Source organism: Nocardiopsis sp. NPDC006832, from assembly GCF_040635885.1.
Lineage (GTDB): Bacteria > Actinomycetota > Actinomycetes > Streptosporangiales > Streptosporangiaceae > Nocardiopsis.
Genome location: NZ_JBEYLC010000011.1, coordinates 1 through 57,671, shown reverse-complemented (window position 1 = coordinate 57,671; position 57,671 = coordinate 1). Strand labels below are relative to the sequence as shown.

At 69.4% G+C, this 57,671-nt stretch carries 50 protein-coding genes and 1 riboswitch (1 of these 51 running past the window's edge); of the genes, 33 read left to right on the top strand and 17 right to left on the bottom strand.

What is annotated here, in order from left to right; genetic code table 11:
- From ABZ717_RS08045 to ABZ717_RS08005, 9 genes are all read left to right on the top strand, one after another.
- Positions 1-239 carry the 3' portion of a GNAT family N-acetyltransferase gene (locus ABZ717_RS08045; RefSeq protein ID WP_358507269.1) on the top strand. The gene continues 49 nt to the left of window position 1, outside the view, so only the last 239 of its 288 coding nucleotides appear in the window; its start codon lies beyond the left edge, outside the window; its stop codon occupies positions 237-239.
- Positions 240-371: 132 nt separating this feature from the next.
- Positions 372-1,871 (top strand): alanine/glycine:cation symporter family protein, encoded by a 1,500-nt coding sequence (locus ABZ717_RS08040; protein WP_358507159.1) that lies wholly within the window; start codon positions 372-374, stop codon positions 1,869-1,871.
- A 226-nt stretch (positions 1,872-2,097) separates the two neighbouring features.
- Positions 2,098-2,697 (top strand): GNAT family N-acetyltransferase, encoded by a 600-nt coding sequence (locus ABZ717_RS08035; protein ID WP_358507157.1) that lies wholly within the window; start codon positions 2,098-2,100, stop codon positions 2,695-2,697.
- 268 nt (positions 2,698-2,965) lie between these two features.
- Positions 2,966-3,175 (top strand): cation transporter, encoded by a 210-nt coding sequence (locus ABZ717_RS08030; protein WP_358507155.1) that lies wholly within the window; start codon positions 2,966-2,968, stop codon positions 3,173-3,175.
- Between the two features lies 1 nt (position 3,176).
- Positions 3,177-3,359 carry a hypothetical protein gene (locus ABZ717_RS08025; RefSeq protein WP_358507153.1) on the top strand — a complete coding sequence of 61 codons (183 nt, stop codon included), beginning with the start codon at positions 3,177-3,179 and terminating at the stop codon, positions 3,357-3,359.
- A 13-nt stretch (positions 3,360-3,372) separates the two neighbouring features.
- Positions 3,373-5,676 carry a heavy metal translocating P-type ATPase gene (locus tag ABZ717_RS08020; protein ID WP_358507151.1) on the top strand — a complete coding sequence of 768 codons (2,304 nt, stop codon included), beginning with the start codon at positions 3,373-3,375 and terminating at the stop codon, positions 5,674-5,676.
- Between the two features lie 198 nt (positions 5,677-5,874).
- On the top strand, positions 5,875-7,158 hold the full coding sequence (locus tag ABZ717_RS08015) for a cytochrome P450 (RefSeq protein WP_358507267.1): 1,284 nt from the start codon (positions 5,875-5,877) through the stop codon (positions 7,156-7,158).
- Complete coding sequence (locus ABZ717_RS08010) at positions 7,155-8,282, top strand: cytochrome P450 (RefSeq protein ID WP_358507150.1); 1,128 nt, start codon at positions 7,155-7,157, stop codon at positions 8,280-8,282. The genes ABZ717_RS08015 and ABZ717_RS08010 overlap by 4 nt, the downstream gene beginning before the upstream one ends.
- 237 nt (positions 8,283-8,519) lie before the next feature.
- On the top strand, positions 8,520-10,283 hold the full coding sequence (locus ABZ717_RS08005) for a protein kinase (RefSeq protein WP_358507148.1): 1,764 nt from the start codon (positions 8,520-8,522) through the stop codon (positions 10,281-10,283).
- A gap of 9 nt (positions 10,284-10,292) precedes the next feature.
- Here the strand turns inward: ABZ717_RS08005 and ABZ717_RS08000 are convergent, their stop codons facing one another.
- Entirely contained in the window at positions 10,293-10,994 is a 702-nt protein-coding gene (locus ABZ717_RS08000; RefSeq protein WP_358507146.1) for a response regulator transcription factor, read from the bottom strand.
- Positions 10,991-12,166, bottom strand: a complete 1,176-nt coding sequence (locus ABZ717_RS07995; protein WP_358507144.1) for a histidine kinase — start codon at positions 12,164-12,166, stop codon at positions 10,991-10,993. Before ABZ717_RS07995 ends, ABZ717_RS08000 begins: the two co-directional genes overlap by 4 nt.
- 179 nt (positions 12,167-12,345) lie before the next feature.
- Here ABZ717_RS07995 and ABZ717_RS07990 point away from each other — a divergent pair, with 179 nt between their 5' ends.
- Both ABZ717_RS07990 and ABZ717_RS07985 read left to right on the top strand, forming a co-directional pair.
- Positions 12,346-12,588, top strand: a complete 243-nt coding sequence (locus ABZ717_RS07990; protein ID WP_358507142.1) for a hypothetical protein — start codon at positions 12,346-12,348, stop codon at positions 12,586-12,588.
- 96 nt (positions 12,589-12,684) lie between these two features.
- The gene (locus ABZ717_RS07985) at positions 12,685-13,500 is read left to right on the top strand and encodes an NAD(P)H-binding protein (RefSeq protein ID WP_358507140.1); all 816 of its coding nucleotides are present in this window, start codon (positions 12,685-12,687) and stop codon (positions 13,498-13,500) included.
- Between the two features lie 53 nt (positions 13,501-13,553).
- Here the strand turns inward: ABZ717_RS07985 and ABZ717_RS07980 are convergent, their stop codons facing one another.
- Positions 13,554-14,708 carry an acyl-CoA dehydrogenase family protein gene (locus ABZ717_RS07980; RefSeq protein WP_358507138.1) on the bottom strand — a complete coding sequence of 385 codons (1,155 nt, stop codon included), beginning with the start codon at positions 14,706-14,708 and terminating at the stop codon, positions 13,554-13,556.
- Positions 14,709-14,843: 135 nt separating this feature from the next.
- Between ABZ717_RS07980 and ABZ717_RS07975 the strand changes: the two genes are divergently transcribed.
- The 14 genes from ABZ717_RS07975 to ABZ717_RS07910 all read left to right on the top strand — a co-directional run bounded on the left by ABZ717_RS07975 (position 14,844) and on the right by ABZ717_RS07910 (position 32,453).
- Positions 14,844-15,536 (top strand): helix-turn-helix domain-containing protein, encoded by a 693-nt coding sequence (locus ABZ717_RS07975; protein ID WP_358507136.1) that lies wholly within the window; start codon positions 14,844-14,846, stop codon positions 15,534-15,536.
- A gap of 102 nt (positions 15,537-15,638) precedes the next feature.
- A complete protein-coding gene (locus ABZ717_RS07970) occupies positions 15,639-17,261 on the top strand; it encodes a peptide chain release factor 3 (RefSeq protein WP_358507134.1) in 1,623 nt (540 codons plus the stop codon).
- 795 nt (positions 17,262-18,056) lie between these two features.
- Complete coding sequence (locus ABZ717_RS07965) at positions 18,057-19,343, top strand: citrate synthase (protein ID WP_358507132.1); 1,287 nt, start codon at positions 18,057-18,059, stop codon at positions 19,341-19,343.
- 204 nt (positions 19,344-19,547) lie between these two features.
- A complete protein-coding gene (locus ABZ717_RS07960) occupies positions 19,548-20,405 on the top strand; it encodes an HdeD family acid-resistance protein (RefSeq protein ID WP_358507130.1) in 858 nt (285 codons plus the stop codon).
- Between the two features lie 280 nt (positions 20,406-20,685).
- Positions 20,686-21,858 carry a macrolide family glycosyltransferase gene (locus tag ABZ717_RS07955; protein ID WP_358507128.1) on the top strand — a complete coding sequence of 391 codons (1,173 nt, stop codon included), beginning with the start codon at positions 20,686-20,688 and terminating at the stop codon, positions 21,856-21,858.
- A gap of 97 nt (positions 21,859-21,955) precedes the next feature.
- A complete protein-coding gene (locus tag ABZ717_RS07950; protein ID WP_358507126.1) occupies positions 21,956-22,513 on the top strand; it encodes an AAA family ATPase in 558 nt (185 codons plus the stop codon).
- A 156-nt stretch (positions 22,514-22,669) separates the two neighbouring features.
- Positions 22,670-23,896 (top strand): hypothetical protein, encoded by a 1,227-nt coding sequence (locus tag ABZ717_RS07945; protein ID WP_358507265.1) that lies wholly within the window; start codon positions 22,670-22,672, stop codon positions 23,894-23,896.
- Positions 23,893-26,214, top strand: a complete 2,322-nt coding sequence (locus tag ABZ717_RS07940) for a tetratricopeptide repeat protein (RefSeq protein WP_358507124.1) — start codon at positions 23,893-23,895, stop codon at positions 26,212-26,214. The genes ABZ717_RS07945 and ABZ717_RS07940 overlap by 4 nt, the downstream gene beginning before the upstream one ends.
- A 17-nt stretch (positions 26,215-26,231) precedes the next feature.
- Positions 26,232-27,458, top strand: coding sequence for a protein phosphatase 2C domain-containing protein (locus ABZ717_RS07935; protein ID WP_358507122.1), 1,227 nt, complete (start codon positions 26,232-26,234; stop codon positions 27,456-27,458).
- Complete coding sequence (locus ABZ717_RS07930) at positions 27,442-28,791, top strand: VWA domain-containing protein (protein WP_358507120.1); 1,350 nt, start codon at positions 27,442-27,444, stop codon at positions 28,789-28,791. The genes ABZ717_RS07935 and ABZ717_RS07930 overlap by 17 nt, the downstream gene beginning before the upstream one ends.
- Positions 28,792-28,800: 9 nt before the next feature.
- Positions 28,801-29,523, top strand: a complete 723-nt coding sequence (locus ABZ717_RS07925; RefSeq protein ID WP_358507118.1) for an FHA domain-containing protein — start codon at positions 28,801-28,803, stop codon at positions 29,521-29,523.
- A 234-nt stretch (positions 29,524-29,757) separates the two neighbouring features.
- Entirely contained in the window at positions 29,758-31,152 is a 1,395-nt protein-coding gene (locus ABZ717_RS07920; RefSeq protein WP_358507263.1) for a hypothetical protein, read from the top strand.
- Positions 31,153-31,195: 43 nt separating this feature from the next.
- Positions 31,196-32,023, top strand: coding sequence for a glutamate ABC transporter substrate-binding protein (locus ABZ717_RS07915; RefSeq protein WP_358507261.1), 828 nt, complete (start codon positions 31,196-31,198; stop codon positions 32,021-32,023).
- Positions 32,024-32,153: 130 nt separating this feature from the next.
- A complete protein-coding gene (locus tag ABZ717_RS07910) occupies positions 32,154-32,453 on the top strand; it encodes a DUF6221 family protein (RefSeq protein ID WP_358507117.1) in 300 nt (99 codons plus the stop codon).
- A gap of 9 nt (positions 32,454-32,462) precedes the next feature.
- On the opposite strand, the gene idi is transcribed toward ABZ717_RS07910, so the two are convergent.
- Positions 32,463-33,020: an isopentenyl-diphosphate Delta-isomerase gene (gene idi, locus ABZ717_RS07905; protein ID WP_358507115.1), complete on the bottom strand. Its 558-nt coding sequence runs from the start codon at positions 33,018-33,020 to the stop codon at positions 32,463-32,465.
- Between the two features lie 197 nt (positions 33,021-33,217).
- Here idi and ABZ717_RS07900 point away from each other — a divergent pair, with 197 nt between their 5' ends.
- Entirely contained in the window at positions 33,218-34,684 is a 1,467-nt protein-coding gene (locus ABZ717_RS07900; protein ID WP_358507113.1) for an SDR family NAD(P)-dependent oxidoreductase, read from the top strand.
- Positions 34,685-34,693: 9 nt separating this feature from the next.
- Here ABZ717_RS07900 and ABZ717_RS07895 read toward each other — a convergent pair whose 3' ends face one another.
- From ABZ717_RS07895 to ABZ717_RS07885, 3 genes are all read right to left on the bottom strand, one after another.
- Complete coding sequence (locus tag ABZ717_RS07895; RefSeq protein WP_067604607.1) at positions 34,694-35,707, bottom strand: zinc-binding dehydrogenase; 1,014 nt, start codon at positions 35,705-35,707, stop codon at positions 34,694-34,696.
- 141 nt (positions 35,708-35,848) lie between these two features.
- Entirely contained in the window at positions 35,849-36,499 is a 651-nt protein-coding gene (locus ABZ717_RS07890; protein WP_358507111.1) for a response regulator transcription factor, read from the bottom strand.
- Entirely contained in the window at positions 36,496-37,716 is a 1,221-nt protein-coding gene (locus ABZ717_RS07885; RefSeq protein WP_358507109.1) for a histidine kinase, read from the bottom strand. Before ABZ717_RS07885 ends, ABZ717_RS07890 begins: the two co-directional genes overlap by 4 nt.
- A gap of 148 nt (positions 37,717-37,864) precedes the next feature.
- Here ABZ717_RS07885 and ABZ717_RS07880 point away from each other — a divergent pair, with 148 nt between their 5' ends.
- The gene (locus ABZ717_RS07880) at positions 37,865-39,043 is read left to right on the top strand and encodes a DUF418 domain-containing protein (RefSeq protein ID WP_358507107.1); all 1,179 of its coding nucleotides are present in this window, start codon (positions 37,865-37,867) and stop codon (positions 39,041-39,043) included.
- Positions 39,044-39,047: 4 nt separating this feature from the next.
- Here the strand turns inward: ABZ717_RS07880 and ABZ717_RS07875 are convergent, their stop codons facing one another.
- Both ABZ717_RS07875 and ABZ717_RS07870 read right to left on the bottom strand, forming a co-directional pair.
- Complete coding sequence (locus ABZ717_RS07875) at positions 39,048-39,332, bottom strand: MoaD/ThiS family protein (RefSeq protein WP_358507105.1); 285 nt, start codon at positions 39,330-39,332, stop codon at positions 39,048-39,050.
- Position 39,333: 1 nt separating this feature from the next.
- Positions 39,334-40,437: an exo-alpha-sialidase gene (locus tag ABZ717_RS07870; RefSeq protein WP_358507103.1), complete on the bottom strand. Its 1,104-nt coding sequence runs from the start codon at positions 40,435-40,437 to the stop codon at positions 39,334-39,336.
- A gap of 526 nt (positions 40,438-40,963) precedes the next feature.
- Here ABZ717_RS07870 and ABZ717_RS07865 point away from each other — a divergent pair.
- Complete coding sequence (locus ABZ717_RS07865) at positions 40,964-41,557, top strand: TetR family transcriptional regulator (protein ID WP_358507101.1); 594 nt, start codon at positions 40,964-40,966, stop codon at positions 41,555-41,557.
- A gap of 20 nt (positions 41,558-41,577) precedes the next feature.
- Here the strand turns inward: ABZ717_RS07865 and ABZ717_RS07860 are convergent, their stop codons facing one another.
- Entirely contained in the window at positions 41,578-41,748 is a 171-nt protein-coding gene (locus ABZ717_RS07860) for a hypothetical protein (protein WP_358507099.1), read from the bottom strand.
- A 57-nt stretch (positions 41,749-41,805) separates the two neighbouring features.
- Here ABZ717_RS07860 and ABZ717_RS07855 point away from each other — a divergent pair, with 57 nt between their 5' ends.
- Positions 41,806-44,010 (top strand): hypothetical protein, encoded by a 2,205-nt coding sequence (locus tag ABZ717_RS07855; protein ID WP_358507097.1) that lies wholly within the window; start codon positions 41,806-41,808, stop codon positions 44,008-44,010.
- Between the two features lie 20 nt (positions 44,011-44,030).
- Here the strand turns inward: ABZ717_RS07855 and ABZ717_RS07850 are convergent, their stop codons facing one another.
- Positions 44,031-44,300, bottom strand: coding sequence for a hypothetical protein (locus ABZ717_RS07850; protein ID WP_358507095.1), 270 nt, complete (start codon positions 44,298-44,300; stop codon positions 44,031-44,033).
- Between the two features lie 136 nt (positions 44,301-44,436).
- Positions 44,437-46,128: a hypothetical protein gene (locus ABZ717_RS07845; RefSeq protein ID WP_358507093.1), complete on the bottom strand. Its 1,692-nt coding sequence runs from the start codon at positions 46,126-46,128 to the stop codon at positions 44,437-44,439.
- Between the two features lie 70 nt (positions 46,129-46,198).
- Positions 46,199-46,324: riboswitch (cobalamin riboswitch) on the top strand.
- Positions 46,325-46,351: 27 nt separating this feature from the next.
- Here ABZ717_RS07845 and ABZ717_RS07840 point away from each other — a divergent pair.
- Genes ABZ717_RS07840 through mmsB form a run of 4 tightly spaced genes read left to right on the top strand, consistent with a single transcriptional unit; the run spans position 46,352 to position 50,980 of the window.
- Positions 46,352-47,851 carry a CoA-acylating methylmalonate-semialdehyde dehydrogenase gene (locus ABZ717_RS07840; protein WP_358507091.1) on the top strand — a complete coding sequence of 500 codons (1,500 nt, stop codon included), beginning with the start codon at positions 46,352-46,354 and terminating at the stop codon, positions 47,849-47,851.
- Positions 47,848-48,990 (top strand): acyl-CoA dehydrogenase family protein, encoded by a 1,143-nt coding sequence (locus tag ABZ717_RS07835; RefSeq protein WP_358507090.1) that lies wholly within the window; start codon positions 47,848-47,850, stop codon positions 48,988-48,990. The genes ABZ717_RS07840 and ABZ717_RS07835 overlap by 4 nt, the downstream gene beginning before the upstream one ends.
- Positions 48,990-50,066, top strand: coding sequence for an enoyl-CoA hydratase/isomerase family protein (locus ABZ717_RS07830; RefSeq protein WP_358507088.1), 1,077 nt, complete (start codon positions 48,990-48,992; stop codon positions 50,064-50,066). The genes ABZ717_RS07835 and ABZ717_RS07830 overlap by 1 nt, the downstream gene beginning before the upstream one ends.
- Entirely contained in the window at positions 50,063-50,980 is a 918-nt protein-coding gene (mmsB, locus tag ABZ717_RS07825; RefSeq protein WP_358507086.1) for a 3-hydroxyisobutyrate dehydrogenase, read from the top strand. Before ABZ717_RS07830 ends, mmsB begins: the two co-directional genes overlap by 4 nt.
- A gap of 74 nt (positions 50,981-51,054) precedes the next feature.
- Here the strand turns inward: mmsB and ABZ717_RS07820 are convergent, their stop codons facing one another.
- From ABZ717_RS07820 to ABZ717_RS07800, 5 genes are all read right to left on the bottom strand, one after another.
- Positions 51,055-52,230: a beta-1,3-glucanase family protein gene (locus ABZ717_RS07820; RefSeq protein ID WP_358507084.1), complete on the bottom strand. Its 1,176-nt coding sequence runs from the start codon at positions 52,228-52,230 to the stop codon at positions 51,055-51,057.
- A 141-nt stretch (positions 52,231-52,371) separates the two neighbouring features.
- Entirely contained in the window at positions 52,372-53,397 is a 1,026-nt protein-coding gene (locus ABZ717_RS07815; RefSeq protein ID WP_358507082.1) for a methyltransferase, read from the bottom strand.
- Between the two features lie 160 nt (positions 53,398-53,557).
- Entirely contained in the window at positions 53,558-54,694 is a 1,137-nt protein-coding gene (locus ABZ717_RS07810; protein WP_358507080.1) for a bifunctional 2-methylcitrate synthase/citrate synthase, read from the bottom strand.
- Between the two features lie 15 nt (positions 54,695-54,709).
- Complete coding sequence (prpB, locus tag ABZ717_RS07805; RefSeq protein WP_358507078.1) at positions 54,710-55,603, bottom strand: methylisocitrate lyase; 894 nt, start codon at positions 55,601-55,603, stop codon at positions 54,710-54,712.
- Positions 55,603-57,111: an MmgE/PrpD family protein gene (locus ABZ717_RS07800; protein WP_358507076.1), complete on the bottom strand. Its 1,509-nt coding sequence runs from the start codon at positions 57,109-57,111 to the stop codon at positions 55,603-55,605. The genes prpB and ABZ717_RS07800 overlap by 1 nt, the downstream gene beginning before the upstream one ends.
- Positions 57,112-57,671: the final 560 nt, after the last annotated feature.

The following is a 57,671-nucleotide window of genomic DNA, read 5'->3' as shown; positions in this document are numbered from 1 at the left end:
GCGCGGACGGCGAGGTGGTCGGGTTCTCCGCCTACCACCTGATCGCCGAAGGGGTGCTGGCCCTGCCGCACGTGGAGGTGGAGTCCGCGTTCGAGGGGCGGGGCGTGGCCAGCACGCTGATGAGGGAGTCCTTGGACCACATCCGTGGGCGCCACCTGAAGGTCGTGCCGATCTGCCCGTTCGCTCAGACCTTCTTCGAGCGCAACCCGGACTACGCGGACCTGGTGCACGAGGGCTGAACCCGGGGTTCCCGACGTCGGTAACGGAACGGTCACCATCGTGCGTCATTGCGCGTGGTGCGGTGTTCTGTCCCACTGTGCGGGCATGGGGTTTCGGTTGTCCGTTCTTTGGAGCAAAGGAGCCCCACCCTCGTGATACTCGCAGACGCAGCGCCCGCCCTGGACGCTCGGCTCACCGAGATGGTCGGCGTTTTCAACGACGACTTCCTCTGGGCGTGGATCCTCATCCCGCTCCTGATCCTGGTGAGCCTCTACATCACCATCCGGTCCGGCCTCGTGCAGTTCCGTATGTTCCCGGAGATGTTCCGGGTACTGAAGAGCAAGCCCGAGGTCGCGCCGGACGGGAAGAAGGCGGTCTCCTCACTCCAGGCCTTCTTCATCTCCGCCGCCGCCCGGATCGGTACGGGCAACATCATCGGCGTCTCCATCGCCATCTCCCTGGGCGGTCCCGGCGCCGTCTTCTGGATGTGGGCGATGGCCATCGTGGTGTGCGGCGCCAGTTTCGTGGAGTCCACGCTCGCGCAGCTGTACAAGGTCCGCCACCCCGCGGGGTACCGAGGTGGCCCCGCCTACTACATCGAACGCGGCCTCGGACAGCGTTGGCTGGCCATCGTGTTCGCGGTCATCCTCATCATCACCTTCCCGATGGTGTTCAACGCGGTGCAGAGCAACACCATCACCAACACTGTCGCCAACTCGGCCGGGGAACTGGGTGTGGCGACCGGTCCGGTCCTCTCCGCCATCATCGGTGTGCTGCTGGTGTTCCTCACCGGCCTGGTGATCTTCGGTGGCGTCCGCCGCATCGCGAACACCGCGCAGGCCCTCATCCCGGTCTTCGCCGCCATCTACGTCGTCATCGGCCTGATCATCATGGTGATGAACTGGCAGCTGGTGCCGGGCATGTTCATGTCGATCATCGAGAACGCCTTCGGCTTGGGCGAGTTCGCGGCGGCGGCGCTGGGCGTGGTCATCATCCAAGGCGTGCGGCGAGGAATGTTCTCCAACGAGGCCGGTCTGGGTTCGGCGCCCAACGCCGCGGCCAGCGCCTCGGTCACCCACCCGGTCAAGCAGGGCCTGGTGCAGACCCTCGGCGTCTACGTGGACACCCTGGTGGTCTGCTCGGTGACCGCCTTCATCGTCCTGCTGGGCTACCAGGGCACCTTCGACGGTGTGCTGGAGGGTGACATGACCCAGATGGCCCTGATGTCGATGCTGGGCCCGTGGGCGCTGCACCTGATGACGCTCATCATCTTCCTGGTGGCGTTCACCTCGGTGCTCGGCAACTACTACTACGGCGAGTCCAACATCGAGTACCTCAGCGAGAACAGGACCGTCCTGTTCGTGTACAAGGTGGTCTTCCTGGTCGCCACCTTCCTGGGCTGCCTGGGCTCGATCGACCTGATCTGGACCCTGGCGGACACGACCATGGGTCTGATGGCGCTGGTCAACCTGATCGCGATCACCCCGCTGACGGTGATCGCCTGCCGCCTGCTCAAGGACTACAACGAGCAGCGTCGCCAGGGGATCGACCCGGTCTTCACTCGGGACCGGTTGCCGGACGTGCGGGGCGTGGAGTGCTGGGCACCCGAGGAGGGAACGGCTCGGCGCGAACAGGAGCCCGTCGACTCCTGACGCCCACCGGACCTCGAAACGCCGGTGCGACGTTCCGTGGGGCGCATCCGAGATGTCTTGGATGCGCCCCACGGCGTTCTGGTTGCCATTCGATTCTGTTGAAAATGCGCATAAACCCCTAACAGTAGGCGTTATCGGGCATCTGTGTTCTTTCGGTCACAGCGGATCACCGCTAGTGTGCTTCATCACATGTGGCGGTCAGAGTTGTGTCTCGCGAGGGAGTCCGATGTCCATCGTCTCAATCGAGCCCGCCACCGCCGAGCGGTGGAACGACCTGGAGAACCTGTTCGGTCCGACGGGAGCCTACGGGCACTGCTGGTGCACGTTCTTTCGGAGGCGGGCCAAGGATCACACGGCGAGCGTCTCCTGTGAGCGGTCCATGCGTGGTCGCGACAACAAGGAAGAGTTGCAGCGGCTCACCTTGGACGGGCGGGTGCCCGGGCTGCTGGCCTACGACGAGGACGGCCCCTGCGGCTGGGTGTCCGTGGCCCCGCGGGAGGACTTCATCCGACTGTCTCGTTCCCGGACCCTGCGCCCCGCCGACCCGGAGGAGCCGGGGGTGTGGTCCCTGGTCTGCTTCTGGCTGCCGCCGCGCCGCCGTAGACGTGGGCAGGGCAGTCGTCTTCTGGACGGGGCCATCGAGTACGCGCGCGCCAACGGCGCCCGAGTGCTGGAGGCCTATCCGGTCGACACCGCCGGCGGCCGCGCCCCCAGCGCCGAGGTCTACACCGGCACCGTGGAGATGTTCCGTCGATCCGGGTTCACGTTGGCCCCACATCACCTGAGCGAGCGGGTGGTGGCCCGCCTGGAGCTGAAGGCCGATTAGCTCCGGCGACCCGCCTCGGGGAACCGGGGGAGGGTATGCGCCGAGCGAGTGCGACGGGCCCCTCGGGTGTCGGATGATGTGTCGTCCGGCCACCCGGGGGGCCTGTCCTTTTCGAGGTGGGGCTTTGCCTTTCCTTGGTACCCCCCTGGGGTAACCTGGCGACCGCGTGCCGGAGGGGACGTCACGGACGTTTGACAATCGTATACCCCAGGGGGGTATCTTGGTCTCAGTTGGAGCGACTCACGTACGAACACACGAGGAGGCACACATGGCCGGCACCGCCGTCTACACCGTCGAGGGAATGAGCTGCGGACACTGCGTCGGCTCGGTCACCGAGGAGGTCGGCGCCGTCCCCGGCGTCACCGGTGTCGAGGTCGACCTGGAGAGCAAGAAGGTGACCGTCACGGGAGAGGGGCCGATCGACGACGCCGCCGTGCGCGCCGCGATCGACGAGGCCGGCTACGAGGTGGCGAGCTGACATGGGCGTGACCACGAAACTCGGGCTCTACACCGTGGGCCTCGTGGTCGTGTTCGCGGCGGCCTTCGGGGCCGGCTCCATCGTCGGTCCCGTGCTGCCCGAGGGCGAGGGCCCTCCGAGCCAGAGCGTGGAGCACGCGCCCGACGACGCACGGGACCACGTCGACGAGGAACAGCAGAGATGACCTGGAGCGGGACATGAACAAGGGTGGAACGACGTCCACCGGATCCGCGCCGGTCGAACTGGCCATCGGTGGGATGACCTGTGCGGCCTGCGCCAACCGGGTGGAGAAGCGGCTCAACAAGATGGAGGGCGTCACCGCCACCGTCAACTTCGCCACCGAGAAGGCCCGGGTGACCTTCGAGGGCGAGCCGACCTCGCTGGACGACCTGGTCGCCCAGGTCGAGAAGGCCGGCTACACCGCCACGGCGCCCACCGCGGAACCGGGACGGGAAGCGGCCGAACCGGACGACCCCACGCGCGCCCTGCGCGATCGCGCGCTGGTCTCCATGCTGCTCTCCGTCCCGGTCATCCTCATGGCGATGATCCCCGCGCTCCAGTTCACGTACTGGCAGTGGGCCTCCCTCGCGCTGGCCGCCCCGGTGGTGGTGTGGGGCGCCCTGCCCTTCCACGTGGCCGCCTGGAAGAACCTCAGGCTGGGCACCGCGACCATGGACACCCTTGTCTCCCTGGGTGTGGCCGCCGCCTTCCTGTGGTCCCTGTACGCACTCTTCCTCGGTACCGCCGGGGTCCCGGGGATGACACACCCCTTCGAGTTCACCATCGCCCGTACCGACGGAGCGGCCAACATCTATCTGGAGGTCGCGGCGGGCGTCACCTCCTTCATCCTTCTCGGGAAGTACTTCGAGGCGCGCTCCAAGCGCCGCGCCGGCGCCGCCCTGCGCGCCCTGATGGAACTGGGCGCCAAGGAGGTCACCGTGCTGCGCGGCCAGGGCGCCGCGGCACGTGAGGAACTCGTCCCGGTCGACCGGCTCGCCGTCGGCGACCGCTTCGTGGTCCGTCCCGGCGAGAAGATCGCCACCGACGGCGAGGTCGAAGAGGGCACCTCGGCCGTCGACATGAGCATGCTCACCGGCGAGTCCGTGCCGATGGAGGTCTCGCCCGGGTCCGCCGTCGTGGGCGCCACCGTCAACGCCGGCGGCCGACTGGTCGTGCGCGCCTCGCGGGTCGGTTCGGACACCCGGCTCGCGCAGATGGCGCGTCTGGTCGAGGACGCACAGAACGGCAAGGCCGAGGTGCAGCGCCTCGCCGACCGGGTCTCCGGGGTGTTCGTTCCGGTGGCCATCATGATCGCGGTCGCCACCCTGGGCTTCTGGCTCGGTACCGGGGGTTCCGTGGGCGCCGCCTTCACCGCCGCCGTCGCCGTGCTCATCATCGCCTGCCCGTGCGCGCTGGGCCTGGCCACCCCGATGGCCCTCATGGTGGGCACCGGTCGCGGCGCCCAACTGGGCATCCTCATCAAGGGCCCGGAGGTACTGGAGAGCACCCGACGGGTCGACACCGTGGTGCTGGACAAGACCGGCACCGTCACCACCGGGAAGATGGCCCTGACCGACGTCACCGTCGGCGACGGCGAGGACGAGGCCGAGGTGCTGCGACTGGCCGGAGCCCTGGAATCGGCCTCCGAACACCCCATCGCCCGGGCCATCGCCACCGGCGCCACCGTGCGCGTGGGCGACCTGCCCACCCCCGAGGACTTCGCCAACATCGAGGGCCGGGGCGTCCAGGGGACCGTGGACGGCCACGCCGTCCTGGTGGGCAGGGCCGCCCTGCTGGCCGAGTGGTCCCAAGAGCTGCCCGACGAGCTGGAACAGGCCTTCAAGGAGGCCGAGTCGCAGGGGCGCACCGCCGTCGCCGTGGGTTGGGACGGCAGGGCACGGGGGGTCCTCACCGTGACCGACACGGTCAAGCCCACCAGCGCCGAGGCGGTCCGACGCTTCCGTGACCTGGGTTTGGACCCGATCCTCCTCACCGGTGACAACGCGGCCGTGGCCCGCACCGTCGCCGCCGAGGTCGGCATCCAGGAGGTCATCTCCGAGGTGATGCCCGAGGACAAGGTCGCGGAGGTCCGCCGACTCCAGTCGGAGGGACGCGTCGTGGCGATGGTCGGCGACGGGATCAACGACGCCGCCGCCCTCGCCCAGGCCGACCTGGGACTGTCGATGGGCACCGGCACGGACGTGGCGATCGAGGCCGGTGACCTGACCCTGGTCCGTGGCGACCTTCGGGCCGCCGCCGACGCGGTCCGGTTGTCCCGCCGCACGCTCGGGATCATCAAGGGCAACCTGTTCTGGGCGTTCGCCTACAACACCGCCGCGCTGCCGCTGGCCGCCGCGGGTCTGCTCAACCCGATGCTCGCGGGCGCGGCGATGGCCCTGTCCAGCGTGTTCGTGGTGAGCAACAGCGGAAGGCTGCGCCGCTTCCGTCCGCTGAGCGACGACACGCTCGACCCGGACGAGAGCCGACCGCGTAACGGCTGATGACGTGGGGTGCGCCCGAGGCGGGCGCACCCACCTCCTCGTCACCCGTGAGGAGAGAGGTTAGTGTTCACGCGGAACCCTGGAGCGTGACGACGCGGTCGTGCTCCGCTGTCTACCCCCCAGCAGAGGTCCGCCGTGTCTTCCGGATGCCCACGAGCCAAGCTGTACCAAGACGAACCCCACCCGGACCCGTACTCCGTGTACGCGGCGATGCGGGACGACCACGGACCCGTCGTCCCGGTGGAACTGGAACCCGGTGTGCACGGGTGGTTGGTCACCGACTACGCCACCCTCATCTCCTGGTCCAGGGACGAGACCAGGTTCGGGCACGACGCCCGCCTGTGGAAGGACTTCAAGGAGGGCCGCGTCGGCGTCGACGCCTCGGTGCTGCCCATGATGGCCCCGCGGCCCAACGCCCTCTTCGTCGACGGCAGTGAGCACCAGCGCTACCGGAGAGCCATCACCGACGGGCTCGGCGCCATCACCTCCCGGCGGTTCGCCGAGGCCACCGAACGGTACGCGAACGGACTCATCGACGAGTTCTGCGAACGCGGTGAGGCCGACGTCCTCAACGAGTACGCGCGGATGCTGCCGCTCCTGGTCATCAACGACCTCTTCGGCTTCGACCACGACCAAGGGGTGCGTTTCGTCGAGGCCATGCGCAACCTCTGGCTGGGCGTCGACGCCGAGAGGTCCAACGCCGAGGCCGAGCGCGCCCTGTCCGAGGTGGTCACCGCCAAGCACCGCGAACCAGGCGACGACTTCACCACGAGGCTGATCCAGCACCGCGCCGCGCTCAGCGACGAGGAGGTGATCATGCAGCTCCTCCTGGTGGTGGCCGCGGCCAACGAGCCGACCGCCGACCTCATCGACTCGGGTGTGCGCGCCCTCCTGGCCGACCCCAACCTGGCGGGCGACCGCGCCCCCTCACCCACCGTCCTGACCGACACCATCGACCGTGTCCTGTGGCAGGACCCCCCGATCACCAACTACCCGGTCATCTATCCACGGGTGGACGTTCCGCTGGGCGCCGGCCGTGTGATCGAGGAGGGATCGCCGATCCTGTTGGGCTTCGCGGCCGCCAACCGCTTCTACGTGGAGGAGAACGCGGCGGAGATGGTGGACACGAGCAACCGGGCCCACGTGGCCTGGGGTGCCGGCGCCCATCGCTGTCCGGCCCGCGAGGAGGCGATCACCATGACGATGATCGCCCTGCGCACCCTCTTCGACCGACTCCCCGGGCTGCGCCAGGCCGTGCCCTCGGAGGATCTGCGTTGGCGACTGTCCGCCCTGTCCTGGGCGCCCGTCCGACTTCCCGTGAGTTTCCCTCCGAAAGCCCCTCTCACCCCCCGAGTGGAAGGAACACCTTGGAACGAGTCCGACTCGCCCCCGGAAACCTCCGAGCCCAGGCGGCCCACCTCCGGAAGGTCGCCCCTGTCGTCCCTGTCGAGCTTCCTGGTGAGGTTGACGCGTGGGTCGTGACCACCCACAAGGCGGTCGGTGAAGCACTGGCCGACCCGCGCGTCCAGAAGAACAAGGAGTACTGGAAGGCGTTCAACGCCGGTGAGATCCCCACCGACTGGCCGCTGATCTCCTGGATCATCAACGAGAACATGCTGTCCAAGGACGGGGAGGACCACACCCGGCTGCGCAGGTTGGTGTCGAAGGCGTTCACCCCGCGCCGGGTCGAGAGGTTGCGACCGGCGATCGTGGGCATCGTCGAGTCCCTGCTCGACGACCTCGAACGCGCGGCGGCCGAGTCCGAGGACGGGACCGTCGACCTCAAGTCCCTGGTTTCCCGGCCCCTGCCGCTGACCGTGATCAGCGACCTGTTCGGGGTGGACGAGGAGACCCGGCCCAAGCTGCACCGGCTGGCCGGGGTGTTCTTCGACCAGAGCGTCACCCCCGAAGAGGCGATGGGCGTCTTCTTCGAGATGTGGGGGGTCCTCACCGACCTGGTCGCGGCCAAGCGCACCGAACCCGGGGACGACCTCACCACGGCCCTGATCGCGGCCCGGGACGAGGAGGACCGTCTCACCGAGGACGAGCTCATCTGGAACCTGGTGCTGTTCATCAGCGCCGGTTACGAGACCACGATGAACCTCATCACCAACGCCGTGCGGGCCCTGACCACCCACCGCGGCCAACTCGAACTACTGCGCAAGGGTGAGGTCGAGTGGCCCAAGGCGATCGAGGAGGTCCTGCGCTGGGACGGACCGGGCGAGTTCGTGCCGATGCGCTACACCACCGAGGACATCGACCTGGCGGGCGTCCAGGTCCCCGCGGGGGAACCGCTGCTGATCGGCTACGCCTCGGCCGGTAGGGACGAGGAACGCTACGGCGCCACCGCCGGGGAGTTCGACATCACACGCGAGGATTCCTCGCACCTGACCTTTTCCCATGGGAGGCACTACTGCCTGGGCGCGAACCTGGCCCGCGTGGAGGTCAACGAGGTCCTGCCGCGCCTGTTCGAGCGTTTCCCCGAACTCGACCTCGCGGTCGACGAGGCGGAGCTGACCGCGTCGCCGTCCATCATCGGCGCCGGGGTCGAGGCCCTGCCGGTACGGCTTCGCCGCCGCCCCGGGGCGGCTCACGACCTGCGATAACACGTCCGAGGACTCCTCGTCCGCCGGGATTCGGCCAAGTGGATCCCGGCGGGTCCTTCGCACGTCAAGGGTGATTTGGCCGGATCTGTCGCCTGGTGGGGACACTGTTCGCACCTTCGGGGAAGCACACGAACGGGCCCTGCGGCTCCTACACTCGTCTTGGTCCCCCACACCCGCGCCCCACCCCCGCTCACGCTCCTGCCCGTCCCGCACGGACCCTCCCGAGGAATGCGAAACATGAACAGTTCGGAAGCCGACCCCGGCCGTGTCCTGGTCAACCGCTACCGTCTGGACGAGGTCATCGGCGAGGGTGGAATGGGACGCGTCTGGCGTGGGACGGACACCCTGCTCGACCGACCGGTCGCGGTCAAGGAGCTGACCACCCCGCCCAACCTCCCCGCGCACGAGGTGGAGGTCCTGCGCACCCGCATGCTCCGCGAGGCGCGCAGCGCCGCCCAGCTCAGCCACCCGACCATCATCACGGTGTTCGACGTGGCCGAGGAGGACGGCCGCCCGTGGATCGTCATGGAACTCGTCGACGGCCCGTCCCTGGGTGACGTCATCCGGGACCGGGGGCCGATCTCGATCGAGCGGGCCGCGAGCATCGGCGAGCAGATGGCCGCCGGCCTGGCCGAGGCGCACGGCCACGGCATCGTGCACCGCGACATCAAGCCCGGAAACGTGCTCATCGCGGGCAACGACCGGGCCGTCCTGACCGACTTCGGTATCGCGCACCTGGACGGCTCCACCCACCTGACCAGCACGGGCCTGCTCATCGGTTCGCCGAGCTACCTCGCGCCGGAGATCGCGCACGGTCGCTCCGCCACCCCCGCCTCGGACATGTGGGCCCTGGGCATCACCCTCTACCAGGCGGTGGAGGGAACCCTGCCCTTCGACCGGCCCACCCCGATGGCCACCCTGACGGCCATCGTCACCCAGGACCTCCCGGAGACCCCCAACGCGGGGGCGCTGCGGCCGATCCTGGAGGCCCTGTGCGAGAAGCGACCCGAGGACCGCCCGACGGTCACCGAGGTCCGTTCCCTGCTGCTCGGCGTCCGCGACGGAGAGAGGGCCTCTCCCTCGCTCGCCGCCACCGCCCTGGTCGCGCCCGTGCCGGCGGACGACGCTCCCTCCGAGACCGCCAACGAGGAGGAGCCGGAGTGGAACCCGGTGACGAGCTCGGGCACGGTCGACCGGACGGTCAACGCCGCCGCGTCCACCCCCACGAAGGAGCCCGCGGCCCCGGCCGCGTCGGGTGCGGTGTCGAACAGGCCGCGTGGTGACGGGAGGAAACGCTCCCGCGCCGGAGTGCTGGTGGCCGCGGCGCTCGCGTTCGTCCTGCTGGTCGGAGCGGCGATCACCACCGTCTACGTCAGCGCGAACCGGCCCGGCGACGTCGCCGCGACCACCGGGGGATCGGAGGCCGGGGAGGACCCGGGTTCCGACCAGGCCGATGGGGCCGCCGCCGGGGGCGACGAGGAGGGCGAGCCGGAGGAGGAACCCTCGGCGGCCGACGCGGAGGCCTCGGAGGAAGGGGAAGCCGAAGAGGGGGAAGAGGACGATTGGGACTTCCTCACCCGGCACGAGGACTCCAGCGGATTCGCCGTCGACGTCCCCGAGGACTGGGAGATCGACCGCGACGGGCACATGGTCTACTTCCGCAACCCCGACGGCGGGTACCTGCTGGTCGACCAGACCGACAACCCCAACCCGGACGCCGGCGACGACTGGCGCGACTTCGAGCCGACCGGTAGCCGGAACTTCTCCGGTTACTCGCTGATCGGGATCGAGGACCTGGAAGGCGGCTGGGTCGACGACTACGTCAGCGCCGCCGACTGGGAGTTCACCTTTCAGGGGCGCAACGGGGAGATGCACGCCATCAACCGGGGCTTCCACACCGAGGACAAGGGCTACGCGCTGTTCCTGGTGAGCCCGGAGGACCCGGCGATCAACCACGCGCTCTTGGACCGCGTGTCCGAGACCTTCGAACCCGCCGGCTGAACCCGAGCCTCAGTCCCGGTCTCGCTCGCCGTCGGAGTCCAGCAGTTCCGCCTCGTGCACCAACAGCGCGATCTGCACCCGGTTGTTGAGTTTCAGCTTGGTGAGGACGCTCGACACGTGGGTCTTGACCGTCGGCACGCTCAGGAACAGGCGCGCGGCGATGTCGGCGTTGGAGCGGCCCTCGCCGACCGCCACCGCCACGTCGGTCTCGCGGGCGTTCAGCAGGGCCAGGCGGCGTCGGGCCCGGTCCGCCCGTTCGCTGTGGTCGCCGTGCGCCACCCGGTGTATGAGCCGTCGCGTCACGGCGGGGGAGAGCACCGGAATACCACGGGCCACCCGACGGACCGACTCCACGATCTCCTCCGGTGGGGTGTCCTTGAGCAGGAACCCGGCAGCACCCGCGCGCAGGGCCCGCAGCACGTGTTCGTCGGCGTCGAAGGTGGTGAGCACCAGCACCTCCGGCGCGTCCGGCACGGCCCGGAGCCGTTCGGTGGCGGTGAGCCCGTCCACGGTGGGCATCCGGATGTCCATGAGCACCACGTCGGGAGAGTGCTCGCGGACCAGCTCCTCCACCTGACCGCCGTCCTCGGCCTCGGCCAGCACCCGCACGTCGGGGGCGCCGCCCATCATCATCACCAGTCCGACCCGCACCAGGGCGTCGTCGTCGACGATCACCACGCCGATCCGTCGCTGTTCGTCCCGTTCGCTCATACCGTCCACGGTAGCCAGGCGGTGAGGTTCCAACCGCCGTTCTCGGTGGTTCCGTACTCCAGGTCTCCCAACGCCAACGAGACCCGTTCGGACAGACCGATCAACCCCTGGCCGGAGCCCGCCGCGGTGGACGCTCCGTCCTCGGAGGCCGGGGCGGATGGTCCATTGGTCACCGACACGCTCAGGCCTTCTCCCGGTGCCCCGGAGATCCGCACGGAGGTGTCGGCCCCCGGAGCGTGCTTGCGGGCGTTGGTGAGCGCCTCCTGGACGATCCGGTAGGCCGTGCGCCCGGTGCGCTCCGGTACCTGGCCGGTGTGCTCGTCGACGAACTCCACCACGACCCCGGCGTCGCGGGCCTCCTCCACCAGCTGCGCCAGGTCCGCCAGGGTGGGCTGGGGCAGCTCGCCCACCGGTGCGCGCAGCACCCCGATCACCTCGCGCAGGTCCTGGAGGGCCTGGTGGGCGCTCTCTCGGATGACCTTGGCCGAACGAGCGACCTCCTCGGCGGGGGCGTCCGGCCGGTACTCCAGGGCGCCGGCGTGCACGCTCAGCAGGGACAGTCGGTGCCCGAGCACGTCGTGGATCTCGCGGGCCATGGACTCACGGACCCGGTGCTGGGCGTGTTCGGCCCGAAGCTCCGCCTCCGCCTCGGCGTGCACGGCTCGCTCCCGCAGCGATTCGAAGAGTTGACGTCGGTGTTGCACGGAGAGCCCCCACCCGGCGACGGCTCCCTGGAAGACCGCGCTGAGCAGGAACATCAACAGGAACGGGGCGTGGGGCTCGGGGTGCAGGGACACGTTGACGAAGGAGGCCACGAAGCTCAGGCCCAGCACGCACAGGCCCACCTTGGGCGGCCGATGCACGCACAGGGAGAACAGGGCCGCGAGCATGGCCCCGCCCACCAGGGGGAAGATGGCCGACAGCACCACGAGGACCACCGCGAGCCGGATCGGCCACCGGCGTCGCCACCACAGGGCCGTACAGGACGCCAGGGCGATGAGTTGGTCGGCCACCCGGAACGGCTCCGGGACCGAAGGCGGTGTCGGGTCCTCGGGGAGGGTCACCGCGCCGAGCAGCCCGAAGCCCAGGGCGATCAGGAACATCAGGGAGTCCACGATCCAGTCGCGCGCGCTGCGCCGGTGCCGCTGCCGGGACGGGGTCGTGTCGTTCATCGCCTCCGGAGTCTACGAGCGCGCGAGCGCGGGTCGGGCGTCGCCGAGCGGACTCGGTACCGAAGATCGGCCGAGCGATACTTTGGTCGAACGCCTCGGGCCACGGCCAAGACCTTGGTTCCCCGGTTCCATGCCCGTGCCCGATCCTCCGGCGGGGACACCGCGCCTAGATTCGGACCATGCGCAAGTCACTGCAGGGCGTCGGCCTCCTGCTCACCGTCATGGGGATCAGCGGGGTGATCGACCACCTCTGGACCCAACCGATCCTGGGCATCGTGCTCAACGCGTTCAACCGGTTCGTCGTGGAACAGGTTCCCGGGTTCCAAGAGAACGCGATCCTGGCCAACCTGGGGCTGTCCGCCGTCGGGATCCTGCTCATCGTGGTGACCGAAGCGCTCTCCCGGCCCCGAAGAGCCACGTGAATCCCATCGATCACGTGGTTTCACGCTCGTTTCACGCGCGCGACTAGGTAGCGTCAACAGGCGGAGCACCCGCGCGTGAAGCTGGGAGAACACCCGATGAGCACTTTGGTCACCGGAGCCACCGGACAGGTGGGCCGACGTGTCCTGACCGAGCTTCGCAGACGCGGCCTGCCCGCCGTGGGAGCCTCCAGGGACGGGGAGGTCCGTCTGGACTGGACGGACACCGGTAGCTGGAAACCGGCGCTGGAGGACGTGGAGAGCCTGTTCGTGTCCGTGCCCATGGCCAGTGGGTTGACCGAGCGGGCGGAGGCCTTCCTTCAGCAGGCGTCCGAGTCGGGGGTGGGCACCGCCGTCCTGGTCACCGCCATGGGCGTGGAGGACGGTCCGCCCGACTCCGAGCAGCGTCGCCTGGAGTCCAAGGTCCGCGAACTGTTCGGTCGATGGACCATCGTGCGTCCCAACTGGCTGGACCAGGACTTCACCGAGGGCGTGTTCGCCCGTCTGGCACGCTCCCGTAACGGCCGGCTGGAACTGCCGGTGTCCAAGCGCGCCGCCGTCAGCTTCGTGGACGCCCGGGACGTCGCCGACACCGTCGTGGCCGCCCTCACCGACGACGCGCACCACGAGCGCGAGTACACGCTCACCGGTCCCGTCCCGGTCACCTTCCGCGAGGTGGTGAAGGGGACGAAGGGAACCGAGAGCCCGGTGTGGCGGTACAAGAAGGTCGACGAGGCCGGCTTCTACTTCCGCGCGACGGACATGGGCTGGTCGGAGCGGTACGTGGACACCCTCAACGAGCGCTTCCGCGCCATCGCCGACGGCCGGGCCGCCAAGGTGACCGAGGACGTCCGTCGGGCCCTGGGCCGCGACGCCGTCCCCATGGCCAAGTTCGTCCGCGAGGCGGTCAACTGACACCGGAGCCCCGGACGGTCGGCCGTCCGGGGCTCCGAGGGTTCGGGTCCTGCCTACTTCAGGAGCTGGCGGGCCATGACCATGCGCTGGATCTGGTTGGTGCCCTCGTAGATCTGGGTGATCTTGGCGTCGCGCATCATGCGCTCCAGCGGGAAGTCCTTCACGTAGCCGGCGCCGCCCAGCAGCTGCACGGCGTCGGTGGTGATCTCCATGGCGGCGTCGGAGGCGTAGCACTTGGCGGCCGCGCCGTAGAACGGCAGGTCCTCGTCGCCCCGCTCGGACTTGGCGGCGGCCACGTAGACCATCTGGCGGGCGGTCTCCAGCTTCATGGCCATGTCGGCCAGCATGAACTGGATGCCCTGGAAGTCGGCGATGGACTTGCCGAACTGCTTGCGCTCCTTGACGTAGGCCACGGCGTGGTCCAGAGCGCCCTGGGCGATGCCGACGGCCTGTGCGCCGATGGTGACGCGGGTGTGGTCCAGGGTGCGCAGCGCGATCTTGAGGCCCTCGCCCGGCGCGCCGACGATGCGGTCACCGGGGATGTGCACGTCGTCGAAGAACAGCTCGCGGGTGGGGGAGCCCTTGATGCCGAGCTTGCGCTCGGGCTCGCCCAGGGTGAAGCCGGCGTCGTCGGCGTGGACGACGAACGCGGAGATGTTGCTGCCGCGCTTGCCCTCGGGGTCGGTGACGGCGAGCACCGTGTAGTACTCGCTCACCCCGGCGTTGGTGATCCACGACTTCTGGCCGTTGAGGATCCAGTCGTCGCCCTTGGGGGTGGCCTGGGTGCGCATGGAGGCGGTGTCGGAACCGGCCTCGCGCTCGGACAGGCCGTAGGAGAACATCGCCTCGCCACGGGCCACGGGGGTCAGGTAGCGACGCTTGACGTCCTCGGAGGCACCCAGGATCAGCGGCATGGTGCCGAGCTTGTTCACCGCGGGGATCAGCGAGGAGGAGGCGCACACACGGGCGACCTCCTCGATGATGACGCAGGTCGCCAGCGCGTCGGCGCCCATGCCCTCGTAGTCCTCGGAGATGTGCGCGGCGTGGAAGTCCGTCGCGGTGAGGGCGTCGAGGGCGTCCTGCGGGAAGGCCGACTTCTCGTCCACCTCGGCGGCGTGCGGAGCGATCTTGTCCTCCGCGACGGAGCGCACCGCCTCACGCAGCTCCTCGTGCTCCTCGCTGGTCTTGAAAAGGTCGAAGTCGCTCATGATCTTCCCCGGTGTCTGGCACTAGGTGCCGATGTCTGGCATTCAGTGCCAGAGTAGGGGGTAGAGGCGATGAAGTACACCGACCGGTGGCGGTGATCCTCCGGAAGGGGGTCGTCCTCGGCGAAGAGGAGACGGATGATGGTCGAACGCAATGGTGGCGGTACCCGGGCCGTGGTGCTGGCGGCGGTACGCCTGTTCACCGAAGCCGGATACGACGCCACCACGATGGCGGGGATAGCCGAGGCGACCGGGGTGAGCCGACGTAGCCTCTTCCGCCGCTTCGGCTCCAAGGAGGACGTCCTCTTCGCCGAACACGACGAACTGTTCGAGACGGTGGTGCGCTACATGGAGGCCTCCCCGGAGTCGCCGACGGACTCCGTGCTGGCCGCCGCGCGCCTGGTCTTCCAGGGGTACGTGCGCGACCCCGAGATCACCGTGCCCCGCTACCGACTGGTGCGCGCCCACCCGCGGCTGCGCGACCGGGAGGTGGCCATGACGGCCCGCTACCAGGCGGCCTTCAGCCGTCACCTGGCCGAGGCCACCGGCGGCGGACGCCCCTCGTTGGAGGTGGAGGTGGTGGCCTCCGCCGTCATCGCGGCGCACAACCACGTCCTGCGCGGCTGGCTTCGCGATCCGGACGACGAGGGTGCGTGGCGGCGGTTCGACGAGGCCATGGAACGGGTCCGCGCCCTGGCAGCCCCCCTCTTCGAGGAGCCGGGCGAGGTCACCTCCGATCGGGACCGGATCGTGGTGGCCGTCTACCCGGGGGGCACCGATCCCGCCGAACTGGCGCGCCGGGTGACGGAGGCGGTCCGAGAGCGCGGGTAGGAACCCGGGGCACCTCGACCGCTGTCCTCGGCACGCCCATGCGGGCATAGGCTGTATGGGGCCGAAAAACGGGAGATCAGACGAGGCGAGGCGACGACGGGAATGAGCGTGGACACGGCGGGCACGGACAAACAGGGGTCCGAGGTCGCACACGAGGCGGAACGTCGGCGGACCTTCGCGGTCATCTCCCACCCCGACGCCGGTAAGTCGACGACCACCGAGGCCCTGGCGCTGCACGCCGCGGCCATCTCGTCCGCCGGAGCCGTGCACGGCAAGGGCGACCGCAAGGGCGTCACCTCCGACTGGATGTCGATGGAGCAGGACCGCGGGATCTCCATCACCTCGGCCGCCCTGCGCATCGACTACCGGGACCACGTCCTCAACCTGTTGGACACCCCCGGCCACGCAGACTTCTCCGAGGACACCTACCGGGTGCTCTCCGCCGTCGACTGCGCCATCATGCTGCTGGACTCGGCCAAGGGCCTGGAGCCGCAGACCCTCAAGCTCTTCGACGTGTGCCGGGCCCGCAAGATGCCGGTCCTCACGTTCGTCAACAAGTGGGACCGGCCCGGGCGCGAACCCCTCGAACTCCTCGACGAGATCGAGCAGCGCATCGGACTGCGCCCCACCCCGCTGAACTGGCCGGTCGGCATCGCCGGTGACTTCCGTGGCCTGATCGACCGCGCCTCGGGTACCTACACCAAGTTGACCCGGACCCCCGGTGGTGCTCAGAAGGCCATCGAGGAGGTCATGGACGACGACCGGGCCGCCGAGGTCGAACAGGACGCCTGGGTCCAGGCCAAGGAGGAGATCGAGTTGTTGGAGGCGCTGGGCGCCGACTTCGACCACGAGTCCTTCATGGCGGGCGAGTCCTCCCCGGTGCTGTTCGGCGCGGCGCTGTCCAACTTCGGTGTCGGTCAGTTGCTGGAGGCGGTCGTGGGCCTGGCCCCGGCGCCGTCGGCCAAGGTCGACGACCAGGATCGGCCCCGCCAGGTGGAGCGTCCCTTCTCCGGCCAGGTCTTCAAGATGCAGGCCAACATGGACAAGAACCACCGCGACCGGATGGCGTTCGTCCGGGTCAGCTCGGGTCGGTTCGAGCGCGGCATGGTGCTCACCCACGCTTCCACCGGCCGTCCCTTCGCCACCAAGTACACCCAGGCGGTCTTCGGTTCGGATCGCTCCACCATCGACACGGCCTACCCGGGCGACGTGATCGCCCTGGTCAACGCCCAGGCGTTGGCGGTGGGGGACACCCTCTACGACGGTCCCAAGGTGTCCTACCCGCCGATCCCCAGCTTCGCGCCGGAGCACTTCGTGGTGGCGCGGGCCTTGGACGCGAGCAAGTACAAGCAGTTCCAGCGGGGGATCGCCCAGCTCGACGCCGAGGGCGTGGTGCAGGTGCTCACCTCGGACGTGCGCGGTGAGCAGGCCCCGGTGCTGGCGGCGGTCGGACCACTGCAGTTCGACGTGGTCAAGCACCGCATGGAGCAGGAGTTCCGCAGCCCCATCGAGGCCTCGCCGCTGGAGTACTCCGTGGCTCGACGCACCGACGCCGTGTCCGGGCCGACCCTGCACGGGCTCTCCGGGGCCGAGGTGCTGCGTCGCCGCTCCGATGGTGAGCTGTTGGTGCTGGTGCACAACAAGTGGCGATTGAAGGTCATCGAGCGCGACCACCCGTCGCTGTTCATGGAGCCTTTGCTGGCCGGCGGCGTCGACGAAGGTTAGGACCACCGTCGATCGCCGGAGTACCGGTTTCCAACAGGAGGCCGCTTTTCCCACAAAGAGCGTTTGTTTCGTTTACCCCGGGTTAATCTTGGTCACCCTTTGTTGACTTCGGTCCCGTGTTCCGGCTCCATCGGCTTTCCGTATCGGGCCCTCGGCGGGCTTCTCCGAGGGGCGTTCGTCCCGGTCGGGAGCGGGCGCCGCGGACTGTCTGTGAAGTCTCGTTCCCGGGGCACATACTCCGACCCCTTCAGGGGTAGGGACACAGACCCTGGAGGGTGGTCGGTGCCGCCGGAGTCGGTGACAGAGGCCAAGATCACCGAGTCGGAGGCACCCCGCGTCAACCCCTGTGATCAGGGCGAAGGTACCCTGATCTCAGGCCACTAGGGCGCGTTCGAACACCTGGCCGCACCGAGTTCTGTTCGGGTCTGTCCGGATCTGTGAAGGGCACCCCCGTTGGACCGGTTCGGGTGGGTTTCGGAGTGCCCAGGGGACCTGTCCAGGAGGCCGACGGAAGACGGGTGGGAGAACCCCGCCGTCTCCCGTAGAGGTCTCAGGGCGATCACGCTGTTAACGACATTCGGCAAAGTCTGTAAATCTTCACTCTCTGATAATTCTGTGCACGTCTGGGTATGTGTTGCATGTCACCTGTTCGTGAATCGGTGAAACTTATATGATTTTGCTTAACTGGCGTTTAACAAAACAGAACAATAACGAGTGAATCAAGAACGCGGCGGCGGATCGCCCTGCGTTCGACGTACCTCACGTATCCCCCGCCTGGAAAGGTTGACCTCGGGCATGAGCGATGACAAAGAGCGCACGGTGGAGCTCCACTACGAGGGCGGCGTGCTGAAGCTGCCGGTTTTCACCGGTACCGAGGGTGAGAGCACCATCGAGCTGAAGACCCTGCTGGGGTCGACCGGTATGACGACCCTGGACCCGGGGTTCGGCAACACCGCTTCGTGTAGCTCGAAGATCACCTACATCGACGGGGCCGCCGGGATCCTGCGTTACCGCGGATACCCGATCGAGGACCTCGCCGTCCACAGCACCTTCCTTGAGACCGCCTACCTCGTGATCTACGGGGAGCTTCCGGAGCCCGGACAGCTCAAGGAGTTCTCGGACAAGCTGCGCGACAACGCCGACATCCCGGCCGACATGGGCACGCTCATCGACGCGATGCCCCGCAACGGCCACCCCATGGCACTGATCGCCGGCGCCGTGAACACTCTGGCCGCGTACTACGAGGACAGCGCGGACCCTGAGGACGAGAACCAGGTAGAGCTCGCCACGATCCGGCTGTTGGCCAAGCTGCCGACGATCGCGGCCCGCATCTACCGCAACTCGATCGGTGAGACCCCGATCGCCCCGGACGACTCGCTCGACTACGTCGACAACTTCATCCGGATGACCTTCGGTGACAAGGCCCCCACCGGTGAGCTGGGCGACCTGTTCAACAAGGCCGTCGGCATGCTGCTGGTGCTGCACGCCGACCACGAGCTGAACTGCTCCACCGCCACCGTGCGCGTGGTCGGTTCCGCCAAGGCCGACATCTTCGCCAGCGTCGCCTCCGGCATCAACGCCCTGTCCGGCCCGTCCCACGGCGGTGCCAACCAGGCCGTGCTGGAGATGCTGGAGGAGATCCGCGACTCGGGCATCTCCATCGAGGACTTCCTGGAGAAGGTCAAGGCCCGCGAGATGCGTCTCATGGGCTTCGGGCACCGGGTCTACAAGAACTTCGACCCGCGCAGCAAGGAGATCAAGGTTCTGGCGAGCCAGATCCTGGACCGGCACGACAGCCCGGACGAGCTCTTCGCACTCGCCCTCAAGCTTGAGGCCGCCGCGCTGCAGGACCCGTACTTCACCGAGCGCAAGCTGTACCCGAACGTCGACTTCTACACCGGCGTCATCTACCGCACCATGGGCTTCCCGACCAACATGTTCACCGTGTTGTTCGCCCTCGGCCGCCTGCCCGGCTGGATCGCCCACTACCGCGAGCAGCTGCACGACCCGGCCTTCCGGATCGCGCGCCCGCGCCAGCACTACATCGGCTCGAACGAGCGCCGATACCCCGGCCAGGGCTGACACCCGCCCGAGAGCACCTCGACCGCCCGCCCACGTCACCGACGAGGGCGGGCGTTCCCATGTGCGCGCCACGAAGAAGGAACGGTGTAGAACCTCCCTTTCCTTGCGCTTTGCGTACCTTCTGTCATCGGTATGCGACGTTGAGAGAAGTGGCAACGAAGCGGCCCCGGACGGCGCGGGCCGCGCGAGGGAGGGGGCCCGGCTATGGTCCGGTACGAGTCGGCCGGTGACATGCTCGGTGAGCTGAGCCGAAGCTGGTGGGTCGTGGTCGTTCGCGGTGCCGCCGCCGTGATCTTCGGCTTGGTGGCGCTCATCTGGCCCGGGGTCACCACGGTGGCCCTGGCCTTCGTCTTCGGTGCCTTCGCGCTGGTGGACGGGGTCGTTCTGGGGTTCGCAGCCTTCCGGGCGGCCTCCGGCACCCGTCTTCCGTTGGTGATCCAGTCGGTGCTCGGCATCCTGCTGGGTGTGGCCGCCCTGATCTGGCCGACCGTCGCGGTGGTCGCCCTGGTCTTCGTCATCGGGGCATGGGCGATCGTCACCGGTATCGCCGAGATCATCACCGCGATACGACTGCGCGCGCAGATGACCTCTGAGTGGCTGCTGATCTTCGCCGGGGCGCTGTCGGTGATCTTCGGTCTGCTGCTGTGGCTCTGGCCCGGGCTGGGCGCGTTGGCGATGGTCGCCGTGGTCGGCGTCTACGCGATCGTGTTCGGGATCGCCCTGGTGATCGCGGGCCTGCGGCTCAGGGGCGCGGGCACCGCGACCGCTTCGTCGGAGGAGGATGAGGCGTTCGCCGAGGGGGACACCACCTACGAGTCCGGGCCGCGGCACGCCGGGGAGCCCGAGGGCGGTGACCTGCTCGCCGACGGCCCCACCGCAGAGGGGGACGAGCACGATGTCAGCGCCTTCGACGACGGTTACACGGACGGCTACCGCGACGGTTACCGGGGTGATCCGGCCGGCGCCACCGAGGCCTCCGTGTACGAGGACGAGACCGCCGCCCCGCGAGTGGGCAAACACCGCGCGCCCAAGGACCCGCCGGAGGACACCGGTACTCCGTAACGTGAAGGATCCCAGGTCGGTCCGCGCCGGCCGGGAGAGGGCCGAGTCGGCCGACCTGATTCTCGGGGACGACCGACTCGGCCCCTTCGCGCCGCCGACCAGTTCCACGCGGGCCCGGAAAAACGGGAGGACGGGACGGAGGGGAGTCCCCTACAGTGGGGCCATGGCCTTCCAGCAGCTGTTCTACCAGTAGGACCCCGCGTCCTCGACGCCTCCGCGCCGCCCCTTCCGAGGACCGGCGCCTCATAGTCCTACCCGTAGACAGTCTCAGGAGAGAACCATGACCCGTCGTGCCCATATCGCCATGGTCGGCGTCCCCGCGGTGAGCCACGTCCTGCCAAGCCTGGAGATCATCCGCGAACTGGTCCGTAGGGGCCACCGCGTCACCTACGCCAACGACCCCGTCGGTCGGATCGGTGAGCTCATCGAGTCCACCGGCGCCGAGCTCGTCCCCTTCACCACCACCCTGCCCACGGGGGACGAGGAGTGGAGCGACGATCCGATCGAGGGGATGGACATCTTCCTCGACGACGCCATCAACAGCCTGCCCGTGCTTCGGAAGGCCTATGAGGAGGACCGTCCCGACCTGTTCCTCTACGACATCGGTGGGTACACCGCCCGCGTCATGGGGATCGAGTGGGGGATCCCCACCATCCAGCTGTCTCCGACCTACGTCGGCTGGGCCGACCACGCCGACACCGTCATGGTCTGGCTGCGCGAACAACCGGGGGCCGAGGAACACTTCGCCAAGTTCGACGCCTGGCTGGTCGAGAACGGGGTGGAGGGGCTGGACCACGCCGGCTTCGCGGGTGAACCCGATCGGGCGTTGGCGATGATCCCACGCGAGATGCAGCCCTTCGCCGACACGGTGGCCGACACGGTCACCTTCGTCGGGCCCTGCCTGGGCGAGCGTGCGGACCAGGGAACCTGGACCCGACCGGCCGACGCGGAGAAGGTCGTCCTGGTGTCGCTGGGTTCGGCCTACACGGAACGACCGGACTTCTACCGCGAATGCGTGCGGGCCTTCGGCGACCTGCCCGGGTGGCGCACCGTCCTCCAGATCGGTGAGTACGTCGACCCGTCCGTGTTGGGGGAGGTCCCCGACACCGTCGAGGTCCGCCGATGGGTTCCGCAACTGGACATCCTGCGGCAGGCGGACGCCTTCGTCACCCACGCGGGTATGGGAGGCTCTAGTGAGGGTCTCCACACCGGTACCCCGATGATCGCGGTGCCGCAGGCGGTGGACCAGTTCGACAACGCCGACCGCCTCCAGGAACTGGGGGTGGCCCGCCGGATCGACACCGAGGCGGCCACCGCCGAGGTACTGCGCGACGCGCTGCTCGACCTCACCCGCGATCCCGAGGTCGCGCGCCGACTGGCCGACATCAGCGGCCGACTCCAGCGCAGCGGTAGCCCCTACGCGGCCGACCTCATCGAAGCCGCGATTCCTTAGGTCCGACCTGATCGGACCCGACCCCACACCGACCGGTGCGCCGTCCTCGCGGGCGGCGCACCGGCCGTGTCCGTACCCATCGAAAGGGGCAGTGCCCATGGACCACCTCGTCGTCGTCACAGGAGGACCGGGTTCGGGCAAGACGACGCTGATCGACCACCTCGCCGGGCTCGGCCACGGACGCACCGTGGAGGCCGGGCGGGCGATCATCCGCGACCAGCGGGCGATCGGTGGTCCAGGCCTGTCCTGGCGTGACGAGGACCTGTTCGTCGAGCTGATGCTCTCGTGGGACATGCGTTCGCACCGGGAGGCGGCCGGCCGGGAGGGCCTGGTCTTCTGTGACCGGGGAGTGCCCGACATGGTCGGCTACTTCCTCCAACGGGGTCGGCGCGTCCCCGAACACGTGCGTGAGGCGGCCCGACTGTTCCGCTACCACCACCGCGTCTTCCTCGCCCCGCCCTGGCCGGAGATCTACGCCGGGGACACCGAACGACACCAGTCGCCGGAGGAGGCCGAACGCACCTTCGCCGCGATGCGGGAGGGTTACCCCTCGTGCGGGTACGAGACGGTTCTGTTGCCCCGCGCGTCGGTCGTCGATCGTGCCCGTTTCGTCCTGGAGACCCTCGAAACGGACGCGGCGAGTCGGCCGCTGTGATGCTCGTGAGGACGTCCGTGCCGTGGTTGTGGCCGTACGTGGCCGTATAACGCGAAGTCCCTTGTGGATCGGGGTGGTCGCCGCCACACTCTTTCTATACACAGGGTGGGGGTGATTCGGCAGGTGGCGCACGCGTCGGGGTTCGGCATGCCGCCGATGAGCTGGGAAGGGATCGACCACGCGCTCAATCGTGTCCGTGGTGAGGTCGATCGGATCTCCCTCAACCTGGCCGATCTCGACCGGCACACGGTGTACCGCCTGCTCCGTGGCGCCGAACTGAACGGTGGGACCCGCGGTCGCTGGGAGGCCGCGGACGTACACGCCCACCGGTTGTGGCCGACCCACGCCGCCTTCGAATCGGTGGTCGAACACGCCGCGCGCCTGCGCGAGTCCGGAGTCGCCGACTCCCAGGCCGAGCTCACCCGACTGCTCATGGGCGAGTCCGTGACCCTGCCCCTGGCCGAGGTCCCCCTGCGCGAACGCGGCCTGCTCGACCCGGGCACCGAGAACATCACCCTGGCCGAGGCCATCGCCCGGATGACCGCCGACTACGAGGCGATCACGGAGGTCGTCTCCGCGGTGGAGACCGCCTGGGACGCCCTCCACCCGCGGCTCGACGAACTCGACGCGATGTGGCGGGAGGTCGGCACGCTCGCGGACATGGTCGAGGTTCCCGACGACGAGTACGAGGACCTGCGCGCCGAACTGGAACGGGTCGGGAACACCGTGCGCCGCGACCCGTTGTCGCTGGTCGCCGACGGTGGCGTGGACACCCTCGACCTGGACCGTATGCGTTCGATCCTGGACCGGACCCGGGGTGAACTCCGGGACGCCCTGCGCATGCGCGACGCCTACGACGAGAGCGTGAGCCGGCTCGATTCGGCCATCGACGACGTCGAGAAGGTGGTGCTGCGCTCCCGTGACCTGCGTGTCCGTGTGGTCGCGAAGATCTCCTCCCCGGCGGCCATCGACGTCCCCGACCCGGTCCCGGAGCTGCGCGCGGCCATCGCCGAGATGGACGAACTGCGGTCCCGGCGACGGTGGCGGGCCCTGGGCGCGCGCCTGGGGGAACTACAGCGCTCCGTGCACGAGTCCGGGGACGACGCGCGCGACCGGGAACGCAACCTCGGCGGCCTCCTCCAACGCAGGGCCGAACTGAGAGGGCGCCTGGACGCCTTCCGCGCCCGGGCGGTGCGCCTGGGCCTGGCCGAACACGAACGACTTGTCGAACCCCATGGGCGTGCGCACTGGGAGTTGTGGAAGGCCCCCTGCGACCTGCGGGCCGCCACGGTGGCGCTGTCCGCCTACCAGAGGGCGCTTCAGGAACTCGTGGGGACCGAGACCCCCTCGGTCGGAACCCAGGACGGCGGTGTGAACAGATGAACGAGTGCGCCTCCCCCGGCTGCTCGGGGCTGATCGAGGACGGCTTCTGCGGTGTGTGCGGTCTGGCGCCCATGGACGCGCCGACCACCCGCACCCCGGGACCGGGGCCCTCCGTTCCCCCGTGGAACGGCCCCTCGGGCGGGAGCCCCGCGGACATCGAGGGGGCCGTCCACTCACACCCGATCAGCTCCGGCAACGTCCGCATCTCGGGGCGCTCCGGCCCGGGCAGCATCTCGGGTTCCAGCGGTGGTTCGCGCAGCGGACGCACCTCCAGCGCCGGCTCCCGACGCGGCATGCTCGGGTTGGGCATGGTCCAGGTGCCGCTGGTGCCGGCGAAGGACCCCTCCGAGGCGATCATGACCGCCCCGGTCGTGTCGGAGAAGAACCGCTTCTGCGGCAACTGCTCGGAGAGGGTCGGTCGGACCAGAGGCGACCAACCGGGCCGCACCGAGGGTTTCTGCCGCCAGTGCGGCACCCAGTTCTCCTTCACCCCCAAACTGGTCGAACGCGAGGTGGTCGGCGACCAGTACGAGGTGCTCGGCTGTCTGGCCCACGGCGGGCTGGGCTGGATCTACCTGGCCAGGGACCGCAACGTCAACAACCGCTGGGTGGTGCTGAAGGGCCTGCTCAACGCGGGTGACGCCGAGGCGCACAAGGCGGCCGCGGCCGAACGCGCCTTCCTCTCCGAGGTCGAGCACCCCAACATCGTCAAGATCATCAACTTCTCTCAGCATCCCGACCCGCGCACCGGGATCCCCGGCGGCCACATCGTCATGGAGTACGTGGGCGGCAAGTCGCTGCGGGAGCTGCTCATCGAGCGCCGGGAGCAGGGGACGAGCGAGGACGTCCTGCCCCTGGAACAGGTCATCGCCTACGGGCTGGAGTGCCTGAGGGCCCTCGGCTACCTGCACTCCAAGGGGCTGCTGTACTGCGACTTCAAACCGGACAACGTCATCCAGAGCGAGGAGCAGATCAAGCTCATCGACCTGGGCGGCGTCCGACGCATGGACGACGGACTCAGCCCCGTCTACACCACACCCGGGTACCGGGTTCCCGAGGAAGAGCTGCGCGGCCCCGGCCCCAGTGTCAGCGCCGACCTGTACTCGGTGGGGCGGGCCCTGGCGGTGCTCAGCTTCCACTTCGGCTTCATCCGCAAACACCCGCACGACCTTCCGCCCCGGCACGAGGTGCCGTTGCTGCGGAGGTTCGAGTCCTACGACCGCTTACTGCGCAGGGCGACCCACCACGACCCGGAGGCGCGCTTCCACGACGCCGGTGACATGGCCGACCAGCTCACCGGTGTGTTGCGCGAGGTGCTCGCGGAGATCGAGGGGACGCCCCACCCGGCGGCCTCCGCGCTCTTCGGCGGAGAGACCTTCACCGGGCTGCCCGAGTCCGGCGCACACGACGCCGACCGGATGCTGTCCCCGCCCGGCCCCATCGAGGCCGCGGCGCTGTTGCCCTCACCGCTCATCGACCAGCTCGACCCCGCGGCCCAACACCTGCGCAACCACGTGGGCATGGCCCCGAACGAACTCATCCCGATCCTGCGGTCGGCCAGGGCACCCTCGCCGGAGACCCTGCTCATGCTGTCCCGGTCGCTGATGACGGTCGGCCGCTACAAGGAGTCGCTGGACGTACTGGAACGGTTCAGCCTCGCGGTCCCCGGTGACTGGCGCACCATGTGGTACCTCGCGGTCGCCGAGCTGAGCACCGGCCGGTTCCACGAGGCCCGAGACCACTTCGCCGAGCTGTACGCCCACCTGCCCGGGGAGGCCGCGCCCAAGCTCGGGCTCGCCCTGGCCTGCGAGCGCACCGGTGAACACGACGTCGCCGCCCGCCGGTACGCCACGGTGTGGACCACCGACCACTCCTACGTGAGCGCCGCGTTCGGCCTGGCCAGGATCCGGCTCGCCCAGGACGACCGGACCGGCGCCATCGAGGTGCTGGACACCGTCCCCGAACTGTCCAGCATGTACGTCCACGCCCAGACCGCGCTGATCTCCGTGCTGGCCGGGGGCACCGGCGACGGCATGGGCCTGGTCAGGGCGGGGGAGAGGCTCGGCCGGATCGGTCTGGACAGCGAGTCCGTCGACCGACTGGCCGTACGGGTCCTGGAGTCCGCCCTGGAATGGCTCCGGGGCGGCGGGGCCCCACCACGGGGGAGCCTACTTCTCGAAGACGAGCTCACCGAGGACGGGGTGCGCGCCAACCTGGAACGCCGCTACCGGTCCCTGGCCCAACGGACCGGTCACGTCATGGAGCGTTACGAGCTCATCGACAAGGCGAACTCCCTACGTCCCGTGACCCTGCTGTGAGGATAGAAGGAACGGCGATGACGATGGTCCGGACCTGCCCCACCTGCGCCGAAACGGTGTCGACGAGCGACGCCTTCTGTGAGGGTTGCGGCCGGAACCTGCCCGTGGAGGCGCACACCCCCGTGCCGAACCCGGAGGCCACGGCACCCGACTCGGTACCGACCGCGCCCCAGGAGAGCATGGCCGGGGTCTCCCCGGGCACCGACGTGGACGAGGTCGACGCGCAGGCCACGCAACCCATCCGCCGCGACGCGGTGATCCCGCGGACCGGTCCGGCACCGGTCTCGCCGAAGGTGGCCCCCGAGTGGCGCCCTCCCACCCCCGGCGGTGAACCGGTCGTGGCCGCCGACCCCGGCCAGTGCGTGTGGTGCCCCGGGCGGGTGGTGGACGGCTACTGCGAGAAGTGCGGATTCCTCCAGCCCACCGGCCGCGACCACGTCGAGGTACGCGCCGGGACGGTCTTCGGGGTCAGCGATCGCGGGCTGCGCCACAAGCGCAACGAGGACGCCATGGCCATCCGGGTGATCGAGGACGACGCCCCGCACGCGGCGGGCGCCGTCGTCGCGGTGGTCTGCGACGGAGTGTCCAGCTCGCCCCGCTCGGACGAGGCCTCCAGGGTCACCGCGGAGACGGGCGCGACCGTGCTCGCCGAACGTCTGCGCCAGGGCGCAGACCCCCGTGAGGCCACCGGGGAGGCGATGACCCAGGCCGCCCGGGCCGTCGCGGCCATCGCCGAATCACCCGAATTCGCGCCCGCCTGCACCTTCGTGTCGGCCGTGACCTGCCCGAAGACGGGGGCGGTGACCGTCGGGTGGGTCGGCGACAGCCGTGCCTACTGGCTCTCCGGTGGGCCCACCTCCAGTACCTCCACCCTGCTCACCAGGGACGACTCCTGGAGCGAGGCGATGGTGCAGATGGGCGCGCTGACCCGGGAGGAGGCCATGCGCTCGGCCAACGCCCACGCGCTCATCGCCTGGATGGGCGCGGACTCCGGCGAGATCGACGCGCACATCTCCACCGTGACCCCCACCGGACCCGGCGCCGTCGTGCTGTGCAGCGACGGCCTGTGGAACTACTACCCGGAGGCCGAGGCCCTGGCCGACGCCGTACCGGGCACCGGCACCGCGCCCTTGGAAGCGGCCAGAACCTACGTCGGGCTGGCGCTGAGAGCCGGCGGTAAGGACAACATCACCGTCGTCGTCATACCCGTACCCACAGGGGGTCGCCGTGCCGAACACGTCTGACCGGGCCGGGGGGCCCGAGTTCCGGATCCAGGTGGACCAGAACCCCTACCTGCCGCTGGGCGGTACGGAGGTGCACGCCGTGGTGAGCGTGACCTCCCACAGCCCCGTCCTGGTGGGGACCTCGGTACGCGCCTCCGAGGTGATCATCATCGACACCTCCGGGTCCATGTACGGCGAGAAGATCAACGCGGCCAAGCAGGCGGCCCGCGCGGCGATCGAGACCCTGCGCGAGGGTGTGCGCTTCGCGATCGTCGCCGGACACCGCGAGGCCGAGATGATCTACCCCGCCGCCGATCGGTTGGCCGAGGTGGACGACCGGACCCGCGCGCAGGCCCTGGAAGCCGTGGGCCGGTTGCGCGCCGACGGCGGCACCCGGATGGGCGCCTGGCTGCTCAAGGCCGCGGAGTTGTTCGAATCCGGTGGCGAGGGCATCAAGCACGCCATCCTTCTCACCGACGGTCAGAACAACGAGATGTCCGATGTCTTCGAGGAGGTGCTCCGACGGATCGCGGGCAGGTTCGTCTGCGACTGTCGCGGGGTCGGCACCGACTGGAAGGTCGAGGAACTGCGCCGCGTCGACGCGGCGCTCCTGGGCGGCGGCCCCGGCATCATCGCCGACCCCGCCGACATGACCGCCGACTTCCGGGCCATGGCCCAGGCGTCCATGGGCAAGACCGTGGCCGACGTGGCGTTGCGCCTGTGGGCCCCGCAGAACTCCGTGGTGCGTTTCGTCAAACAGGTCGCGCCCACGGTCCAGGACCTCACCGGCCGCGCCGTCCAACGGGTACCGCAGGCCAACGACTACCCGACCGGGTCCTGGGGCACCGAGGGCCGCGACTACCACGTGTGCGTCGAGGTGCCCGCGGGCGACCCCGGACGACAACTGCGCGCCGGATGGGTGCGCGTGGTGATGCCCGGCCGGACCCCGGACCGGGACGAGGTCCTGGCCTCGGGGAACATCCTCGCCGAGTGGACACCGGACGAGGCCAGGGCCACCGAGATCAACCCCCGGGTGGCCCACTACACGGGTCAGGTGGAACTGGCCCGGGCGATCCAGGACGGGCTCACGGCCCGTCGAGGGGGCGACGAGGCCACCGCCACCACACGATTGGGTCGGGCCGTCGCGCTCGCACACGAGTCGGGCGACGAGGAGACGGCGAGGCTGCTCGACCGGGTCGTCGACGTGATCGACCCGGTCACCGGAACCGTCCGACTCAAGCCCGGCGTCGACAAGATCGACGAGATGACCCTCGACACCAACTCGACCCGGACCGTACGGACCCGCCCCCGCCAGCACGGGCCGGGAACCGGCGGTGCCCCCGGACCCGGGTAGGAGGGACCCATGCCGAGTTGCCCTTCAGGGCACCACTCCACGGCCGACGACTTCTGCGACATCTGCGGGCTGCGACTCCAAGCGTGGTCCGCCACACGGGTCGCCTCCGGACGGCGTCGTCCGGAACCGCCCCGACCCCCCACCCCCGCCCCCGACCCGCCACCTCCACCACCGCCCAGACCCGTACCGGCGCAACGCGGTGGCCCCTGCCCGGAGTGCGGCACGTCCCGGGCCGGTCGTTTCTGCGAGGAGTGCGGCTACGACTTCGCGTCACAGTCCGGCAGCCACCAACGCCGGATGTCGGATCCTGGGAGCGCGTCGAGGGGAGTGCGCTGGCGGGCGATCGTCGCCGCCGATCCGGCCTACTACCAGTACATGGTCGACCAGGGGATGCTCGATCCCGACCGGATCGACTTCCCCACCGGCCAAAGGCAACGTCGGGTGACCCTCAAGGGCGATCGCGTGCACATCGGTCGGGGGAGTCGCTCGCGCGAGTTCTTCCCCGAGATCGACCTGGGCGGGCCCGGGGGAGACCCCGCCATCTCCCACATCCACGCGGTTCTGTTGGCCCGCCCCGGCGACACCTGGTCGTTGGTGGACCCGGGCTCGACCAACGGGACCACGATCAACGGGACCGCCAACCCCATAGCGCGCAACGTGGAGGTCCCCCTGAACGACAGCGACCGGATCTACGTCGGCGCGTGGACCTCCATCCTCCTCCAGAAGGGGTGAACCCCGTTGATGCCCCCGAACCCCGAACAAGTGGCAGGGCGACCCGAGCCGGGAGCCCCCTCCCTACCGCCGGGACCACCGCCACGGACCCCCGGCGGCCCGGCACCCGGTGCGCCGCGCCCCAAAGGAACGGCGGTCGCCTCGTCACCCGGGAGGGAGCGCCCCACACCACGGTCGCGCTCCTGGGGGCCGAGGATCCGATCGACCTTGGGCACCACCCCGGCCCGGGTGTGGATGCTGTCCCTGCTGTGCGTGGCGACCATCGCGGGCCTGTTCGGGTCCGCGACCGTCACCCTCGGCCAGGCCCGAGACGGACTCGACGTCCTGGGCCGGGACGCCGGCCCCCAGGCCATGGCCACCACCGAGCTGTACCTGGCCCTGGCCGACATGGACGCCCGGGTCACCGACATCCTCCTCATGGGTACCGACCACGACCTCGGGTCGGGGCGTGCGGAGGCCGAGAACGGTTATGAGACCAGCCGGACCCAGGCCGGTCGGGCCCTGCTCCACGCGGCCTCGTTGACCGAGTCGAGCGAGCCGACCGATGAGCAGACGGTCGAGGAGTACAACGTCCAGGCGGTCCTGGACGGGATCGGTGCCTACGAACAGTTGGCCGCGCAGGCCCGGCTGCTCAACGACGAGGCCGAAGCCCCGCCGGGGGAGGTCGACCCCGAGGCCCTGCGAAGCTATCGGCAGGCAACACGGCTGATGCACACCGAACTCCTGCCCAAGGCGTTCAACCTGGGACTGGACTCCTCGGCGATCGTGCGCGCCAACCACGAGGAGGGACAGTCCTCGGTCGCGCTGGGGCTGGTGTGGGTCGGAGGAGTCGGGGTGGCCACCGTCGCCTCCCTCATCGCCCTTCAGCTGTACCTGCGGGTGCGGTTCCGCCGTCGGTTCAACGCCCCGCTCCTGGCCGCGACCGTCGGCACCGTCGTCCTGACCGTCGGGGTCACGCTCGCGCTCAACAGCAGCGGCGGCCACCAGGGAGAGGCCAAGGACGAGGGGTTGGACGCCGCGATGGCGTTGGCGCGAGCGGGCGCCATCACCACGGACATGCAGGCCGACCAGAGCCGATACCTGATCGACGACTCGTTCGCCGACAACTACCAGCAGGTCTACCTGGAACGATCCCAGCAGGTGCTGTTCCGCCCGGCGAGCACCCTGGACGACTACTACGCGCAGGTCGCCGAGGTACCTGAGGCGTTCCCGAACCTGCCCGGATCGGACGGCTCCGACCCCGAGGACCCCGGAACGTTGGGCTACCTGGGGGAGGACGCCCGGGACGCGCTGCTTCCGGGACACGAGGACGCGCTCGCCGAGGTGCTGACGGCCTACAACGACCTGCAGGTCGAGGACCAGAGCCTGCGCGCCGCCGTGGGGGAGGGCGACCGAGAGACCGCGATCGACGTCCGGATGGGGGTCTCCCACACCGAGGACGGGGTCTTCCCCGCCTACATGGACGCCCTGGACGGACTGATCGACCTGCACCAGGAGGAGTTCGCCGACGGCATCGAACGGGGCAACACGGCGCTCGCACCGTGGACCTGGGGTCTTCCGGTCGGTGCGCTGATCCTGTTGACCCTGGTGGTGATCGGGGTCCGTCCCCGGCTCGCCGAGTACCGCTGAGGGACTGTTCGGGATGAACAGTCGGATCGAGGTGAACACGCACATGTGGTTCGGACGTCGTCGCGCGTGGTCCGTGGCGGCCCTGCTCGCCACGGCGACGCTGGTTTCGCCCGCCTGCTCGGCGGAGGGACGGGAGTCCCTGGTGGACGCGGAGTCGTTGACCATCGGGGTCAAGGCCGACCAGCCCGGGTTGGGCCTGGACGTGGAGGGGGAGCTGGTCGGGTTCGACGTGGACGTGGCCCACGAGATCGCCGAACGTTTGGGTGTCACCGACGTGGAGCTGGTCGGGGTCACCTCGGCCGAACGCGAGGACAAGCTGATCAGTGGCGAGGTGGACATGGTCGTGGCGACCTACTCCATCACTCCGGGCCGCAAGACCGAGGTGATCTTCGGCGGTCCGTACTACGTGGCCAAGCAGGACATCCTGGTGCACGCCGACGAGAGCGAGGTGTCCGGGGTCCGTGACCTGGAGGGGCGCAGCGTCTGCCAGGGGGAGGGCTCCAACTCGGCGCGGCGGATCACCGACGGACTCGGGATCGACGTGTCCGAACTACAGGAGGCGGAGAGTTACAGCGCCTGCATAGAGCGTCTCGCCGAGGGTGAGGTGGACGCGGTGTCCACCGACAATCTGATTCTCGCCGGCTACCTCGCCGAGAACCCGGACGGGTTCCGATTGGTCAACAATCCCTTCACCGACGAGAAGTACGGGGTCGGGTTGCCCTATGGCGACGTGGCCGCCTGCGAGGCCGTGAACAAGGCGGTCGGGGAGATGTACCAGGACGAGACGGCGTCCGAACTGCTCGACAAGTGGTTCGGCGAGACCGGCCTCGAAGTGGTCCGCAGCGTCCCCCAATTCGAGGGTTGTGACTAAGGCGCTTCGAGCCGGGAAGAGCACTCGGGGAACATCGGTCGACGGGGGTCTACCGGGGTGGCCCGAATGGGCCTTATGGCAGATACTGAACCTTATGTAGCGAATTGGGGGACAGAGGAGGAGTTGGCCGTTGACCATCGTCGAGTTCCTGAAGGAACGTCTCGATGAGGACGAACGCGCGTCCAAAGCCGTGCCCGTGGGTTCGCGCGGTCGGGAGAGAGCCCTGGCCGAAGTCGCGGCCAAACGCAAGATCGTCCAGGGCTACACCGAGGCGCACGCCGCGAGCATGCGCATCCTGGACGCGTCCGGAACGGCCGTGAAGGTCAAGGGCGATCCCTGGTCGGAACTGCTGGCCTGGCGGCTCGCGGTGAAGTACCTCGCCGCCGTCTACCGGGGCCACCCCCTCTACGACCCCACCTGGGAGGACTGAAGGCGGGCGTCAACCCCTCCGTACCGCGTTCAAGCGCGGGATCTGTTCGACGGCCCACGGACTGATCGCCCAGGGGGCGCCTTCGGCGAGGGCGACCACGCCCTCCCAGTCCGCCCACGCGTATTCGGCCACCTCGTCGGGGTTCGGGGCGGGCTCGTCCTCGGTGCGCGCCCAGAACACCGGGCAGAACTCGTTCTCCACGATGCCCTCGGCCGAGATCGCCCGGTATCGGAAGTCCGGCAGGGCGTCGGTGATCTCGGTCAACCCGATCCCCAGTTCCTGTCGCGCCCTGCGGCGGATCGCGTCCGGAATCGACTCCTCCGGGGCCGGGTGGCCACAGCAGCTGTTGGTCCACACCCCCGGCCAGGTGGTCTTGCCCAGCGCGCGACGGGTGAAGAGCACCCGGCCGTCCGGGCCGAAGATGTAGCTGGAGAACGCCAGGTGCAGAGGGGTGTCCTCGGTGTGCACCACGGCCTTGTCCGCCGAACCGGTGGGGCGGTGCTCCTCGTCCAGCAGCACCACGAATTCGCGCTCCGCCGTACTCGGTCCGGAAACGGGCCGGGACATGGTTCCTCCCTCGTTGGCGGACACCTTTCGTGCCGCACGTGTCGACGCTGACTCCCCCATGGTCCCTCATGGTCGCCTCTCACGGGGGCGAATACGAATCAGGTGGTCGGAGGAGCCGGGCGCCCCGGTCCGAATCTGCGCATAAGGTTCCTGTTGGCCCGGCCAAGCGGGCACCAGGAACAGCGGCGGGTGTGGTGATGACGGAGACGATGACCAGGGTGACGGCCGACGGGATCGACCCGGAGGAGCTTCGGAGGTGCCTGGAGGTCCTCGCGAAGGCCGAGACCCTGCCCCCTGACCACGAGGACTCGCTCACCCTGCAACGGGCCACCTCCGGTCTCTTCAAGGCCGTCAAGGAACGCCGCCGCAAGGAGCGTCGAGCCGCCGAGAAGCTCCACGACAGCTCCGTCATGGCCGCCACGGCCACCGCGGCGCCGGACCGAATCGACGACGAGACCAACGGTCGCGCGCTCACCAGCGGCAGCACCGGAGCACTCGCCGGGGTGCTGCGCAAGGCCCGCCCCTGTTACGTGTGCAAGCAGAAGTACCGCGAGGTCGACGCCTTCTACCACCAGCTGTGTCCGGAGTGCGCGGCCTTCAATCGAGAACGCCGCAACGCCCGGACCGATCTCACCGGTCGCCGCGCCCTGCTGACCGGCGGCCGCGCCAAGATCGGCATGTACATCGCGCTGCGGTTGCTGCGCGACGGTGCCCACACCACCATCACCACGCGCTTCCCCAACGACGCCGTGCGCCGCTTCGCCGCGATGCCCGACAGCGACCGGTGGCTGCACCGGCTCGACGTCGTCGGGATCGACCTGCGTGACCCCGGCCAGGTCCTGCGGTTGGCCGACTCGGTGAGCGGGCGCGGGCACCTGGACATCCTCATCAACAACGCCGCGCAGACCGTACGGCGCTCGCCCGACTCCTACGCGCCGCTCATCGCCGCGGAGGCCCGACCGCTCACCGGCGACGGCCTGCCCGAACCCCTGGTGCTCGGCGGTGTGCGCCCACAAGCCCTGGAGGGCGCCGGGGAGACGGACATCGCCCGCGTCGCACCGCACACCCTCACCCCGGAGATGCTCACCTCGCTGGCGCTGACCACCGGCGCCGCCCACCCCGACCGGGTCCGTGCGGGCGGCGCGATCGACGCCGGCGGTCTCGTCCCCGACCTGGCCCCGGTCAACAGCTGGACCCGAACGGCCGGGGAGATCGACCCCGTGGAGATGCTCGAAGTCCAGCTGTGCAACGTCAGTGCCCCGTTCCTCCTGGTGAACCGGCTGCGCCCTGCGCTGGCCGCCTCCCCGGCCCGTCGTACCTACGTGGTCAACGTTTCCGCGATGGAGGGCGTGTTCGGTCGCGGTTACAAGGGGCCCGGGCACCCGCACACCAACATGGCCAAGTCCGCGCTGAACCAGCTCACCCGGACCAGCGCCGAGGAGATGTTGGAGTCCGACGGCATCCTCATGACCAGCGTCGACACCGGATGGATCACCGACGAACGCCCGCACCCGGACCGGGAGCGCCTCGCCGAGGCCGGGTTCCACGCTCCGCTCGACCTGGAGGACGGGGCGGCGCGCGTCTACGACCCGATCGTCCGCGGGGAGCTGGGCGAGGACCTGTACGGCTGCTTCCTCAAGGACTACAGGACCGGCGACTGGTAGGTCGCGGGCTCAGGGCAGCAGGATCAGGCGGACCGGTGATCCGAACCGTCCGGCCAGTCGTTCCACCGCGCCCGGGGCCCGTTCCAGCGGGAACGTGTCGCTGATGGACCGGGAGAACTCCACCCGTCCGGCGCGCACCAGGTCCACCAGCTCCACCACGTGCGCGGGCTCGGAACCGTGGTGGCCCAGGATCCGTTGGCGCAGGTAACCGAAGCGGGTGCCGCCGGAGACCTCCAACGGCTTGTCGGCCAGTCCGACCAGCACGAGCCGCCCGTGTTCGCCCAGGACACGGGTGGCCTGTTCCCGGACGGTCGGTGCCCCGGCGAAGTCGAAGGCGACGTCCAGCCCGCGCCCGTGGGTGAGCTGTCCGATCCGAGTGAGGAAGTCCGGGGCCGTGGGATCGAGGGCTTCGTCGGCGCCATGGTCGAGGGAACGCTTGCGCGCGATCTCGTCGGGATCGGCGACGATGATCGGGGCCGCGCCGACCATCCGCAGCAGCTGGACCGCGTGGACGCCCAGACTGCCCGCGCCCCACACGCACACCGCCTCCGCGGCGCGCACATCGCCGGTGGCGGAGACCGCGGCCCAGGCCGTGGCCACCGCGCCCGGGATGATCGCCCCCTGTTCGAACGGCAGGGCGTCGGGGATCGGAACGAGGGTGTCCTCGTTGGCCAACACGTACTCGGCCCATCCTCCGTCGTAGTCCACCCCGCGGGTGAGCAGCCGGCCACGGTGGTCGTGTTCGTCGGTTCGGAGCGCCACCCTGCCGCCGACCTCGTGGCCCAGGACCTCCGTGCCGACCTCCACGATCTCGCCGGACACCTCGTGACCCGGGGTGACGGTATCCCCCCGAAGGTAGAGCGGGGACAGATCGCCCTCGACCAGGTGTACGTCGGACGGGCAGATCCCCGCGGCCCTCACCCGGATCAGCACCTGTCCTCGACCAGGTACCGGTTTGGGGACGTCGGTGACCTTCAGGGTCCGGTCGGTGATGTTCAACCGGGCCGCACGCATGGTGGCCATGGGGTATTCCTCGCAGACGTGTCGTCGTAACGCGATTCCCCACGATCATCACGCTCCGCACATGAGTCCGTACGGGGGCGACACGGGTCATAAGGGTCAGAACCCGCTCACTTTTTTGTCAAGCGGGACAGTTCAGGCGACTCAGGCGACCAGACCGTTGCGATGCGCCCAGATGGCGATCTCCACCCGGTTGCGGGCGCCGAGCTTCTCCTGCACCCGGGCCAGGTGGGTCTTGACCGTGCTCACGGTGACGTACAGTTCCGCGGCGACCTCGGTGTTGGTGAGACCACGCGCCACCTCGCGCACGATGTCCAGTTCGCGGGCGGTCAACCCTCCCGGGTCGGGTTCGGCCCTCCGTGCCGTCGGCCGAGTGAAGTGCCGCAGCAGTCGCACGGTGATCCGTGGCGACACCAGGGCGTCGCCGCGCGCCGCGGCCCGCACCGACTCGATCAGCAACGCCGGCCCCGCGTCCTTGAGTAGGAAGCCCACGGCGCCGCCGGTCAACGCGGCGTGCACGTATTCATCCAGGTCGAAGGTGGTCACCACGACCACCTTCACCGGGTCGTCGAGCCCCGGCCCGGCAAGCCGACGGGTGGCCTCCAACCCGTCGATCCCGGGCATTCGGATGTCCATGAGGACCACGTCCGGCCGGAGTTCCCCGGCCAGGCGGACCGCCTCCACTCCGTCCCCGGCCTCGCCCACCACCGCGATGTCGTCCTCGGCGTCGAGCATGTAGCGAAAACCCGTCCGCACCATGCTCTGGTCGTCGGCGAGCAGCACCCGAATCGTCAACGTGTTCCTCTCTCCGGTATCGGGATCGTCGCCGACACCATCCATCCCTGTCCGCTCGGGCCGGCGGACAACTCCCCGCCGAGCACCCGGGCCCGTTCTCCCATCCCGACCAGACCGTGACCGCCCCCGGCGGGGCCGGAGCCTCGGGCCCCGCCCCGGCCGTCGTCCACCACCCGGAGCGTCATCGCGTCGGTGTCGGCCCGCACGTCGATGTCCACCCGGGACGCCCCGCGCGCGTGGCGCAGCGCGTTCGTCACCGACTCCTGAGCGATCCGCCAGGCCGCGGTGCCGACCTCCGGGGGTAGTTCCGCCATCGGACCCGCCAACCGCACCGACACCTCCGGTCGCCCGTGTTCGGCGGGGGCGGCGAGTGCCCACAGTCCGTCGACCGGATCGGACGTCAAGGGGGCATCCTCCGGGCCGCGCAGCCGCGAGACCATACCGCGCATCGACTCCAGCGCCCGAGTACCCGCCTCCTCGATCTCCGGCAGGGCCTCGCCGACCAGCTCCGGCCTACGGTCGGCCACGTGCCGCAGCGCCTGGACCCGCACCACGATCCCGGTGACCTCGTGCGCCACCACGTCGTGCAGGTCCCGGGCGATCGCCAGCCGTTCCTCGGCCCGGACCCGGTGTACCCGGGCCTGCCGTTCCATCGTCCGCCAGCGCAGGTACGCACCGGGTGCCAACCCCACCAGCACCATCAACAACGCGACGGTCGGTTCGAGAATGATGGGTTCGCGCAGGTAGTCGGACAGAGCCGCGAAGAAGCACAGGACCGAGACCGGCAGGATCTGCCAGGGGTGACAGCGCAGGGCCACCAGGGACAGCACGATCAGGAGACCGAGTGTCTCCGCCCCGTAGATGGGGTACCCGAACATGCCCATGGGCGACGGCCACAACAACACCGAGGCGACCAGCACCACCGTGGGTACGGTCACCCCGGCGGCCATGGTGGCCCACCGGCCGACCCGGGGCCACACCGCCAGGGCGACCACCAGCGCGCACACGGCCCCGGAGGCCCAAGGTACGAAGTCCATCGATGAGTGCGGTGGCCCGACCCAGTTCTCGATCATCCTGGAGTCGAGGATGGTGCGAAGGTCGTGCAGGGAGACCACGAGCAACGCGACCACCAGCCCCGCCGCGATCAACCGCGACAGGGAGCGGGACTTGCGCTCGAAGAAGGCGAACAGCCCGTTCGTGAGGGTGGCACGGTTCATGGTGTCCAAGGCTAGGTCGCCGGCTCCCCTTCGGGCGTCGGCCGAAGGTATGAGGCGAGCCGGCGGGTGCTCGGCTTTTCGGTGGATGTGCGCGAAGTGGTGCGCGGGCGACGCTGGACCCCTCGTCGAAACCGAAAGGGGCGCCGCCTTGACCACAGCCACGAACCCGGACGCCGCACCGGCCGGCGGTGATTCCGCGCCGGTCGTGTCGGACCGCGGTCGACGGGTGGCGTTCCTCGACGTCGCCCGCGCGATCGCGATGATCGGCGTCGTCCTGATGAACGCGACCTACGTCGTCTTCCCGGCGGAGATGGCCGGTGAACGTGAGTCGAGCGTTCTCACGTCGGTCCTGGACGCCGGCTTCTCCCTGCTCATGTCCGGCAAGGCCCGGGCCATGTTGATGGTGCTGCTCGGGGTGGGAGCGGTCCTGGCCTGGAGTTCCGTCACCCGTCGTGGTGGGCGCCCGATGGCGACCATGCTCCGCAGGTACGTCGCCCTCGGGGTGCTCTTCGGACTCCCGCACCTGCTGGTGTTCAGCGGGGACATCCTCGGCCACTACGCGCTCGCCGCGCTGTTCCTCGCCCCGCTGCTGCCGCTGATGACGGCGGGGTCGCCGAACCGGCCGCTGTGGTTCGCGCTCGGGGCGTTCCTCGCCTCACCGGTGTTCGAGCCCTTCGTGGGCTCCGGGATGTTCCAGAGCATGGTGATCGGCCCGATCCCGCAGACCCTCGGGTTCTTCTGCGTGGGTGTGTGGCTGGCCCGGCGCCCCGAACTCTCACCGGACTTCACGGGACCGAACCGGCTCATCGCCCCGATGGTGTGGGGCGGACTGATCGGAGAGGTCCTGGGCATGGGTCTGCTGGCCGGCTCCGACCTGCTCTTCCCGAGGGAGTTCGATGCCGACGGCATCCCGGTCCTGGGCCCCGATGGTCTCCCGGTGACCCCGCTGCCGGCCGAGATGATGGTGGACCTCGCGTCCACGCTGACCGGCCTGGGCGGGGGCCTGTTCTACCTGGGACTGGTGTGGTGGCTGTTGGGCCGTAACGGTGCCGTGGCCAAGGCCCTGGGCACGCTGGCGCCGCTGGGTCGCATGACGCTCACCGTCTACCTGGGCAGCACCGCGGTGTTCCTGCTGATGAAGCCCTTCGAAGGCGAGGTGCCCATGCTCGCGCAGTACGCGCTGGCCACCGGCTACTTCGTGGTGATGGCCCTGGCCGCCCGCTGGTGGCTGAGCCGGCTTCGGTTGGGTCCCCTGGAATGGGTCTGGCGTAGCGTCACCCACCTTCGCCCCCAGGAACTGCGCAGGGAGGAGCGGCTCCCGGCGTAGGAGTTCAGCCCCCGGCCACGGAGGGCAGCAGCCGAACGTCGGCGCCCTCGTGGACCGGGGCGTCCAGACCACCCAGCGCCCGGCACTCGTCCTCGTCCACGAAGACGTTCACGTACCGGCGTAGCTCCCCGCGATCGTCCCGGATCCGCCGGTCCAGCCCCGGATAGCGTTCGGTCAGCGCGTCCAGCACCCCGCGCAGCACGGCGGCGTCACCGACCTCCAAGGGCACGTGCGCGGCCCCGTCGGCGTCCGCGCGCAACAGCCCCGGCAGGTGTACGGTCACCCGCATCTCACACCTCCGCCGCGCGTACGGACAACACGTCGGGAAGGTGCGCGGTGACCTGGTGCCAGTGATCGGTGTCATCCGTGGTCGCGTACACGTCGCCGTTGCGGGTGCCGAAGTAGAAGCCGGGCACGTCCGCGCCGTCGGTGCAGGCCGCGTCGCGCAACACGATCCCGAAGTAGGGGTCCTGTGGCAGACCGTCGTCGACCGCCCGCCACGTGGCCCCGGAGTCGTCGGTGCGGTAGGCGCCCAGCCGGTTGTCCGGTGGCAGGTGCACCTCCTGGCTCACCACCGGGAAGTTCCACGCCGACTCCGGGCGGTGCGGGTGGGCGACCACGGCGAAACCGAAGTCGGTGGGCAGCCCGGTCTCGATCCGGCTCCATCCCTCGGTGGCGGGCGCGGAGCTGCGGTAGACCCCGTGGTGGTTCTGCGCGTAGAACGAGCCGTCGGAGGCCGCCGCCACCCTGTGCACGCACTGGCCGAACTCGGGTTCCTCGTCCGGGAGGAAACCGGCGGAGATGCCCCGGTTGGTCGGTGCCCAGCTCGCGCCCGAGTCGGCGCTCTGGTAGACACCACCCGTGGACATGGCCACGGTGATGGCCTCGGGTGAGCGTTCGCTGGTACCGAGTGTGCCCGGCAGGATCGTGTGGATCGCTCCGCCACCCGCGCCGGGGAACCATTCCGCCCGGTGGGGGTGCTCCCACAAGGCCCTGACCAGGCTGAAGCTGTCGCCACCGTCGGTGGAGCGGAACAACGCGTGCGGTTCCACGCCGGCGTAGACGGTGTCGGCGTCGTCGGTGAACGCGAACTGCCAGGCGCGGGTGAGTGAGGCCTCGGTGTCCTCGGGGAAGCGGATCGGCGCTTCGGCGGGTTCGGTCCAGGTCGTGCCGAGGTCGTCGCTGTGCCAGACACTGGGCCCGAAATGCCAGCTCTCGGTACCGGCGAGCAGGCGTCCCGAATGCGGGTTGACGCCGACGGAGTACACCGGGCTCATCCCGGCGTCGTTGGCCTCGTCGAGTCGGTGCGGACCGTCCAGCTCCCACGTGCGCCGATCCTCGCTGCGCGCGGTGAACAGCCCCTTGCGTGTGCCTATGAGCAGGAGATATGTCATGTGGAGCTCCGTAGTGTGATGGAGATCTCCACTGTCGCACAGGGCTCCGACAATCCGGAGGCGCCGGCCGGAGGGAGGTCATCGGAAAGTGAAGAACAGGTGTCCGGTACGTGCCGATAGGCGACCGATCGCGCCGTGTGGAGGGTTTCCGGACGTCTCGGAAAGTTAATAGTTAGGATCCCGAACGGTTTACCCTCGATGTTTTATACGAGGTTTCGGGGAGCTCACGGGAAAAGGGCGCCCCTGAGAGGCATAACTTCCGTCAGGGGGGAACCCTTTCCGGGCAGGGGTTCCCCGGTCAGCGGAAGGCGGTTGCCACTCCCATGCCTCTTTGCAATAAAATCCCGGGCCAACCGGTGGTTACCCGAAGCTCCCCCAGGCCCACGGTCGCCGGTCGTATCCCACCACTTCAACAGCCCGGACGATTTCCCGCTCTCTCGGACTCGCGGTTCGTTTCGGGACCACTGTCCCTATGGACGGTCCCGCGTACCAAGAAGCACCGAGTTCCCATCGATAGGGTCGCCTCATGCAACACCCCCCGGACACGCTCCACGCGCGCAAACGACGTAAGGCGCGGGCCACGATCGTGTCAGCCGCCTTCCAACTCTTCTCCGAACACGGATTCGACAACGTGACCGTCGCGGCCATCGCCGAGCGGGCCGAGGTCGGCCGTACCACCTTCTTCCGGTACTTCGGCGACAAGCAGCAGGTCCTCTTCGCCGACGACGCCGCCGAGGTGGACCACATGTGCGCCTATGTTCGGGACAAGTCCGGGCGCTCGCCCGGCACCGACCTCGCCGCGGCGATCGGCCTGATCCGGGAGGCCGGCGCGGTCGCCCGGCCCTACGCGTCACTGTCCCCGGCGCACTCGGCGGTGTTGGTCCGCCTGCTCCGGGAGAGCGTGGACCTGCGTTCCCGTTACCTGCTCACCCGGCAGCAACGGGCGCTCCGTCTCGCCGGAGCCCTGGTCGAGGCGGGAACGGAGGAGAGCACCGCGGTCCTGGCCGCGCACACCGCCATGGCCTGCGAACTGACCGCCATGAAGCTCGCCGACAGCCCGGACGCCTTCCCGCACCGCATGGACGAGGCACACCGGATGCTCCGCACCTTGGGGAGCTGAGCCGCCGGAGGGCCATCGCCTCAGACGTGGTGCCCGCGCACCAGACCGGTGAGCCGACGACCGAAGGACACGACACCACCGGCCGCCATGCCCACGGCGCTCATACCCCGGCCCACCGTGCGCATGGCGGCGTTCACCCGATCCAACGGGTGGTCGGGGACCGGGAACACACCGTGACCGGTACCGGACAACCCGTTCCGACCTGTGGGGCTGGTGGGCGTCGGTCTTCTCGGCCAGGATGGGGCGCTGTGAGCGGCACATACAACACCTCCCATGGCCAGAACCGAGGCGTCCACATCCAGGCGGGCGTGGTCCATGCCTCCATGGACCTCCGCCAGAGCACCGCGAAGGCCATCCGGATCGTCCCCCAGCGCGAGACCACTCTCTTTCAGAACCGAAACGACGAACTGGCCGCGCTCGACGCCCACCTCGACCACGCCCTGGAGTCCGAACAGAGCCTGCTGCTCAACCTGGTCGGACCGCCCGGCATCGGCAAGACCACCACCGCGCTCACCTGGATCCTGCGGAACCGCCGCCGTTTCGGCCACGCCCAGCTCGCCGCGGCCTGCGGCGGAGACCCCGGCGAGGGTCAGGGGCGCGGTATCGAGGAACTGTGCGACCAGTACCTGCACGCGGTCGGGGTGGATACCGACGCCCCCGGACTCGGCACCTTCCAGGGCAAGCTCAACCGGTTCCACCAGGAGATCGCCGAACAGCCCGTGGTGGTGCTCCTCGACGACGTGCGCACCGCCGCCCAGGTACAGCCGTTCCTGTCCGACCTGGCGGGCATGGTGGTGGTCGTCACCAGCCGCGAACCCGTGCCCGGGCTGGCCCAACGCCGACCCGTGGTCGTACCCCTGGGCCCCCTCGCGGACGAAGCCGTCGCCGCGCTGCTTCAGGACCTGATCGCAGACGAACGCCCGGCCCGTGAACCCGAGGCCTTCGCCCGGCTGGTCCGACTGTGCGCCGGGGTGCCGCTGCTGGCCGGCCACACCGGTGGACTGCTCAGCGACGAATCCAGGCTCGCCATCGCCGACCTGGTCTCCCGGATGGAGGACGCCGGCCGACTGGCCCACCTGGAGGAGGCCGCCCGGACCGCCACCCGCCCGGCCGCCGTCTTCGACGTGTTCTACCGGGAGCTCGCCTCCGACGCCCGACTGCTGTACCGGGCCCTGGGAGCGCACCCCACCCGGGACTTCGATCGTTGGCTCGCCCGGGCGGTCTTCCCCGGAGACACCGACAAGGGCGACCAGGTCTTGGACGTGCTCCTGCGCCGCGGTCTGGTCAAGGTGGACCGGGCGGGCCGCTACGTCATGGAGGACCTCACCTACGAACACGCGCGGCTGGTCGCCGAGCGCGAGGAGCCGGCCGAACGCCGCGAGGTCCACCGACGCTTCGCCGACTACTACCTGTACGGTGCCGTCGCCGCGGACCGGGTGCGCACCGACCGCTGGCGGGTCAGTGATCTCTACGAGGCACAGGCGCCCTGCTCCCTGCCGGACTTCCGGTCCACCGAGCACGAGGCCGACGCGGTGGGCTTCGACGCCTGGCTCGAACGCCGGCGCCACGTCCGTGAACGCAGTGCCCGACATGGTGCGGGCGTTCCGAGCCCCGACGAGTGGTTCGAGGCGAACATGGACGCCATCCTGGCCTTCGTCCACCGCTCCGGACGGATCTGGCGGGGCACCCGCCCGGCAGCCGGATACGCCGGCGTCATGGCCGAGGCCACCAACGGCTACTTCACCGCCAACGGGCGTGTCGACGAGCGGCTCACCCTGCTGGCCCTGGCCGAACGCGACGCCGAGGGGAACGACGACGCCCTGGCCCGGGTCCTGGCCCAGCGCGGCGAGGCGATGCTCGGGCAGGGACGCCTGGCCGAGGCGCGCACGTACCTGGAACGCTCCTTGGCGGCCGCTCGCGGTCGTGGGGCGGACCCGCGCGGCCAAGGGGCGGCCCTGGAGTGGCTGGGGATCCTGGAGCGCCGTGAGGGCGACGCCGGAGCCGCCCGCGCCCTCCTGGAGGAATCGTTGCCGCTGCTCGACCACACCCGCCCTAAGGCGCTCGGGCTGCACCACATGCACATGGGCGACGTGGCGCTTCTGGCCGAGGAGCCTCGACGGGCCCTGGAGTGCTACCGGACTTCGCTGTCGTTCTTCCGCGAGCACGCCGCCACCCGGAGACGGGACCAGGCCAACGAGGGCAAGCTCCTCGTCAACCAGGCCCGCATCATCGCAGAGGAGCACCCCGACCAGGCGATCGGATTGTTGGAGGAGGCCCTGGACCGTTTCGTGTCCGCCAACCGCGCCTACCAGGTCGGCAAGGTCCTGGAGCGCCTCGGCGACCTCGGTCGGGGATCGGGGGAGCGGTGGGAACGGGCGGTGGAGGTCTTCGAGCTGGTCGGTGCCGCCGCTGCCGCCGGCCGTGTTCGGGACAAGATCGACGGCCGGGCCTGAACGGACCCGGCCGCGCCAGGTCAGTCGAAGAGTTCGTCGGCGTCGGTGATGCGGGACTTGAAGGCCTTGTCCAGCCAGTCATCGAGCCGGCCGATGTCGTCGCACTCCTCGATGCGTCGCCGTGAGTCGAGACTGATGGTCGCCGAGGTGGCTTCCAGGAAACGGATCAGCGTTTCCTGCTTGCCTTCCGCACGGGCTTCTTCGCGGCCTTCTTGACGACCCTCTTCACGGCCTTGGCCGACGTACTTGCGGGCGAAGTCGCTCTGCCACTCGTAGGTACCGGTCGCCATCAGGTCCTCCCACATTTTCCGTGCCGCAGCGTTCAGCTTCGACTCTGGAGCAGGCGTACCTGGAGCTCGTGTTCGAATCCGGGCATGACAGGAAACTACAGAAAGTGACCGGCCCGTGTCCGGTAAAACGGAGAACTCAGCCCTTGGCCGTCTCGAAGGGGATCGTGAGGGTTCGTTCCTCGGAAACTCGCAGGTGGAGCGGGGCGAGGGCGGCGAGCATCTTCGGAGCGGGTGCGTGGCCGGAGGTGACCAGACGTTCGGCGAGCACACCGGTGACCAGGCCGGGGTCGTCGACGGGGCCGGTGAAGCGAACCCGCAGGAGCGACCCGTCGCGAGTGCGCAGCCGGACCTCCTCGGCCGAGTACACGGCGGTGAGCAGGGCGCCGGGGCGGTGCGCGAACACCGTCTCGGACCACAGGCGTTCGTCGGCGGGCAACGCCTCTTCGGCGATGGTGAGGACGTCGGCCGCCGCGGCGAGTCGGTGGTCCATCTCGGCGTCGGAGCAGACGAGGACACCACCGGATTTCGGCGCCGGGCTGCGATACACGGCGAGACCGTCGTCGGTGGGCCGTACCCGGACCCAGAGGGAGGTCGGCTCCGGGCTCTGGACCTCGGGCTTCGGTGGTGCCATGAGGCGGGGCCGGCCGGGCGGGGGAGTGGCGCCCATGAGGCGGTAGGCCTCGGCGCGGATGAGGTCGAGGGCCCGACCCGGGGCGGAACTCACCCAGGTGAGGGCGGTCTCATGGGTGAGTTCGCGTAGTTTCTCGGCCTGCTCGAACTGGGGCACGAGGGTGGCGTGGGGATCGAGCGGGTGGGCGACCTCGTAGAGCCGTCCCAGGGCGGAGTCCGGGTCGACGGAGTCCCGGCCGTCGGAGCTGAGGAGGACGGGCCGGCCGAGGGCGGCGGCGTAGACGCTCACGGATCCGTGGTCGGAGAGCACGAGGTCGGCGGCGATGACGGCGGCCCGCCAGCCCTCGTGGGGTGGGATCAGGAGGAGGCCGGAACGGAGGGCCTCGTCCTGCCAGATTCTGATCTGGCGCGGCCCGTGGGAGGACCAGACGTTCGGGTGCAGGACGAGCGCGACCCGGTAGTGGTCGTAGGGAAGCCGGGCGAGCAATTCGGTGATGACGCCCGGGTGGCTTCCGTAGAGGGATTCGTCGTTCCAAGTGGAATTGACGGTGATGAGTTTCTGGCCGTGGCGTAGGCCGAGGGCCTTTCGGTAGGTGAGTCGGTGGGGCACTCCGGCGAGCAGCCGGTCGTAGCAGGGATCACCGGAGAGGAAGGCGAGCGGGAGCGCGTCGGGGCAGCCTTGGGCGAGGCGGTCGAACTGTTCGCCGTGCGAGAGGGCGATGGAGCTGGGGACCAGCCGTCCCTGGTGTTTGAGGGTGTCGTCGGAGAGCCCGAAGACCTCCTGACTTCTGACTCCTGACTCCTGACTCCTGACTCCTGACTCCTGCGACCATTTTTTATTATAACCGTTGCCATGGGGAATGCGCAGGATTTTTGTTTTTAATTCATGAAGGTCGTCCCCGAGGCTCGCGGTGATCGCGAGATCGAATTCCGTTTCCTTCGCCTTTTCCCAGGAGATGTGCCGGATCTGCGTTTCTCGGAGGTATTCGTCGAGACCGTTGGCGAAGACACCGCCGGTGGTCCGGGTGCAGTAGAGCTGCACGCGCGGGTCGTACAGGGCCGGAAGCACGTCGGCGATGCGGGTGGCGGCGGTGAGGCTGTGGATCACCAGGAGAACGTGCAGGTCGGCGCGGGCGGTGCGCCACGCGGGGGTGAGGGCGAGGGGTCTGCCGGCGGGGGTGTCGTCCTTGGCGGTCACAAGTCGCAGAGCCTACCGGGCGCGAGTGGGGTGACACCAAGTACCGGGTCGAGGGGTCTGGATTTATTAGGACGTCCAACTATATGGTGGCCCCACCGCGGAGCGGGGAAGCCGGTGCGAGTCCGGCGCGGTCCCGCCACTGTGACCGGGGGAACTCCTCGGAAGTCAGGTCACCGCCCGCGGCCAAGGAACCGTGTGATCCACGAGGATGGAGCGAACACGTATGGTCAGCGAGCTGACGCATTTCGTGCAGGGCGAGAAGGTCCACGGCCGGTCGGGCGTCTTCGGCGACGTCTACGATCCCAACACCGGAAGGGTCCAGGCGCGGGTGCCGCTCGCGGACCGGACCGAGACCGAGCAGATCATCACCGACGCCGAGCGGGCACAGGTCGAATGGGGTTCCTGGAGCCCGCAGCGCAGGGCCCGGGTCCTGCTCCGCTTCCTGCAACTGGTCGAGGACGAGCGGGCGAACATCGCCAAGGCCCTGTCCGCCGAACACGGCAAGACCATCGCCGACGCCCACGGTGACCTGCAACGGGGCCTGGAAGTGGTGGAGTTCGCCGCCGGCATTCCGCACCTGTCCAAGGGCGAGTTCACCGACAACGCCGGCACCGGCATCGACGTGCACTCCCTGCGCCAACCCCTGGGCGTGGTCGCGGGCATCACCCCGTTCAACTTCCCCGCCATGATCCCGCTGTGGAAGGCCGCGCCCGCGCTGGCCTGCGGTAACGCCTTCGTGCTCAAACCGTCCGAGCGCGACCCCTCCGTGCCGTTGATGTTGGCGGAACTGTTCGTCGAGGCCGGGCTGCCCCCGGGTGTGTTCAACGTGGTCAACGGTGGCAAGGAGGCCGTGGACACCCTGCTCACCGACCCGCGGATCGCCGCCGTCGGGTTCGTGGGCTCCACCCCCATCGCGCAATACGTGTACTCCACGGCCACCGCCCACGGTAAGCGCGCCCAGTGCTTCGGCGGCGCCAAGAACCACATGATCGTCATGCCCGACGCCGACCTGGACCAGGTCACGGATGCCCTGATCGGAGCCGGATACGGGTCGGCCGGTGAACGCTGCATGGCGATCTCCGTCGCGGTCCCGGTGGGTGAGGAGACCGCCGACGCGCTGGTCGCCAAGCTCAAGGACCGCATCGCGGGGCTCCGGGTGGGTGCCTCCGACGACCCCGACGCGGACTTCGGCCCGTTGGTCTCGCGGGAAGCCCTCCAACGGGTCGACGAATACGTCGCGTTGGGCGTGGAGGAGGGTGCCGACCTGGTCGTGGACGGTCGCGGCCACACCGTGCCCGGCCACGAGGAGGGCTTCTTCGCCGGTCCGTCGCTGTTCGACCGGGTCACCCCCGACATGCGGATCCACCAGGAGGAGATCTTCGGACCCGTGCTGTCGGTGGTGCGCGCCGCCGACTACGAGGAGGCCCTGCGTCTGCCCAGCGAACACGAGTACGGCAACGGAGTCGCCATCTTCACCCGTGACGGGGACACCGCTCGTGACTTCTCGCACCGGGTGAACACCGGAATGGTCGGCGTGAACGTGCCCATCCCGGTGCCGATCGCCTACCACACCTTCGGTGGCTGGAAGCGGTCCGGCTTCGGCGACCTCAACCAGCACGGACCGGACTCGATCCGTTTCTACACCCGGACCAAGACGGTCACCTCGCGTTGGCCCTCCGGGGTCAAGGAGGGCGCGGAGTTCACGATTCCGGTCGTGCGATGAACGCCGCCCTCACCGACGAACAGCGCGCCCTCACCGAGACCGCCCGCGCGTTCGCCGACGAACACCTCGCACCGCACGCCGTCGAGTGGGACCAGGCCAGGCACTTTCCCGTCGACGTGCTCCGCAAGGCCGCCGAACTCGGTATGGGCGGTCTCTACGTCTCCGAGGAGTTCGGGGGCACCGGCTTGACCAGGATGGACGGTGTCCTCGCCTTCGAGGCGCTGGCCACCGGCTGTCCGTCCGTGGCCGGGTACCTGTCGATCCACAACATGGTCGCCTGGATGATCGACCGCTACGGCGACGACGCCCAGCGCGTCCGGTGGCTGCCGAACCTGTGCACCATGCAGGCCCTGGGCAGCTACTGCCTGACCGAACCCGAAGCCGGTTCCGACGCCGCGTCCCTCACCACCCGGGCGGTCCGCGACGGCGACCACTACGTTCTGTCCGGCACCAAACAGTTCATCTCCGGGGCGGGCGCCTCCGAGGTGTACGTGGTCATGGCCCGCACCGGCGGCGACGGGGCCACCGGCGTCTCCGCGTTCATCGTGCACCGCGACGACCCCGGGCTGTCCTTCGGGGCCGACGAGGCGAAGATGGGCTGGAACGCCCAACCCACCCGACAGGTCCTCTTGGACGGGGTTCGCCTGCCCGCCGACCGGAGGTTGGGCGCGGAGGGCGACGGGTTCCGTATCGCCATGAACGGCCTCAACGGCGGCCGTCTCGGCATCGCCGCCTGCTCACTGGGCGGCGCCCGGCGAGCCCTGGAGGACACCGTGTCCTATCTGGGTGACCGTGAGGCCTTCGGGGTCCCCCTCATCAACGCCCAGGCGCTGCGTTTCCGGTTGGCGGAGATGGCCACCGAACTGGAGGCCGCGCGCTCCCTACTGTGGCGGGCCGCCGCGGCCCTGGACGCCGGTGACGCCGACGCCGCGCACCTGTGCGCCATGGCCAAGCGGTTCGCCACGGAGGCCGGCTACACCGTCGCCGACCACGCCCTCCAATTGCACGGGGGGTACGGCTACCTCGCCGAATACGGAATTGAGAAGATCGTGCGCGACCTGAGGGTGCACCGAATCCTGGAAGGAACCAACGAGATCATGAGCCTGATCATCGCTCGCGGACTGACCGGGGCCGCCTGATGTCCAACGCCATTGAAGACACGGTGCTCCTGCGCGTCGACAAGGGGCTGGCCCACGCCACCCTCAACCGGCCACGCGCCATCAACGCCCTCGACCACGACATGGTCCGGACGCTCGCCGACACACTCGACTCCTGGGAGAAGGACGAGTCCGTCTCCGTGGTGCTCGTCGACGGCGCCGGCGACCGCGGCCTGTGCGCGGGCGGCGACATCCGCGCCATCCGCTCCAGTGCCATCGACGGCGACGACGGAGCCGCCCGCTTCTGGCGGGACGAGTACCACCTCAACGCCCATATCGCCCGCTACACCAAGCCCTACGTCGCCTTCATGGACGGCGTCGTCATGGGCGGCGGTGTCGGGGTGTCCGCGCATGGCGGAGTCCGTGTGGTCACCGAGCGCTCCAAGGTGGGCATGCCGGAGACCACCATCGGGTTCGTCCCGGACGTGGGCGGCACCTTCCTGTTGTCGCGGGCGCCGGGGGAGACCGGTACCCACCTGGCGCTGACCGGCACGCCGATCGGGGCCGCCGACGCCCTGTACGTCGGCCTGGCCGACCACTTCGTGCCCTCCGAACGGCTGCCCGAGCTGACCGCCGCGCTCGCCGGCCCGGACTCACAGAGCGCGGTCACCGAGGCGGTGGGTCGGTTCGCGGAGATCGCCCCGGCGGGCACCCTCGCCGACCGCCGCTCGTGGATCGACTCCTGCTACTCCGCCGACACCGCCGAGGAGATCGTCGAACGGCTGCGCGCCCACGGGGACCCCGAGGCGGCCAAGGCGGCCGACACCATCGAGGGCAAGTCGCCGACCTCGGTGAAGACCACCCTGTCCGCGCTGCGCCGCGCCCGGGCCCTGGGCTCGCTGGAGGAGGTCCTGGAACAGGAGTACCGGGTCTCCTGCGCCACGCTGACCTGGCCGGACCTGGTGGAGGGCATCCGGGCGCAGGTCATCGACAAGGACCGTTCGCCGAAGTGGTCCCCGGCCACTCTGGCGGAGGTCGACGCGGCCGTCGTCGAGTCGGCGTTCGCGCCCGCGCCGGACGGTCCACTCGGTCTGAAGGACCCCGGAGGCCGCGTATGAGCGCCGTCGCCTTCGTGGGACTGGGCAACATGGGCGGCCCGATGGCCGCCAACCTGGTGGCCGCCGGGCACGAGGTGATCGGGTTCGACCTGGTCCCCGACGCCCTGACCCGTGCCGAGCGGAGCGGGGTCCGGGTCGCCTCATCGGCCGCCGAGGCGGTGTCCAGGGTCGACGTGGTCATCACGATGCTGCCGGGCGGGCGCCACCTGCTCGACGCCTACCGAGGCACCGAAGGGGCCGACGGTGGGCTGCTGGCCGCCGCCCGCCCCGGCACGCTCTTCGTGGACTGCTCCACGGTGGACGTCGCCGACGCCCGTGCGGCCAACGCGGCCGCCGTCGAGGCGGGGCATCGGGCAGTGGACGCCCCCGTCTCCGGGGGCGTGTCCGGTGCCGAGGCCGGGACCCTCACGTTCATGGTGGGGGCCGAGGCGGAGGACCTACCCGGTGCCGAACCGTTGCTGTCGGCGATGGCCGGGCGGGTCGTGCACTGCGGCGGCCCCGGTGGCGGCCAGGCCGCGAAGATCTGCAACAACATGGTCCTGGGCGCGTCCATGCTCGCGGTGAGCGAGGCGTTCGTGCTGGGGGAACGTCTGGGCCTGACCCACCAGGCGTTGTACGACGTCATGTCCACCGCGTCCGGACAGTGCTGGTCGCTGACCACCTACTGTCCGGTTCCCGGTCCGGTGCCCACCAGCCCGGCCAACAACGACTACGAGCCGGGGTTCGCGGCCACGCTCATGGCCAAGGACCTGGGGCTGGCCATGAGCGCGTTGGAACAGACCGGGGTGGACGCGCGGATCGGCGGTCGGGCCGCCGAGGTCTACCGTGCCTTCGCCGACGCCTTGGACGGTGAGCCGAGGGACTTCTCCGCCATCGTGGAGACCGTGCGCGAACGGTCGCGGCCGGCGACATAGGCGAAAGGCGCCCCGCCGCCCACGTGGACTCGACGTGGGTGGCGGGACGCCTCTCCTTTCCGTTCCGTCCCTGGTCAGAACGGGGTGAGGGTGATCTCCAGGCCGGTGGCTCCGTGGTCTTGGACGTAGGACGCGAAGTCCTCCACGTCGTCGAAGGCGAACCCGTACGCCTTGCCGTCCTCGGTGTGCTCGTGGAAGACGGCGGCGTAGTGGTTGGCGATCTCGTTCAGGTAGAACTCGGCCGGGTCGTTCGTGGGCTGCTGGGCGGAGTCCAGCAGGGTGGAACGGTTGAGCGCGGCACCGACGATGGCGGCGACCGGTCCGGTGATCCCGTCGTTGGGGGCGGCCAGGGCGCCGTCGCAGAACAGCACGTCCCGGGTGCTGGGCCTGGCGATGGGCGAGACCCCGCCGTCGAACAGCAGCTCGTCGCCCTCCACCCGCCCGGTGAAGGTGCCGGCGTTGGTGGTCACGCTCAGGTCCGTGCCCGCGTAGTGCGACCACACCTGGTCGATGTAGGGATCGAAGTAATCGGTCGGGAAGTGACCGCTGTCCAGACCGTGCCCCGGAGCGATGATGCGGTCCTCGAAGACCAGCGGGGAGAATTCCGGGTCGGCGGCGAGCGTCTCGAAGATCGCGTCGCGACCGCCGGGCAGGAGGAACCCGGTGCTCTGGTCGTCGTCACCGGTCAGACGGATGCCGATCGGCACGCTGAACTGGTCCACCATCGAGGTGTTGCAGAACATCCCGTCCTCGTTGTGGGTGAACTCCACGGTGTCGTGCAGGACGTCGAAGGAGTCGTCCTCCTCGACCCAGCCGGCGGGCAGCTGGAGGGCGGGGTTTCCGTTGCCGTCCTCCACGATGCGGATGCCGAGCTTGCCGCCCAGGGCCAGGTAGATCCGGCCGGACATGTACGGGAGCGTCATGTCGGTGGGGAGGGCGCCCAGGGGGATCGAGTAGTCCGTGTAGCCGTCGTCGGTGTTGTCGTCGAGGCTGACGGGGTGGGGCGTGCCGGAGGAGTCGACCCAGCAGTGCTGGTCGGTCGTCAGGTCTGTGCCGACGATGTACAGGAGGACCTCGTCGTCTCCGTATCGACCGCTGTTGTTGGTCACGCTGACCGGGAGCGCTCCCACATTGGAGGCGTTGTTGACCGGTCTGGCCGCCTGGGGCTGTCCGGCGCAGCCGACGGTGCTCAGCAGGGGAGTGGCGGCGGCGATCGACGCCCCGCCCAGGAAGAGCCTGCGATTGATCATGAGTCGTACTTCTCCTCAGTAGCGGGTTGAAGAGGTGGACCCATGGAGCCAGGGGAGGTGAGTGCGCGTCAATGGGTGGAGTGCGGTCGTTCGGGTGGTGTGCGCGTTACCAATGGTGACGAGGGTGGTGTGTGACGTAGATCACGTTGGCAGGCGCCTCGTGAACTCCAACAAGGAGACGCCTTCTGAGACATGGTTCCCCGCGAGACCGAGTCCCGCCTGTTCAGCGAGGTGCACCAGTGCCGAGGTGTCCCGCTCCCGGCCGTTGAAGTAGGCGAGCATACGAAGGTCGAGTTCGCTCACCTCGTCCCCGCCCGTGTACTCGGCGACCAGGACCCGACCGTCCGCCCCCGTCACCTCCGCGCAGCGGCGCAGGATCCGCACGGCCGAAGCGTCGTCCCAGTCGTGCAGGATCCAGCACAGCAGGTAGGCGTCCCCGCCCTCGGGCAGGGGATCGAAGAAGCTGCCCTGGACCGCGTCGGCCCGCCCGTCCAGACCGGCCGCACGGAAGTTCGCGCGGGCGGCCTCGGCAGGGCCGGCCAGGTCCAGGACGGTCCCGCGAGGGCGAGGGAAACGCTCCATCAGGGTGCGCAGCAGGGTGCCGTCCCCACCACCGACGTCCACCAGATGGTCCAAGGCGTTCCACTCGAACATGCCGGCCAGGGTGTGGGCCTTCTCCACCATGCGGGTCCCCATCAGCTCGTCGAAGGAGCGGGACCGCGCCGGATCGGCGGACAGGTCGGACCAGAAGTCCGACCCCTCGAAGTGCAGTGAGTAGGCGCTCCTGCCCGTGCGCAGTGCTTCGGCCAGCTCGGACAGACACTCGTCGGCCCGTCCGTGCGCGCCGTCCCCCGCGAACCAGCCGAGCCGCGAGTACGGGTGGTCCGCGCGCAGGGCCGAGCCCACCTCGGTGAGGGCGAAACGGTCGCCCTTCAGGTCGAACAGCCCCCGCCGGGCCAGGTACCGCAGTACCCGGTCCAGACCGTCCGGATCGGCGCCCACCTTCACGCCGAGCTCCTCCGCGGTGCGGGGTCCCTCGGCCAGGTGGTCGGCGACCCGCAGCGTGGCCACGGCCCGGATCGCCATCGGAGTCACCGGACTGGCCAGGTCCCAGAGCCGCCCGGCCGCCTCCCGCGCCGCCTCGGTGCCCTCTCGTCCCTCACCCATCGGTACCTCCTCGTGATGCCGCTGCGACTCTCCGGGGAGGCTATCCGGCGGCCCCGGCCCGTGGCGGACTACCGGCGAAGGGTGACCGTTTCCGGTCAATACTCGTGATCCCGACGGTCCCCCCTGGAGACCCGGTACGCGACCCCGCACACACCGTCGGTCAGCCGGCGAGACGCCGCGCGGGCAGCGGCACCGGGCGGCGATCACGACCCGTGTAGCTGCTCAGCGGACGGATGAGCGCGTTCGCCGCCTGTTGCTCCAGGACGTGCGCCGTCCACCCGGTGATCCGGGCCATCACGAACAGCGGCGTGAAGGTCGGGACCTCGAAGCCCATCAGGTGGTAGGCCGGGCCCGCCGGATAGTCCAGGTTCGGATGGATGCCCTTGCGTTCCACCATCGCCTTCTCCAGGGCCTCGTACAGCTCCATGAGCTCGTCGGCACCCTTGAGCGCGGCCATCTTGTCCAGTGCGTCGCGCATGGTGGGAACCCGGGAATCCCCGTGCTTGTACACGCGGTGCCCGAAACCCATGATCTTGCGCTTCTCGGCCAAGGCGGTGTCGAGCCAGTCGGCGGCGCGGTCCGCGGAACCGATCTCGTCGAGCATGTGCATGACGGCCTCGTTGGCACCCCCGTGCAGGGACCCCTTCAACGCGCCGATCGCCGCCGTCACCGAACTGTAGATGTCCGACAGCGTCGACGTCACCACCCGGGCGGTGAACGTGGAGGCGTTGAAGCTGTGCTCGGCGTAGAGGATCATCGAGACCTCGAAGCAGCGCACCACCTCGGCCTCGGGCACCTTCCCGAAGCACATGTGGAAGAAGTTCTCCGCGTAGCCCAGCCCCGCATCCGGCTGGATCGGCTCCAGACCCCGGCGTCGTCGATGGTCGGCGGCCACGACCGTGGGCAGCTTGGCCAGCATCGTCTCGGCCTTGACCCGGTTGGCGGCGACCGAGCCGTCGTCCTCCGTGGGGTCGTCCGCGCCCAGGTAGCTGATGGCGGTGCGCAGCACGTCCATGGGGTGTGCGGTCTCGGGCAGCTTCCGCAGCAGCTCCAGCGTGTGCCGGTCCAGGGCGCGGTTGGCGCGCTCACGCGCGGTGAACTCGCGCAGCTGCCCGGCCGTGGGCAGCTCCCCGTACCAGAGCAGGTGGGCGACCTCCTCGAAGGTGCACGAGTCGGCCAGATCCTGCACCGGGTACCCCCGATAGGTCAACGAGTTGGAGGCCTCGTCGACCATGGAGATCTCGGTGGTGTCGACCACCACCCCGGCCAGTCCCTTGCGAATCGCCGTGTCGGTCATGCTCACCACATCCGTTCAGATCGTGAAGTTGAAGACGTCGCCGTCGAAGGCGTTGTAGGAGGGGTAGTCGAGCAGCTCGTAGAGGCGCTTGCGGGTCTGCATCCGGTCGACGAGACCCGCCTGGGTACCCTCGTCGCGGATGGTGCGCAGCCCGTCCTCGACGGCGCCCATGGCCAGACGCAACGTCGTGACCGGATAGATCACCAGGTTCAACCCGAGCGATTCGAGCTGTTCGGCGGTGAGCAGCTCGCTCTTGCCGAACTCGGTCATGTTGGCCAGCAGCGGAACGTCCACGGCCTTGCGGAACGCCTCGAAGTCGGCCGGCCCGCGCATCGCCTCGGGGAAGACCATGTCGGCGCCCGCGTCCACGTAGGCCTTGGCGCGTTCGATGGCGGCGTCCAAGCCCTCCACACCCGCGGCGTCGGTGCGGGCGCAGATCACGAAGTCCCCGTCGCGACGGGCGCTGACGGCGGCGCGGATCCGACGGACCATGGTGTCGGTATCGGTGACGGTCTTGCCGTCTAGATGGCCGCAGCGCTTGGGGTTGACCTGGTCTTCCAGATGGCAGCCGGCGATCCCCGCGTCCTCCAGGGACTGGACGGTGCGAGCCGCGTTCATCGGCTCACCGAAACCGGTGTCGGCGTCGATGATCGTGGGCAGGTCGGTGACCCGGGCGATCTGGTGCCCGCGACCGGCGACCTCGGACAGGGTGGTCAGGCCGATGTCGGGCAGGGCCAGGTCGGCGGCGATCACCGCGCCCGACACGTACGTGGCGTCGAAGCCGAGCTCCTGGACGAGGACCGCGGTGAGCGGGTTCATCGCACCGGGGACCCGAAGCAACCGGCCCGAGGCCAAGTCCTCGCGCAGGCGGCGGCGCTTGGCGTTCGGTGTGGCGGTGGCGTTCAACATCAGAAGATCCCCTTCGAGGTCGGCAGGTCGCGCGGAACGGTGGCCGCGTCCTCGGTGAAGGACAACTGACGGACCTCCTCGGCGGTGAGCTCGGGGAGTCGCTCCACCAGCCCCAGGAAACGATCCTGTTCCTCAAGGGAGACCACGCCGTCCGCCAACGCGCGGAACTTGGCGACGTAGTCCGGGCGGGTGAAGGGACGGGCGCCCAGCGGGTGGGCGTCGGCCATGGCGATCTCGTCCTCGATGACGGTTCCGTCCGCCATCTCCACGACCACCCGGCCGCCGAAGGCCTTCTTGCTCGGGTCGGTGGCGTGGTAACGCTCGGTCCACTCCGGGTCCTCGACCGTGGAGATCTTGTGCCACAGCTCGACGGTGTCGGGGCGCTGCGCCCGCTCGGGGGCGTAGGAGCGCTCGTGGTGCCACTCGCCGTCCTGCAAGGCCACGGCGAAGATGTAGGGAATGGAGTGGTCGAGGGTCTCCCGACTCGCCCGCGGGTCCATCTTCTGCGGGTCGCCCGAGCCGGTGCCGATCACGTAGTGCGTGTGGTGGCTGGTGTGGATGGTGATCGCGCGGACCTTCGAGGTGTCGCCGACCCTCGGGCCGAGCCGGCGGGCCAGGTCGATGAGGGCCTGGCTCTGGTACTCGGCGGAGTGCTCCTTGGTGTAGGTCTCCAGGATGCCGCGCTTGGCCTCGCCCGGAGCGGGAAGTTCCACGACGTACTCGATGTCGGGACCGCCGAGCAGGTAGGCGATGAAGCCGTCCTCGCCCTCGTACGCGGGTGAGGGAGCGCCCTCTCCGCGCATCGCCCGGTCCACGGACTCCACGGCCATCTTCCCGGCGAACGCGGGCGCGTAGGCCTTCCAACTGGAGATCTCGCCCTTGCGGGACTGACGCGTGGTGGTGGTGACGTGCAGGGCCTGCTGGACCGCCTGATAGACGATCTCGGTGTCCAGTTCCAGCAGCGTGCCGATGCCCGCGGCGGCCGACGGGCCCAGGTGGGCGATGTGGTCGATCTTGTGCTCGTGCAGGCAGATGCCCTTGACCAGCGCCACCTGGATCTCGTAGCCGGTGGCGATGCCCCGGACCAGGGAGCGGCCGTCCTTGCCCAGGTGCTGGGCCACGGCCAGGATCGGCGGGATGTTGTCGCCGGGGTGCGAGTAGTCGGAGGCCAGGAACGTGTCGTGGAAGTCCAGTTCGCGAACCGCGACCCCGTTCGCCCAGGCCGCCCACTCCGGTGAGACCCGGGTGGAGGTCGGGGTGCCCATGATCGAGGCACCCGGGTCCAGCGGATGCCGGGTGGCCTGCGCCCGCGCGCTGCGGACGGGGCGTCGGCGCAGGGAGGCCGCGGCCACGGCGGCGTTGTCGATGATCCGGTTACCGACCATCTCCACCACGGCGGGTTCGACCTTGACCGGGTCGGTCGCCACGGACGCGATCCGGTGGGCCAGCTGATCCTCCTTGGCGGGCCCCTCGGAGCTCCGGTGGACCCGGACGTGGTGCTGCACCATGTTCATCCCCTCGACGCGGTTGTTGTGCAGCCGAGATTGGCATGGGTGAAAGGGCAGGTGGAAGGCCCTAAAGCTGCTGAGTTCGGCTAAGGGAGAAGGGTGATTCCGCTAAGTTCGCCAAGTTCGCAGAGCGTGCGGGGTGTGTAGGGCGTGCAGGGTGTGCAGAGACCACAGAGACCGCTAAGCCAGCAGAACCCGCGAGTCCCGATGTTCCTGTGTAACGAGTGTTTTCGAGTTTGGGTGTCGCGGGTGGGCGGGTGGGTGGTGGGTGGGCAAGTGATGTTGAGGGTGAGTGACGGGTGTGGGGTGGGGGTGGAGGGATGGGGCGCCTGGGGTGGGGGAGTCTTGGGGTTGTCGGGCGTTGTTCGGGTGTGTTGGTGGGGCGCCTCGGCTAGTGATCCTGCGGGTGGCCTGGCGGGGTGGGGGTGGGTTCTCCCTCCTTCCCCGCCGCGTGATTGTTGCCGCCCGCACCGCACGCGTCAAGGCGATGGTGTGTGCTGTAGCGATCGGGCTGGTGGCCTTGACCCGTGCGGTGATAGGAGGAAATGAATCATGCCTAA

Excerpts from the sequence above, each read along its gene's own strand:
- ABZ717_RS07800 (WP_358507076.1), bottom strand. The coding sequence starts at position 57,111 with ATGGTGCAGCACCACGTCCGGGTCCACCGGAGCTCCGAGGGGCCCGCC.
- ABZ717_RS07900 (WP_358507113.1), top strand. The coding sequence starts at position 33,218 with ATGACGGAGACGATGACCAGGGTGACGGCCGACGGGATCGACCCGGAG.
- mmsB (WP_358507086.1), top strand. The coding sequence starts at position 50,063 with ATGAGCGCCGTCGCCTTCGTGGGACTGGGCAACATGGGCGGCCCGATG.
- ABZ717_RS07865 (WP_358507101.1), top strand. The coding sequence starts at position 40,964 with ATGCAACACCCCCCGGACACGCTCCACGCGCGCAAACGACGTAAGGCG.
- ABZ717_RS07940 (WP_358507124.1), top strand. The coding sequence starts at position 23,893 with ATGAACGAGTGCGCCTCCCCCGGCTGCTCGGGGCTGATCGAGGACGGC.
- ABZ717_RS07985 (WP_358507140.1), top strand. The coding sequence starts at position 12,685 with ATGAGCACTTTGGTCACCGGAGCCACCGGACAGGTGGGCCGACGTGTC.
- ABZ717_RS07955 (WP_358507128.1), top strand. The coding sequence starts at position 20,686 with ATGACCCGTCGTGCCCATATCGCCATGGTCGGCGTCCCCGCGGTGAGC.
- ABZ717_RS07815 (WP_358507082.1), bottom strand. The coding sequence starts at position 53,397 with ATGGGTGAGGGACGAGAGGGCACCGAGGCGGCGCGGGAGGCGGCCGGG.
- ABZ717_RS07835 (WP_358507090.1), top strand. The coding sequence starts at position 47,848 with ATGAACGCCGCCCTCACCGACGAACAGCGCGCCCTCACCGAGACCGCC.
- ABZ717_RS07870 (WP_358507103.1), bottom strand. The coding sequence starts at position 40,437 with ATGACATATCTCCTGCTCATAGGCACACGCAAGGGGCTGTTCACCGCG.
- ABZ717_RS08030 (WP_358507155.1), top strand. The coding sequence starts at position 2,966 with ATGGCCGGCACCGCCGTCTACACCGTCGAGGGAATGAGCTGCGGACAC.
- ABZ717_RS07915 (WP_358507261.1), top strand. The coding sequence starts at position 31,196 with ATGTGGTTCGGACGTCGTCGCGCGTGGTCCGTGGCGGCCCTGCTCGCC.
- ABZ717_RS08005 (WP_358507148.1), top strand. The coding sequence starts at position 8,520 with ATGAACAGTTCGGAAGCCGACCCCGGCCGTGTCCTGGTCAACCGCTAC.
- prpB (WP_358507078.1), bottom strand. The coding sequence starts at position 55,603 with ATGTTGAACGCCACCGCCACACCGAACGCCAAGCGCCGCCGCCTGCGC.
- ABZ717_RS07830 (WP_358507088.1), top strand. The coding sequence starts at position 48,990 with ATGTCCAACGCCATTGAAGACACGGTGCTCCTGCGCGTCGACAAGGGG.
- ABZ717_RS08000 (WP_358507146.1), bottom strand. The coding sequence starts at position 10,994 with ATGAGCGAACGGGACGAACAGCGACGGATCGGCGTGGTGATCGTCGAC.
- ABZ717_RS07920 (WP_358507263.1), top strand. The coding sequence starts at position 29,758 with ATGCTGTCCCTGCTGTGCGTGGCGACCATCGCGGGCCTGTTCGGGTCC.
- ABZ717_RS07965 (WP_358507132.1), top strand. The coding sequence starts at position 18,057 with ATGAGCGATGACAAAGAGCGCACGGTGGAGCTCCACTACGAGGGCGGC.
- ABZ717_RS08025 (WP_358507153.1), top strand. The coding sequence starts at position 3,177 with ATGGGCGTGACCACGAAACTCGGGCTCTACACCGTGGGCCTCGTGGTC.
- ABZ717_RS07820 (WP_358507084.1), bottom strand. The coding sequence starts at position 52,230 with ATGATCAATCGCAGGCTCTTCCTGGGCGGGGCGTCGATCGCCGCCGCC.
- ABZ717_RS07975 (WP_358507136.1), top strand. The coding sequence starts at position 14,844 with ATGATGGTCGAACGCAATGGTGGCGGTACCCGGGCCGTGGTGCTGGCG.
- ABZ717_RS07980 (WP_358507138.1), bottom strand. The coding sequence starts at position 14,708 with ATGAGCGACTTCGACCTTTTCAAGACCAGCGAGGAGCACGAGGAGCTG.
- ABZ717_RS07990 (WP_358507142.1), top strand. The coding sequence starts at position 12,346 with ATGCGCAAGTCACTGCAGGGCGTCGGCCTCCTGCTCACCGTCATGGGG.
- ABZ717_RS07850 (WP_358507095.1), bottom strand. The coding sequence starts at position 44,300 with ATGGCGACCGGTACCTACGAGTGGCAGAGCGACTTCGCCCGCAAGTAC.
- ABZ717_RS08035 (WP_358507157.1), top strand. The coding sequence starts at position 2,098 with ATGTCCATCGTCTCAATCGAGCCCGCCACCGCCGAGCGGTGGAACGAC.
- ABZ717_RS07995 (WP_358507144.1), bottom strand. The coding sequence starts at position 12,166 with ATGAACGACACGACCCCGTCCCGGCAGCGGCACCGGCGCAGCGCGCGC.
- ABZ717_RS07895 (WP_067604607.1), bottom strand. The coding sequence starts at position 35,707 with ATGGCCACCATGCGTGCGGCCCGGTTGAACATCACCGACCGGACCCTG.
- ABZ717_RS07875 (WP_358507105.1), bottom strand. The coding sequence starts at position 39,332 with ATGCGGGTGACCGTACACCTGCCGGGGCTGTTGCGCGCGGACGCCGAC.
- ABZ717_RS07885 (WP_358507109.1), bottom strand. The coding sequence starts at position 37,716 with ATGAACCGTGCCACCCTCACGAACGGGCTGTTCGCCTTCTTCGAGCGC.
- ABZ717_RS08020 (WP_358507151.1), top strand. The coding sequence starts at position 3,373 with ATGAACAAGGGTGGAACGACGTCCACCGGATCCGCGCCGGTCGAACTG.
- ABZ717_RS07950 (WP_358507126.1), top strand. The coding sequence starts at position 21,956 with ATGGACCACCTCGTCGTCGTCACAGGAGGACCGGGTTCGGGCAAGACG.
- ABZ717_RS07945 (WP_358507265.1), top strand. The coding sequence starts at position 22,670 with ATGAGCTGGGAAGGGATCGACCACGCGCTCAATCGTGTCCGTGGTGAG.
- ABZ717_RS07925 (WP_358507118.1), top strand. The coding sequence starts at position 28,801 with ATGCCGAGTTGCCCTTCAGGGCACCACTCCACGGCCGACGACTTCTGC.
- ABZ717_RS07960 (WP_358507130.1), top strand. The coding sequence starts at position 19,548 with ATGGTCCGGTACGAGTCGGCCGGTGACATGCTCGGTGAGCTGAGCCGA.
- idi (WP_358507115.1), bottom strand. The coding sequence starts at position 33,020 with ATGTCCCGGCCCGTTTCCGGACCGAGTACGGCGGAGCGCGAATTCGTG.
- ABZ717_RS07840 (WP_358507091.1), top strand. The coding sequence starts at position 46,352 with ATGGTCAGCGAGCTGACGCATTTCGTGCAGGGCGAGAAGGTCCACGGC.
- ABZ717_RS07970 (WP_358507134.1), top strand. The coding sequence starts at position 15,639 with ATGAGCGTGGACACGGCGGGCACGGACAAACAGGGGTCCGAGGTCGCA.
- ABZ717_RS07810 (WP_358507080.1), bottom strand. The coding sequence starts at position 54,694 with ATGACCGACACGGCGATTCGCAAGGGACTGGCCGGGGTGGTGGTCGAC.
- ABZ717_RS07935 (WP_358507122.1), top strand. The coding sequence starts at position 26,232 with ATGACGATGGTCCGGACCTGCCCCACCTGCGCCGAAACGGTGTCGACG.